This window comes from Sediminibacterium sp. (assembly GCF_030695065.1).
In the GTDB taxonomy this organism is placed as follows: domain Bacteria; phylum Bacteroidota; class Bacteroidia; order Chitinophagales; family Chitinophagaceae; genus Sediminibacterium.
Genome location: NZ_JAUYTR010000011.1, coordinates 1 through 57,671 on the forward strand (window position 1 = coordinate 1; position 57,671 = coordinate 57,671).

The 57,671-nt window shown below is 36.8% G+C and carries 51 protein-coding genes and 1 pseudogene (1 of these 52 running past the window's edge); 19 read left to right on the top strand and 33 right to left on the bottom strand.

What is annotated here, in order from left to right:
* Positions 1–139 precede the first annotated feature (139 nt).
* The 4 genes and pseudogenes from Q8S25_RS03910 to Q8S25_RS03925 all read right to left on the bottom strand — a co-directional run.
* Positions 140–304 (bottom strand): annotated as a pseudogene (locus Q8S25_RS03910) (alpha/beta hydrolase); the annotation flags it as partial.
* A 542-nt stretch (positions 305–846) separates the two neighbouring features.
* Positions 847–2,097 carry a site-specific integrase gene (locus tag Q8S25_RS03915; RefSeq protein ID WP_305535061.1) on the bottom strand — a complete coding sequence of 417 codons (1,251 nt, stop codon included), beginning with the start codon at positions 2,095–2,097 and terminating at the stop codon, positions 847–849.
* Positions 2,098–2,485: 388 nt separating this feature from the next.
* Complete coding sequence (locus Q8S25_RS03920; RefSeq protein WP_305535063.1) at positions 2,486–3,058, bottom strand: hypothetical protein; 573 nt, start codon at positions 3,056–3,058, stop codon at positions 2,486–2,488.
* A 191-nt stretch (positions 3,059–3,249) separates the two neighbouring features.
* Complete coding sequence (locus Q8S25_RS03925; protein ID WP_026752412.1) at positions 3,250–3,825, bottom strand: hypothetical protein; 576 nt, start codon at positions 3,823–3,825, stop codon at positions 3,250–3,252.
* Between the two features lie 630 nt (positions 3,826–4,455).
* Here Q8S25_RS03925 and Q8S25_RS03930 point away from each other — a divergent pair.
* Positions 4,456–4,845, top strand: coding sequence for a hypothetical protein (locus Q8S25_RS03930; RefSeq protein ID WP_305535065.1), 390 nt, complete (start codon positions 4,456–4,458; stop codon positions 4,843–4,845).
* Positions 4,846–4,870: 25 nt separating this feature from the next.
* Positions 4,871–5,638, top strand: a complete 768-nt coding sequence (locus tag Q8S25_RS03935) for an SOS response-associated peptidase (RefSeq protein WP_305535067.1) — start codon at positions 4,871–4,873, stop codon at positions 5,636–5,638.
* Here Q8S25_RS03935 and moaCB read toward each other — a convergent pair.
* The 20 genes from moaCB to deoC all read right to left on the bottom strand — a co-directional run bounded on the left by moaCB (position 5,603) and on the right by deoC (position 30,964).
* On the bottom strand, positions 5,603–6,517 hold the full coding sequence (gene moaCB / locus Q8S25_RS03940) for a bifunctional molybdenum cofactor biosynthesis protein MoaC/MoaB (protein ID WP_305535069.1): 915 nt from the start codon (positions 6,515–6,517) through the stop codon (positions 5,603–5,605). The genes Q8S25_RS03935 and moaCB overlap by 36 nt on opposite strands.
* A gap of 2 nt (positions 6,518–6,519) precedes the next feature.
* Positions 6,520–6,963: a molybdenum cofactor biosynthesis protein MoaE gene (locus Q8S25_RS03945; RefSeq protein ID WP_305535071.1), complete on the bottom strand. Its 444-nt coding sequence runs from the start codon at positions 6,961–6,963 to the stop codon at positions 6,520–6,522.
* On the bottom strand, positions 6,956–8,068 hold the full coding sequence (locus Q8S25_RS03950) for a HesA/MoeB/ThiF family protein (protein WP_305535072.1): 1,113 nt from the start codon (positions 8,066–8,068) through the stop codon (positions 6,956–6,958). Before Q8S25_RS03950 ends, Q8S25_RS03945 begins: the two co-directional genes overlap by 8 nt.
* A 1-nt stretch (position 8,069) precedes the next feature.
* The gene (locus tag Q8S25_RS03955) at positions 8,070–8,303 is read right to left on the bottom strand and encodes a MoaD/ThiS family protein (RefSeq protein WP_305535074.1); all 234 of its coding nucleotides are present in this window, start codon (positions 8,301–8,303) and stop codon (positions 8,070–8,072) included.
* A 4-nt stretch (positions 8,304–8,307) separates the two neighbouring features.
* Complete coding sequence (locus tag Q8S25_RS03960; protein ID WP_305266752.1) at positions 8,308–9,039, bottom strand: sulfite exporter TauE/SafE family protein; 732 nt, start codon at positions 9,037–9,039, stop codon at positions 8,308–8,310.
* A gap of 10 nt (positions 9,040–9,049) precedes the next feature.
* The gene (gene glp, locus Q8S25_RS03965) at positions 9,050–10,219 is read right to left on the bottom strand and encodes a gephyrin-like molybdotransferase Glp (protein ID WP_305535076.1); all 1,170 of its coding nucleotides are present in this window, start codon (positions 10,217–10,219) and stop codon (positions 9,050–9,052) included.
* 9 nt (positions 10,220–10,228) lie between these two features.
* Positions 10,229–11,218: a GTP 3',8-cyclase MoaA gene (gene moaA / locus Q8S25_RS03970; protein ID WP_305266750.1), complete on the bottom strand. Its 990-nt coding sequence runs from the start codon at positions 11,216–11,218 to the stop codon at positions 10,229–10,231.
* On the bottom strand, positions 11,199–11,807 hold the full coding sequence (locus tag Q8S25_RS03975; RefSeq protein ID WP_305535078.1) for a nucleotidyltransferase family protein: 609 nt from the start codon (positions 11,805–11,807) through the stop codon (positions 11,199–11,201). Before Q8S25_RS03975 ends, moaA begins: the two co-directional genes overlap by 20 nt.
* The gene (locus Q8S25_RS03980; RefSeq protein ID WP_305535080.1) at positions 11,804–12,895 is read right to left on the bottom strand and encodes an XdhC family protein; all 1,092 of its coding nucleotides are present in this window, start codon (positions 12,893–12,895) and stop codon (positions 11,804–11,806) included. The genes Q8S25_RS03975 and Q8S25_RS03980 overlap by 4 nt, the downstream gene beginning before the upstream one ends.
* A 10-nt stretch (positions 12,896–12,905) precedes the next feature.
* Entirely contained in the window at positions 12,906–13,313 is a 408-nt protein-coding gene (locus tag Q8S25_RS03985; protein ID WP_295233992.1) for a cytochrome c, read from the bottom strand.
* A gap of 2 nt (positions 13,314–13,315) precedes the next feature.
* On the bottom strand, positions 13,316–15,481 hold the full coding sequence (locus Q8S25_RS03990; protein WP_305535082.1) for a molybdopterin cofactor-binding domain-containing protein: 2,166 nt from the start codon (positions 15,479–15,481) through the stop codon (positions 13,316–13,318).
* 18 nt (positions 15,482–15,499) lie between these two features.
* Positions 15,500–15,955 carry a (2Fe-2S)-binding protein gene (locus Q8S25_RS03995; RefSeq protein WP_305535084.1) on the bottom strand — a complete coding sequence of 152 codons (456 nt, stop codon included), beginning with the start codon at positions 15,953–15,955 and terminating at the stop codon, positions 15,500–15,502.
* A 95-nt stretch (positions 15,956–16,050) separates the two neighbouring features.
* Positions 16,051–23,454: a LamG-like jellyroll fold domain-containing protein gene (locus Q8S25_RS04000; RefSeq protein WP_305535086.1), complete on the bottom strand. Its 7,404-nt coding sequence runs from the start codon at positions 23,452–23,454 to the stop codon at positions 16,051–16,053.
* Positions 23,455–23,598: 144 nt separating this feature from the next.
* The gene (locus Q8S25_RS04005) at positions 23,599–25,002 is read right to left on the bottom strand and encodes an MBL fold metallo-hydrolase (RefSeq protein WP_305535088.1); all 1,404 of its coding nucleotides are present in this window, start codon (positions 25,000–25,002) and stop codon (positions 23,599–23,601) included.
* 2 nt (positions 25,003–25,004) lie between these two features.
* The gene (locus Q8S25_RS04010) at positions 25,005–25,487 is read right to left on the bottom strand and encodes a thioesterase (RefSeq protein ID WP_305535090.1); all 483 of its coding nucleotides are present in this window, start codon (positions 25,485–25,487) and stop codon (positions 25,005–25,007) included.
* Positions 25,488–25,511: 24 nt separating this feature from the next.
* Positions 25,512–26,249, bottom strand: coding sequence for an ABC transporter permease (locus tag Q8S25_RS04015; protein WP_295188216.1), 738 nt, complete (start codon positions 26,247–26,249; stop codon positions 25,512–25,514).
* A 21-nt stretch (positions 26,250–26,270) separates the two neighbouring features.
* Positions 26,271–28,628 carry an NADP-dependent malic enzyme gene (locus Q8S25_RS04020; protein WP_305535092.1) on the bottom strand — a complete coding sequence of 786 codons (2,358 nt, stop codon included), beginning with the start codon at positions 28,626–28,628 and terminating at the stop codon, positions 26,271–26,273.
* Between the two features lie 19 nt (positions 28,629–28,647).
* Positions 28,648–29,829, bottom strand: coding sequence for a M20 family metallopeptidase (locus tag Q8S25_RS04025; protein WP_305535094.1), 1,182 nt, complete (start codon positions 29,827–29,829; stop codon positions 28,648–28,650).
* Positions 29,830–29,842: 13 nt separating this feature from the next.
* On the bottom strand, positions 29,843–30,274 hold the full coding sequence (locus Q8S25_RS04030) for an SPOR domain-containing protein (protein WP_305535096.1): 432 nt from the start codon (positions 30,272–30,274) through the stop codon (positions 29,843–29,845).
* Between the two features lie 15 nt (positions 30,275–30,289).
* Positions 30,290–30,964: a deoxyribose-phosphate aldolase gene (deoC, locus tag Q8S25_RS04035; protein ID WP_305535098.1), complete on the bottom strand. Its 675-nt coding sequence runs from the start codon at positions 30,962–30,964 to the stop codon at positions 30,290–30,292.
* A gap of 90 nt (positions 30,965–31,054) precedes the next feature.
* On the opposite strand from deoC, the gene Q8S25_RS04040 reads away from it, so the two are divergent.
* Positions 31,055–31,726 (top strand): hypothetical protein, encoded by a 672-nt coding sequence (locus tag Q8S25_RS04040; RefSeq protein ID WP_305535100.1) that lies wholly within the window; start codon positions 31,055–31,057, stop codon positions 31,724–31,726.
* A 79-nt stretch (positions 31,727–31,805) separates the two neighbouring features.
* On the opposite strand, the gene secA is transcribed toward Q8S25_RS04040, so the two are convergent.
* Positions 31,806–35,126 (bottom strand): preprotein translocase subunit SecA, encoded by a 3,321-nt coding sequence (gene secA / locus Q8S25_RS04045; protein WP_305535102.1) that lies wholly within the window; start codon positions 35,124–35,126, stop codon positions 31,806–31,808.
* Between the two features lie 120 nt (positions 35,127–35,246).
* Between secA and Q8S25_RS04050 the strand changes: the two genes are divergently transcribed.
* The 7 genes from Q8S25_RS04050 (at position 35,247) to mdh (ending at position 41,253) form a co-directional block, all read left to right on the top strand.
* Positions 35,247–35,933, top strand: a complete 687-nt coding sequence (locus tag Q8S25_RS04050) for a hypothetical protein (RefSeq protein WP_305535104.1) — start codon at positions 35,247–35,249, stop codon at positions 35,931–35,933.
* 81 nt (positions 35,934–36,014) lie between these two features.
* The gene (gene atpG / locus Q8S25_RS04055; RefSeq protein WP_305535106.1) at positions 36,015–36,896 is read left to right on the top strand and encodes an ATP synthase F1 subunit gamma; all 882 of its coding nucleotides are present in this window, start codon (positions 36,015–36,017) and stop codon (positions 36,894–36,896) included.
* Between the two features lie 14 nt (positions 36,897–36,910).
* A complete protein-coding gene (gene scpB / locus Q8S25_RS04060; protein ID WP_305535108.1) occupies positions 36,911–37,705 on the top strand; it encodes an SMC-Scp complex subunit ScpB in 795 nt (264 codons plus the stop codon).
* An 18-nt stretch (positions 37,706–37,723) separates the two neighbouring features.
* On the top strand, positions 37,724–38,938 hold the full coding sequence (lysA, locus tag Q8S25_RS04065) for a diaminopimelate decarboxylase (protein WP_305535110.1): 1,215 nt from the start codon (positions 37,724–37,726) through the stop codon (positions 38,936–38,938).
* A gap of 25 nt (positions 38,939–38,963) precedes the next feature.
* Positions 38,964–39,734 carry an ABC transporter ATP-binding protein gene (locus Q8S25_RS04070; RefSeq protein WP_305535112.1) on the top strand — a complete coding sequence of 257 codons (771 nt, stop codon included), beginning with the start codon at positions 38,964–38,966 and terminating at the stop codon, positions 39,732–39,734.
* A gap of 23 nt (positions 39,735–39,757) precedes the next feature.
* The gene (locus Q8S25_RS04075) at positions 39,758–40,267 is read left to right on the top strand and encodes a hypothetical protein (protein ID WP_305535114.1); all 510 of its coding nucleotides are present in this window, start codon (positions 39,758–39,760) and stop codon (positions 40,265–40,267) included.
* Positions 40,268–40,323: 56 nt separating this feature from the next.
* Positions 40,324–41,253 (top strand): malate dehydrogenase, encoded by a 930-nt coding sequence (gene mdh / locus Q8S25_RS04080; RefSeq protein WP_305535116.1) that lies wholly within the window; start codon positions 40,324–40,326, stop codon positions 41,251–41,253.
* Between the two features lie 3 nt (positions 41,254–41,256).
* Here the strand turns inward: mdh and Q8S25_RS04085 are convergent, their stop codons facing one another.
* Genes Q8S25_RS04085 through Q8S25_RS04100 form a run of 4 tightly spaced genes read right to left on the bottom strand, consistent with a single transcriptional unit; the run spans position 41,257 to position 45,493 of the window.
* Positions 41,257–42,276 (bottom strand): glycosyltransferase family 9 protein, encoded by a 1,020-nt coding sequence (locus tag Q8S25_RS04085; RefSeq protein WP_305535118.1) that lies wholly within the window; start codon positions 42,274–42,276, stop codon positions 41,257–41,259.
* 16 nt (positions 42,277–42,292) lie between these two features.
* Entirely contained in the window at positions 42,293–43,543 is a 1,251-nt protein-coding gene (locus tag Q8S25_RS04090; protein ID WP_305535120.1) for an MFS transporter, read from the bottom strand.
* A gap of 5 nt (positions 43,544–43,548) precedes the next feature.
* Entirely contained in the window at positions 43,549–44,220 is a 672-nt protein-coding gene (locus Q8S25_RS04095) for a DedA family protein (protein WP_305535122.1), read from the bottom strand.
* Between the two features lie 19 nt (positions 44,221–44,239).
* A complete protein-coding gene (locus Q8S25_RS04100; RefSeq protein ID WP_305535123.1) occupies positions 44,240–45,493 on the bottom strand; it encodes a dicarboxylate/amino acid:cation symporter in 1,254 nt (417 codons plus the stop codon).
* A gap of 92 nt (positions 45,494–45,585) precedes the next feature.
* On the opposite strand from Q8S25_RS04100, the gene Q8S25_RS04105 reads away from it, so the two are divergent.
* From Q8S25_RS04105 to Q8S25_RS04115, 3 genes are all read left to right on the top strand, one after another.
* Positions 45,586–47,121: an amino acid permease gene (locus Q8S25_RS04105; RefSeq protein WP_305535124.1), complete on the top strand. Its 1,536-nt coding sequence runs from the start codon at positions 45,586–45,588 to the stop codon at positions 47,119–47,121.
* Positions 47,122–47,204: 83 nt separating this feature from the next.
* A complete protein-coding gene (locus Q8S25_RS04110; protein ID WP_305535125.1) occupies positions 47,205–47,927 on the top strand; it encodes a YebC/PmpR family DNA-binding transcriptional regulator in 723 nt (240 codons plus the stop codon).
* A gap of 18 nt (positions 47,928–47,945) precedes the next feature.
* Positions 47,946–48,359 (top strand): thiol-disulfide oxidoreductase DCC family protein, encoded by a 414-nt coding sequence (locus tag Q8S25_RS04115; protein WP_305535126.1) that lies wholly within the window; start codon positions 47,946–47,948, stop codon positions 48,357–48,359.
* A gap of 41 nt (positions 48,360–48,400) precedes the next feature.
* Here the strand turns inward: Q8S25_RS04115 and Q8S25_RS04120 are convergent, their stop codons facing one another.
* Positions 48,401–49,129 (bottom strand): SIMPL domain-containing protein, encoded by a 729-nt coding sequence (locus Q8S25_RS04120; protein WP_305535127.1) that lies wholly within the window; start codon positions 49,127–49,129, stop codon positions 48,401–48,403.
* A 10-nt stretch (positions 49,130–49,139) separates the two neighbouring features.
* Entirely contained in the window at positions 49,140–51,530 is a 2,391-nt protein-coding gene (locus Q8S25_RS04125) for a thiamine pyrophosphate-dependent enzyme (protein WP_305535128.1), read from the bottom strand.
* Between the two features lie 131 nt (positions 51,531–51,661).
* Here Q8S25_RS04125 and Q8S25_RS04130 point away from each other — a divergent pair, with 131 nt between their 5' ends.
* The 4 genes from Q8S25_RS04130 (at position 51,662) to Q8S25_RS04145 (ending at position 55,378) form a co-directional block, all read left to right on the top strand.
* Positions 51,662–52,036 carry a DUF1573 domain-containing protein gene (locus tag Q8S25_RS04130; protein ID WP_305535129.1) on the top strand — a complete coding sequence of 125 codons (375 nt, stop codon included), beginning with the start codon at positions 51,662–51,664 and terminating at the stop codon, positions 52,034–52,036.
* 31 nt (positions 52,037–52,067) lie between these two features.
* The gene (locus Q8S25_RS04135; RefSeq protein WP_305535130.1) at positions 52,068–52,439 is read left to right on the top strand and encodes a DUF1573 domain-containing protein; all 372 of its coding nucleotides are present in this window, start codon (positions 52,068–52,070) and stop codon (positions 52,437–52,439) included.
* A 34-nt stretch (positions 52,440–52,473) separates the two neighbouring features.
* Positions 52,474–53,670 (top strand): pyridoxal phosphate-dependent aminotransferase, encoded by a 1,197-nt coding sequence (locus tag Q8S25_RS04140; protein WP_305535132.1) that lies wholly within the window; start codon positions 52,474–52,476, stop codon positions 53,668–53,670.
* A 268-nt stretch (positions 53,671–53,938) separates the two neighbouring features.
* Positions 53,939–55,378 (top strand): hypothetical protein, encoded by a 1,440-nt coding sequence (locus Q8S25_RS04145; RefSeq protein WP_305535133.1) that lies wholly within the window; start codon positions 53,939–53,941, stop codon positions 55,376–55,378.
* A gap of 1 nt (position 55,379) precedes the next feature.
* Here Q8S25_RS04145 and Q8S25_RS04150 read toward each other — a convergent pair whose 3' ends face one another.
* A complete protein-coding gene (locus Q8S25_RS04150) occupies positions 55,380–55,586 on the bottom strand; it encodes a cold-shock protein (RefSeq protein WP_295188143.1) in 207 nt (68 codons plus the stop codon).
* A 119-nt stretch (positions 55,587–55,705) separates the two neighbouring features.
* On the opposite strand from Q8S25_RS04150, the gene Q8S25_RS04155 reads away from it, so the two are divergent.
* Both Q8S25_RS04155 and Q8S25_RS04160 read left to right on the top strand, forming a co-directional pair.
* A complete protein-coding gene (locus Q8S25_RS04155; RefSeq protein WP_305535135.1) occupies positions 55,706–56,146 on the top strand; it encodes a hypothetical protein in 441 nt (146 codons plus the stop codon).
* Positions 56,147–56,162: 16 nt separating this feature from the next.
* Positions 56,163–57,551, top strand: a complete 1,389-nt coding sequence (locus Q8S25_RS04160; RefSeq protein ID WP_305535137.1) for an OmpA family protein — start codon at positions 56,163–56,165, stop codon at positions 57,549–57,551.
* A gap of 81 nt (positions 57,552–57,632) precedes the next feature.
* Here Q8S25_RS04160 and Q8S25_RS04165 read toward each other — a convergent pair whose 3' ends face one another.
* On the bottom strand, positions 57,633–57,671 hold the 3' portion of the coding sequence (locus Q8S25_RS04165; RefSeq protein ID WP_305535139.1) for a GAF domain-containing sensor histidine kinase. It continues 1,161 nt past the right edge of the window; 39 of the gene's 1,200 nt are visible here — the last part of the coding sequence; the start codon falls outside the window, past its right edge — the gene reads right to left on this strand; the stop codon is at positions 57,633–57,635.

The window sequence follows — 57,671 nt, forward strand, 5'->3', positions numbered from 1 at the left end:
ATTTTTTCCTACGAAAACAACTAATTCTTATACCGATATCTAGGGGGTCAATTTAAAATGGCGAAAGGGGGTCAGTTTGCTCTGGCGAACAGGGGTCACTTTACGCTGGTATTAGGGGATCAATTTGACTGGATTTTCCAAGTGGGGATTTGATAACCTCGTAATCTAAACCTGCGTGTACGATTGCTTCCTCGCTTGTCGGGTACTGCTCCACGATTTGCCCCAAACCGTGCCACGCTTTTTGTTGAACGCTGAAAAATGAATGACGTCCTGTTTGCTCTTTGAAATTGATGTTGTGTGCCATAATGCTAAAATTTTGATGTTTGAAAAAATGTTATTTACTCACTCGCTTTTCTCGTTTCCCGCTTCCCGTTGTGGTTTGCTCCGCTTCGCTTCGCATAAATTTTTCCAAAAGAAAAACCGGAAAAAAGAAAGCAGATAATCCAAGCGGGCAACAGCGATGACCAAGAAAAAAAATGATTTAATGGGGGTTCCTTTAGGGGGAAACCGTTCATTCGTTTTTTTTATTGGTGGGTGTGTGCGATGGCTGCCCGCTATAACTTAGCTGCCTTTTTACCGGTTGATTGTGGAAATTTTCTGTTCTAAATTTTTATGGCATTAATGACCAGGCTATTATAGCCTGTAATAGAGATTTGAAAAACGGAATAGCAGGGAGTAGTAGATAGGGCTTCGTTTTTCAATTTTCTATTTAGCAAGTAGGTAATAAGCTCTTTTACAGTGTTGGACTGGGTAGAGGAAAGTAAATGTGCTTTACCTACACAAAATGTACAGGCATAAAAAAGCAGAACCGTTAAGTTCTGCCCGTTGTAATTAAATAAAAGCTGATTAGATTGCCATCATAAATGCTTCTTCCATAGCCTTAAATTTTGGTGTAACCAAATCCATATCCTTACTGATTTTTTGGCTTGTGATTTTAGCGTAAATCTGTGTAGTGGAAATGTTTTTATGCCCCATCATTTTGCTAAGGCTTTCAAGCGGTACGCCCTCGGTCAAAAACATTGTTCCGAAAGTATGCCTTGCTGTGTGAAAGGTTACTTTTTGCTCCGTAATGATTTCTGCCTTTTCAACCAGTTTACCTATGTGTGTATTGCAGGTTGCATTGGTCGGAACAGGAAAGATATATTCATTCCTTGTCGTACCCTGATACTTCTTAATGATACGTTTAGGGATTTCCATTAACCGAACATTGGAAGCAATATCTGATTTCTTTCTTCTGCTGATAATCCATTGATGACCGTCAAAGAATGATTGAATATTGTTCCTTGTCAGTTTCTTAATATCCGCATAAGCAAGTCCGGTAAAGCAACTGAAAATAAACAGGTCTTTTACCAATTCATACCGTGGGTGCGGTGGTACGCACAACATCAGCTTTTCTACATCTTCTTTAAGGATATAACCCCGGTCGGTTTCTTCCATACTGATTTCATAATCCTGAAACGGATTATCACGTATCAAGCCTTTTTTAATAGCCAGTTCCACAAGGGCTAATACAGGCATCGTGTACACCCAAACCGTATTGTGGGAAGATTGTAAATCATACCGTAGGTAAAAATCAAACTCACGGATAAAGTCGGAAGTCAATTCCCGAAAAGCCATATCATCACGATGATAGCGTTCCTTTATAAACGTGGTCAAATGATTGTAAACTGTGATATACTTGTTGTAGGTGCTTTGTGAGCGTTCTTCCTTTTCGACCAACTTCTTAAAATCCTCATTTTGGTCGTTAAAGACTTTCAGGATAGCATCATCCATTACACCAACACCAAAAAATGATAGCTTTACCTTTTGGGCGGTTGCAAAGCCCTCGTGCTTCAGCATATCTTCATAAATCTTGTCGATGCGCCCACGAATGTTGTCCAGTTTTTTATTGATGCTTAATGCCTGCGCACTTTTTCCCTGTACTCGTCCGTGTTTTAAATCCCAATTATTGGGGTCAATTTCTAACTTTGTTCCGAAAGTTTTAGGGGTTCCGTCAATGGTAATACGTGCCATAATCGGGGCATTACCGTTCTTTTTCAGTTCGTTCTTTTTCAAATAGAAAAGCAGTTTGAACGTCGATTTTTTTGTCTGCTCCATAACTCAAATGTTTAACGTTTAAAATTAATTTACATTGAGTTACAAGGGAATATAGAAAAGGGTGCAAAAGACTGAAATATAGTCAGTTAATCTATTCTATTACCTTTATCAATCGGTAACGAATTAGTAACCTAACCTTGTCAATTTAAGCCCCAAACCTATCAGACACCGACTTCCGAACTAAGACTACTCTATTTATAAAGCCTTGTATAGCAAAGGTTTTAACCGTTTTGCTTAATTTTGCTTTTTACTAATCTTTTTTTTATAAAATAATTAATTTCAGTGAAACCTTTTTTGTACCATCTGTTAAATATTTTACCGACTCGTTCTGATTGCTCCAATGTCAAGCCAAACCATTGGCGATGATATTATTGTGCGCTAGTGATTTTTATAAAATCTCTTTCGAATCCAAAAATTTTTTTGCTTCCATATACAATTCTTCTGTAAAGCAATGGCATTGCCAGTTGTAAATTACTTCATTACAATCCCAAAAGATAGTAAAATTCATTTGATTGCCTTTCAATGTCCATGCGGTTTCCTCCTCTCCCAACTTGCTGGAATTTATAAAAGATTGTATGAGTAATTCTTCATGATAATCACCTTGAATAAACTCACTAATAGAAGGCAGATTTTTGAGGAAATAATTGATACTAGCACAACCAAAAACTATATTATGTTTTGGAAGTTGAATAATAGCAGGTTTATCAACCATTTCCCTTAGTCTGTTGTTCCAGATTTTATGTGAAATAATATCCCCCTGTTCACTAAAGTTTATTTTTTCGATTAGCAATCCATTACTGAAGCTTTCTTCTTCTTCTAATGACCCATTGGGAAAGAATTTCTTTCTACTCCACCCGTTCGCATGAATCCCATCTCTTAAAACAGTATATAAATGTAAGCTGCCATTAGAGTGCTGTTGTTTTAAAACTTTATCTCCGGGTTGTTCTTTATAAAAGTGCAAGATTAATAAGTTTAATTAGTTAGGGATTTCTCAATGGGTATTAACCCCCTAATTCTGGGATTAAATATTGGCAAAGGTTTGACATTTTTTTCACGTTTGATATCATCCTGAATAGTTTTTTGACAATCTATTCCAGAACTATACAGGTATCTCCACCCTATTCAGTTTTAACGTAAAACAGAAATGATTCATTAAAGCTTTCCTCCATCATGCGGCTCAATGAGCAATTGCTCTACCGCTACAGGTTTTGCCTCAGCATCTAGTATTAATACCTGCTGTATGTCCTTTCCATCAATGGTTTCGCCTTTGTTAATAAGCCGGTACCCATTTTCATAAACTACGAAGTAGCCTGCAGGGGAGATAATTAATCCATTAAACACCATACTTTCTGTTTTGCGGTTAAACCCCCATGACACAACTTTTTTCCCTGCGATAAATTGCTCAAAAGAGTTCGCAAAAGTGATCTCCGAAACATATTTCCTCATTTCTGTTTGGCCCATCTCTTCTGGATCCCATATATCTTCTGTATCTCTTGCGATAGGAATACTTTCTGGATCCAGTATGGTATTATCTATGCTGGGAATCGATCCGACATTAGTGCCATTTACAACAAGCGAATACCCGTTGCTAAAACTGGTTACATAACCGCCAAGAAAAAAGTCATATCCGTTGCGCAGCCTAACACGTTTAAAGGGCATAAAGTACATTGAGACCGCAACCTGATGGATAATATTTTCATCAAAAGCTGTATAAAAATCTGTTTCCATTGCTCATTATTGTGTGTTAAATATATTAGTTATATGATGAATTTGAATTTAATAGTGAATATTCTAACCTTTGGCTCAATTAAAAGACCGATTACAAACCCATTCAAACAATTTGTGGGCAATGTTAATTGTTTGATTTTAGCAACTACTAAATAGGTACTGGTGTATAACGTCAAAAGAAAGAGTACTAATTGTTAGTTAGTGGGTCTTATACGGATATAGCTTTACAGTTTTAGAAAATAATTAAAACCCCAATTCAATTGGATCGGGGTTTTTGCTTTTAATTTTCAGTTCCAAAACAGCATTTATATCAGCAGCAAATTCTTCCAAACTGGCTCCTATAGAGGCTACAAACGCCTTTTCAACGAAGTTGAAGAGGCGTTCTTCATTTGGAGACGACCCAAGCTTGCTTGAGGTCGTAAACAAATGGAGAACGACTGCAACAGCGAAGCTGGTGCAAAGGCTTTGGGTTAATCCAAATCCGAGGAAGTCGGCGAACGAAGTGAAGCCGACAATCCCGAGGGCTTTGGGTTAATCCAAATCCGAGGAAGTCGGCGAGCGAAGTGAAGCCGACAATCCCATTTAAAGCAGCATTTTACATCAAGCGGGCATCTTATTAAAAAGAATGATATGAGAACTTCTTTCATCGCGTTATTCCTACTTGGACTATTACAATTATCGTGCACCAAAAAAGACGATTTAACTACCGCAACATTCCAAGTGAAAATTATTAAAGAAGTATGCAATGATGCAATAGTTCAGTTAATTGACACTAGTTATAAACAATATACTGAAAATGGTTTTGCTTTTGAAGGTAAAACATATGATCATGTTTTTTTCACCAGATTCAGTTGCGCCGACCGTACAAAAATGCAAACCTTAACAAGTGATCTAACTGGATTAGTCATTACAGTTAAACTACTCAATCAAGCAAAATCAGAACCCGATTGTGGCACTTGCGCAGCAACAGTAAGCAGCAGGCCCAACAAATCTCAATTTATTGAAGTGGTTGGATTATAACCTCCGAGTTGCGTAATTTTAAACTATGTGTTATTACAATTCACTTAAAATTCCTCCCAAAAAAAAGATCAAACTAAAAGGGAAAGAAAAAGAAATTCCACCTGTGGATATTCAAGTACAGTCTGGATTTAGTTATACTTCTTGGCCAATCATTATAGAAGACAACGCAGGTGAATGGCATCCTGAATTGGCTCATTGGGAATTCATTCCTTGGTTTATTCAACATATAGGTGAGCTAGAAGAAAGTAGAAAAAAATATACCACCCTTAATGCTACAGCTGAAAAATTATTTGAAAGCAAACTTTATCAAGCTGCTGCAAAATCAAGAAGATGTTTGGTATTAAGCACAGGGTTTTATGAATGGAGACATTTTCAAGGAGCAGATGATAAAAAACCTGTTGCCTACCCTTATTTTATTCATAGCGCTAACAAGGAAGAACCCTTGTTTTACATGGCTGGAATTTGGCAACCTTGGACCGATAAATTATCTGGAGAAATGATCCATAGTTTTGCTATTGTAACAACTCAAGCAAATGGTTTGATGCAAAAAATTCACAACACAAAAAAAAGAATGCCCACTATACTTCCTCCCGAATTAGCAGAAGAGTGGATTGGACCTTTAAGAGAAAACAGAATAAAAGAATTAGCTACTTACCAGCTTCCGAATACTGAACTAAGAGCGCATACTATTGCAAAAGATTTTAATAGAGGAATTACAAACCCTCAAGCAGCTGTAGAGTATACCAATTTGCCACCGCTAAAATCCATGTCTATCCCCAGCAATCACTTCTAACACATGCAATACTTGCGGGAATAGGGCATCCATGTATTCTGTTGCACCGGATAATGAACCAGGGAATGTGAGCACTAGTGTTTGGTTGATCAAACCCGCTACACTTCTAGACAGCATGGCATATGGCATTCGCTCTTGTCCATACCTTCTAGCGGTTTCCATTATACCATCTAACTCACGATCTAATAAAGGCTTAACTGTGTCGGGTGTAATGTCTCTTAAGGAAACACCTGTACCGCCCACCATAATTAATAATTGTATGCCATCCTGTGTATTGGCAGACACTTGTTTTTCAATGGCAGATGAATCATCAGGTATCACTTTATAAACAGGCACTTGTATATGTAATTTTTTTAAAGCTTCTATTACAGCAATCCCCGCTTTATCTTCTGCCTTATTTGCCGAAACGGTATCTGAACAAACAATAACGGCTGCTTGTAAACCCTTATTTAAATATGATTTTTTGTCTGTCTTCCCACCTGTTTTTGATTTTAACTGAATCTGCTGGATGACAACATTTTTATCAATAGGTTTCAGCATATCATATAGGGTTAATGCAGCAATAGAAGCACCGTGCATGGCTTCTACTTCAACCCCCGTTTTATAAATAGTATGCACTTCAACCTCGATAGTGATTTTTAAATCAGTTATATTGAATCTTACATCGGTAAATTCAACGGGCAAAGGATGACAATCTGGAATTAATTCACTGGTTTTTTTTACTCCAAATAATGCAGCCACTTTAGCAAAAGAAAATACATCTCCTTTCGGTACTTTTCTTTGCTCAATTGCTTCAATTGTTTCTTGCTTTGATACCAAAACAGTGGCTTCTGCAATTGCTTTACGAAGTGTGTTCGATTTATGAGTAATATTTACCATGATTAATTATTTTGTTTCCAAACCGTACTATTGTCTTCACAAATTTCTTTCCCCCAAATAGGCAATTCTTTTTTTATGGTTTCAACCATTTCATTACAAGCATCAATGGCATCTCGTCTATGTACTGAAGAAGTAAAAACAAACAAACAAATTTCACCCACTGCCACCCTACCTAAGCTATGATAAATATGCATACAGGTAAGCGCATATTTAGCAAAAAATGATTCCCGAATAACCGCCATTTTCTCCATCGCCATATCTTCATAAGCAGTGTATTCTATTGCAGTCACTTTTTTATTATCAATTTCATCTGCTCGTACTTGTCCTAAAAAAATACTATGTGCACCAATACTCACTTTAGACGAATGCTTTTGAATATCGTCTGCTATTTTTTGCGCAGCAATAGGACCACTAATAAAAATAGAATTTGATTTTTTATTACTCATTGCTTACTCTATTAAAATAGGCAGTTAAGCCGCCTTTTAAACTATATGCTTCCACTTTCTTATGCAATTTAATTAATTGTGCTGCATATACACTTCTTATTCCTTGATGACATATAACATAGATGGGCTTTTCAGGCAGCTGATGAATAGACTCCTTTAATACAGACATCGGAATTTGAGCATGTGAAAAATCAATAGTTGGATACTCATGCAACTCTCTTACATCAAGAATAAATATATTCGGATCATACTTTAAATCTAAAAAATGAAACACATCAATTTCATCAATGTCCATCTCTTCTATATCTGCTTCTGTAAAATCGCAAGCATTTTGATAGTTGGTTGAATTGATAAATTGTTCATCAATCAATGGAACTTCAACGCTTGAATTCATCTCAATTTCATACCACCGAGCTGCCAATAAATTATAAGTAAGTAGTCGATTATTCAAGGGTTGACCTAAATCTGCAATTAGTTTTATTGCTTCCGCAGCTTGCATGGTTCCAATAATGCCAGGCAAAACTCCTATGACTCCCGTTTCTTCGCAGGTTGTAAATTCATTGGCAGCAGGCTGTACAGGAAACAAATGGCGATAATGAATAGGAGGATTTACACCACTTGAAAAATTAAAAACTGCAACCTGACCTTCGTATCCGGATACTGCTCCAAACACTACAGGCTTTTGCAACCAAACACAAATATCATTGATCAAATATTTAGCCGAGAAATTATCGGTAGCATCAATGACTAAATCATAACCCTTAATAATTTCAGCTGCATTCGTTTTACTTAATTCAAAAGGATATTCCACAATATCAACCAAACTATTTTGTGCTTTCGCCTTATTAGCTGCTGCTTCTACTTTCAACCTACCAACCTCTTTTTCGTCAAATAATAATTGACGATGTAAATTACTCTTACTGATTTTGTCTGCATCCATTATACCAATGGTACCTACACCTACCCCAACGAGGTATTGCAATACAGGACAGCCCAATCCACCCATACCCACAATCAACACTTTAGCTTTACCCAATTTTTCTTGTGCAGCTATTCCGAAACCAGGTAGAATGATTTGTCTGATATAACGATTATTCAAGTCCATATTATCCTCCAGAGAATGGTGGCATTAATGCCACCGTATCTCCCATTTTAAGTTTAATATTTTCATGTACCATTTTTTGATTAACAGCAATAAAATATTTTTTATTTGCCAATGATGGGTAGCGTTCAATTAAGTCATTCACCATTGAATCTAGATCGGTGCAATTATTTAATAATACTGAATCTACCATCGTAATATCGGTTATAGATCCAAAGAAAATTACTTGTACATCCATAGGTTTAGTTTACAAAAAACAATTTAGTTGCCGCAACAATTAATACCGATGCCAAAATAAATTTCAACTGATCTGCTTTTAATTTCTTAGCCCCAATATATGCACCCAACCAACCGCCGATTAAAACAAATAAAATGATCACATAAATAGATTGATCTAATTGAAATCCTTTTTGAATTTGCCCAACCATTCCTGCTGCTGAATTCAAAAATATAAAAATTGCACTCAAAGCTGCAGTTTGCTGTTGTGTAGACCACCCCATCAAAAGTAGTAAAGGCGACAACAATATGCCCCCACCCATTCCAATCATTCCAGATACCAGGCCAATAAATGCTCCTGCAATACTCAACCAATACCACTTAGGTGCAGGTTTATGATTACTTGCTTTACTTAAAAACAATATTCTAGCTACTGCTATTAATAAAACAATGGCCAATAATTTTTTATATAAACTTTCTGAAATAGGCACAATGCTTCCTAAGTAGGCAAATGGAATGGAGGTAATAACCAAGGGCCAAAGCATGGAAGATTTAAAATGCTTTGCTCTATAAAATGATATAAATGCTAAACATGAAACCAATAAGTTCAGTATTAATGCGGTTGGTTTTATTACACTTGCACTAAAATTAAAGATTGCCATCAACGCTAAATACCCACTTGCACCACCATGACCTACTGAAGCATATAAAAATGCAATCACAAAAAAAGCAAGTCCATAAAGTATGATTTCTTCCATAATAAGCAGGTTAAAATAAATGCACTGTTACCAGTTGGTTTTGATTAAACAAAGCTTCATCCATGGGCAATTCTACCCAACAATTGGCTTTGGAAAAAGCACTTACCTGATAAGACGCCTGAGCTGGCAATATGGTTACCATTCCTTCCTGATAGTAAGCTTTTAAGAAAAAATCCAACCCGGGTTTCTTGCTATACGGGGCTGTTAACATGGCTTGTATGGTTGGAACTGGGTGTTTGCCTTGCATCAATTCTATAGCAGGCTTTACATATTGTTGAAAACAATGTAATACAGAACTGGGGTTACCAGGCAATCCAAATACCAATACTTCATTTTGTTTCCCAAAAAATAAAGGCTTTCCTGGCTTTTGTTTTACACCATGAAACAGCATATCCACTTTTTCTTGTGCCGCAGCTTTTGCTACATAATCATAGTCTCCAACACTTACTCCTCCAGTGAGTAATATTATATCTGATTCATTTAATGCATTCCTAATTGCAGTGGCTGTATCCCCTAAGTTATCTTTCACATATAGGATTGATACATTTTTTACTCCAATAGCTTTTAAAGCGGATACAAGACCAATAGAATTAGATTCATATACTTGCCCAAAAGCTAGTGATTCGCCAGGTTTAACCAACTCATTACCTGTTATAATTAAAGTAGTGGAAGGTGCTCTATGAACCAAGACTTCCGATATTCCTAAACTAGCCAACATAGCTAGTTGGTATGGATGTAAACAGGTGCCTCTTGCAATTACCCAATCTCCTTTTTCAACCGAGGAACCCATTTCTCTAATGTTTAAACCCAGCTCATTTGTTTTTTCTATAATTTGAATGGTCTCACCCAAATTGTTCACCCATTCTTTTTGAATAATACAATCTGCACCCAATGGCACAGGACCTCCGGTAAATACCTTAACACAATAACCTTCCTTTAATTGCAATTGTTTGGATGAACCCGCAGGTAATTCATCTTGAATGGGCAGAATAGCATCGATGTTTTTCAGTTGAATGGCATAGCCATCCATAGAAGATTGTGTAAACGAAGGCATCGCTATAGGGCTCTGTATATCTTCTGCAGCAACCATTCCAGCAGCATCCACTAATGGCACCCAAATGTTGCTCAAGGGCTTTGCTTGAGAATACACCAATTGCTTTGCTTCATTTACAGTTATCATAGTATTTAATTAACCCCCAATTGCAATCATGCTCCTATTATGCAATTCATTGGTATCTATTTTTTCAAAATCTTTTGAAAACTGACCACCCAATTCTTTGTGTTTGCTTGCAATTGATTGTTGAATGAATGGAAGTATATCTGCACCTTCTCTAAATGGTGTGAGTAAATCTGTTTCAGAAGAAGAAAATAAACAGTTTTTGATTTTACCATCAGCCGTTAATCTAATTCTATTACAAGTACTACAAAAAGGGGCACTCATGGTGCTTATTATTGCAAAGCTGCCTTGATGACCTTCTATTTGGTATCGCTTACTCGTGTCGTTGGGTTCGTTTTCTGCAGCAGCAATGGTATACTTCCCACCAATTAATTCCAACATTTCTTGCAGGGTTACCAACTTATCACTGTTCCATTTATTCCCATCAAAGGGCATAAATTCAATCAGTCTAATTTGAATAGGAATGTATTTAGTCCACTCTATAAAATCTAATATTTCCATTTCATTCATGCCCTTCACCACTACCATATTCACTTTAACCCTAAAGTCGTTTTTCAATAATAGATCAATATTGTCTTTCACGATATTGAATTGATCTCGTCTTGTTAATAATTGAAACTTTTCTTGCTTCAATGTATCTAAACTAATATTAATAGACTTTACGCCAGCATTTTTTAAATCATCAATAAACAAGTGTATGCGAGTTGCATTGGTGGTAATGGTTAACTCTACTCCTAGTTTACCCAAGGCTTGAATAATTTCAGCCGCATCCTTTCTAACCAATGGTTCACCGCCTGTTAATCGTATCTTTTTTACCCCTTGCTGCACAAACAAAGTAGCAATGGAAACAATCTCCTCCTTTTGCATTAATTGCTTATTAGGCATAAAAGCATAATCTTCTTCTGGCATACAATAGAAGCAGCGCAAATTGCAATTATCTGTTAAAGAAATTCGTAAATAATCGTGAACCCTATTGTATTGATCAATCAACATCTTCTTCATTTATTTTTTTACAAAGCAGCTCATAATCTTCCGGAGTATCAATGTCTAAAGCCCCATTTTCAAATTCAATGGTTGCGATATCGTCTGGAAATTGTTGCAATATAACACGTGCACCCTTATCTCCTGTTAAATTGTACAAATGGGAAAAATAGGCTGAACTCAATAATACAGGTGTACCTTTTATCCCATTGTAAGAAGAAGCGATTATCCCTTTTGCTGTTTGTTGCTGTTTAGTTAATAAGCGGAGCAAAATTGATTGATTTAAATAGGGTTGATCAGACACCACAATGACCAAAAAGTCTAGGTCTGGGCAAGCTTTTATCATAGCGGTAAGGCCCACTTGTATAGAACTACTCATACCTAATGAGTAATGAGGGTTTTGAATGATGTCAACCTTATCGGTGCTTATTTGTGCTTGAATTAAATCATGATAATATCCAGTAACCAACTGAATGATATTGGGCTCAACCAAAGTGATTTCCTCAATTAGATGCGCTAATATGGTTGTTTTTTTAAATGGCAAGAGCATTTTTGCTTTCCCCATTCTAGCAGCTTCCCCTGCAGCCAATATCATAACTCCCCATTTCATATGGAAGCATGTATAGGCGTGGTTTTCAATCTTAAATGTAGTGGTTGTTTGCCTTCAATCACCGCCATGATTTCTGAGCAAACTGATAAAGCAATTTCTGATGAAGTTTCTGCACCTAAATCTAAGCCAGTTGGACCATAGATATTTTTTAACTGTACCTCTGTAAAATGTATACCAACTTCCGATAAATCATTGAATAACCGCTCTCGTTTTGCAGCAGGTCCCAATAAACCAATATATGGAACATGTGCATTTGCCAACTCAGATAACATCGCAAAATCGTAATTGTAGTTATGGGTCATTAATACAACCGCAGTTCTATCGTCAAACAATAGTTGCTGCATTGCTTCTGCTGGTTTTCCCAAAACAATTTTATTAGCTTGTCCAAAGCGGAGTGAATTAGCATGGGTAGGTCTACCATCCACTACAGTTGTGCTCCACCCAATTAATCTTGCCATATTTTCCAAAGGCATAATATCATTGCCAGCACCTACTATAATCAATGAAATGGCAGGGATTATATATTCTACAAATAGTGCCTGATTTCCTTCATCGGTTGCAATGATTAAATGCTCCGACTTTTTACTTTTTAAAACATTTTCGAATACTGGCTTTAAATCATCATAGTATTTTTCTTGAATGGCTTCCTTTAACATAGTGCCCCAATGGCTGCCTTGATCTTGGTGATATCCAGTGACCAATATGGATGGTTCACGAGAAGCATTCATTTTTTTAAAGTAATGGATGACTGAAATATTATCGGCGTCAATTGGCTCAAATAAAATTCTTACAATACCATTACAACCCAACTGCACCCCTAGTTTGGCATCATCCTCATCTGTAGTATCATATACTACCAACTTTTTTTTCCCTTGATTAATTGCCAATGCAGCTTTTCTAAGGGCATCCCCTTCTAAACACCCTCCACTGATCGCTCCTGTAAACTTTCCGTCTTCTGTAACCAACATTCGTGCACCTGGTCTTCTGTAAGAAGATCCGTCTACACTTACTACCGTAGCCAAAGCCATTTTAAGTCCTAACTGAAGCGATTGCTCATAAGCCAGAACTATGTCACCAATTTCTTTCATGCATCAATGCTTAAGGTCTTAGTAGTTTTACTTGTGCTGGAAGTATTGGTTTCAAATTTTTATTACCCCAACTATTATTAATATAATTGAGCACATCCGCAATTTCTTGATCAGATAAATAATCTTGCGCAGGCATCATTCCATTATACACCACTCCATTTACTTTTATTTCTCCTGATTGCCCTTTTAATATCACGGCTATCAAATCTTTAGAAGGGCGTTTTAAATAATCAGATTTGGCAACTGGAGGAAATGCGCCTTCTAACCCTTTACCATCTTCCATATGACAGTTCATACAATTATTGGTATATACTGTTTTTCCATTGGCAATGCTTTTAGCCAGATTTGCTGGTTGAATAAAAGCCACAGCTGCATATACCGAAAATAATAATCCACCTAAAATCAATCCTCTCTTCATACTTAAACAATTTTATTGATGTCAAAAGGTAGTCTTCTAATTCGCTTACCAGTTGCTGCAAAAATTGCATTACATAATGCTGGCGCAAATGGAGGCAATCCTGGTTCTCCTACACCCTTAATTTTACTTCCTCCATTGGCCAAAATATGCACTTCTACTTTTGGCATTTCGTTTATACGAACCAATGGATTATTATGGAAATTAGATTGAACAGTTGCGCCCTTGTCAAAAGTTATTCCTCCTTTAATTGCAGCGGTCAAAGCCATTACTGCTGAACCTTCTACTTGCGCACGAGTATTGTCGGGGTTTACCACCGTACCAAGATCAATCACAGCATACACTTTTTCTATCTTAACGCCAGTTCCTTTTTTAGATACTTCAATAACAAATCCTGCCTGACCAGCAAAAAATTCATATTGCGCAACACCTCTACCCCAACCGGCTGGTAGTTTTTTATCCCAATTTGATACCTCCTTTAATTTATTTAAAATCTGTTTGGTATCAGATTCTTTGGTGAGCATTTCTAAACGAAATGCCATCGGATCTTTTTTTGCAGCAACTGCCATTTCATCTAAGAAACATTCGTGCGAAAATGCCAATGTGGTGCTGGTTACCGCTCTCCAAGCGGCCAAAGGAATATGCACATAATGATGAACATACAAATTCTTCATATGCTCTATTTCATATTTCTGCTCACTGATTCCCTCGGTCATGGTACCATCTGCTTTGGTAACATCATAATCCTTCTTCATGTCTAAAGTAGGCGAGATTACTTTATGTTGGAATGCAATGGCTTTACCATTGGCATCCAAAGCTCCCTTCATTGCTGAAAAAGTTAATGGCCTAAATGGTCCTTGTTGCGTGTCGTCTTCCCTACTCCAAATTGATTTAACCGGCTTACCCACTTTCTTACTCAATTGAACTGCTTCATGAATATAATCGGGATACAATCTTCTTCCGAAACCGCCCCCATTAAAGAACACATTCAATTTTAAATCTTCTTGCTTAACACCATAAATTCTAGAAAAATCATTCATTACACTTCCAGGCACTTGCGTTGAGGTCCAAATTTCTAATTTGTTGCCTTCTTGCCAACTGGCTAAACAGTTCATAGGTTCTATGGGAGAATGAGAAACAACTGGTGTTTCATAGAATGCAGTTAGCTGTGTAGGTGCTTCAGCAAAAGCTTTATCAAAATCACCTTGCTTATGTTCAACGGCCCCTTCCTTTTTGGCAGCTTCTCTTAAACTTTGTTCATAATCCTTAGAATTGAAAGTTTCATTTCCTTGATGATCCCATTTAACTATTAGTGCTTTTCTTCCTTGCACCGCAGCCCAATAATTTTCTGCTATTACCGCAACCCCTTCCGATTTATAAATACCATGAATTCTTTCACAAGTTTCCACTGCAATAACCCCTTTCACTTTTTTAGCAGCAGTTGCATCAAAGCTGATTAATTTACTTCCAAATACTTTGCAGCGCTCAATGGATGCATATACCATACCTGGCACACTAGCATCAATTCCAAATTTAGCAGTGCCATTTACTTTCATTGGCACGTCGGGTCTTGGAGCAGACTTACCCAATATTTTAAAATCTTTTGCTTCTTTTAAAGTGGGATTTTTAGGCGCTTCTAATTTAGAAGCGGCTTCTGCCAATTCTCCATATCCTAATTTTTTACCAGTAGGACGATGTATTACTGTAGCATTTTCTGCATAACATTCCGATACTGGAACATTCCAAGTAGCACTAGCAGCTTTGATCAGCATTTCTTTAGCAGCTGCTCCTACTTTTCGCAAGTTGGTGTAATTGGTTCTTACAGAAGAACTGCCCCCTACAAACTGTGCTGGACCATACTTTTTTTCTCCACCAGTTTGCTTAATAACTATTTTATCCATCGCCACTTCCAACTCTTCTGCAATTAAAGCAGGAATGGATTGGTAAGTACCTTGGCCAATTTCTGGTTTGGTATTAAAAATGGTTACCAACCCCGTTTGATCAATCATCACCAATGGCGACAATTCAAAAGAAGCGGTTGAAGTTCCTAAATTTTCTATAACAGATAAACCATCTGCTTTAACGCCCAAACCCATTACCAAGCCTGCCCCAGTTAAACTGGTAAGGCGTAAAAAGTTTCTGCGATTTATTTGACTGTTTTGCTGATTCATTGCTTAATTTTTTTTGAATTACTTAATCATTTCTGCAGCGCGATGTATGGCACTACGTATGCGTTGATAAGTGCCACATCTACAAAGATTGCCTTGCATGGCTGCATCAATATCAGCATCAGTTGGGTTGGGTTTGGCTTTTAGCAAAGCTGTTGCACTCATGATTTGTCCTGACTGACAATACCCACACTGAGGTACTTGTAATTCTACCCAAGCATGTTGAATCGCTTCAGTAATTTTATCTTTCATTCCTTCAATAGTCGTAATCTTCTTTCCTACAGCTGCCGAAACAGGGAAACTACAGGATCGAACTGGTTTCCCGTCTACATGAACGGTGCAGGCCCCACACTGAGCCATACCACATCCAAATTTGGTTCCTGTTAATCCTACCATATCTCTGATCGCCCATAATAAGGGCATATCTGCATTGGCATCTACCTGGTAGGGGGTGTTGTTAATATTCAATGTTATCATGGCAAAAAATTTCAGAATGAAGTTAAGTTAAATCTGGTAAAAAAAAGGGGCCATCTATTGCTAGACAGCCCCCTTGGTTTGTTTAAGTTATTGGTTTATTTGATCTTCATCAACTGAACCACTTTACGTTGGTTGCCTTGGATGAACTCTGCAAAGTAGTTACCTGTTGCATAGTTGTGACCCAACTGTAACGTGCTGTTCGCCGCTTGCTTGGCTTTGCCTTCTACCAATCTACCTGCAGCATCTACTACTTTGATATTCACTGGTAAGTTAGATTGACTTACTAGTTTCAATGTGAAGTACGTAGTACTTGGATTTGGCATCACCGTTACTTTTAAGTCGTCGGCTACTACCACTTCCTCCGCAGTTTTGTTGTACACTGGTTGTGCATCCGCCGCCGCAATTGGGGCTGCTGTGCCACATGCATAACTGTTCCAGATGATATTTCTTCCATCTCCCTCTACTTCGTAGCCAATGAATAGACCAGTCATCTTCACCACTGTACTGCTGTGGTTCTTGTGACAGCCTTCTCCACCTTTTACTTTGATATCACCTGTAGGAGCATATACATTCGCAATCACTGTTGTGTTGCCACCCTTCACTTCAAACTTCTGATCTCCATCGCCATGACCTCTGTCGTGGTCATCATCATCTCTGTCATCATCATCATCGTTGTCGTGACCATTGCCGTGGTTGTTGCGGTGCTTGTTGCAATCGTGGTTGCTCTGCTTGCCTAAGTAGAACGTTACTTTGTATCCGTCTGGATTAATAAAGCAATCCTCTTCTATCTGTACATGCTTCGCTACTCTAATGCTGGTATTATCTGCAAACCTTACTTGCGTTAAGCCATTGTTTGGACCCTTGCCTACTTTTAAGTGCTCTACATTAATCACTGTGCTCGTAAATCTTACCACACTACCTTCTTCTATCTCAATATTGCCATACGTATTACCGCTCAACGTTACATTAGAACCCTTTCTAATCTTCAGGTTCTTATAGTTGCCGCTTAAGCTTACTGTGGCGCTTTGGTTAGTGGTATAGTTTGGTAAGTTATTCGTGTTGCTCGTGTTGTACTGCATCGTTGGTAAGCTCACCGTAGCTACGCCTATCAATCTTACTGGTACATTCGCACCTTGCTTCACTTCTATCTTAGGGGCTTTTACAAAAGCACCCGGTGCTGCTACTGAACTGTTCTTGCCAATCTCTGCTTTACCCTTCTTACTCATCACGCCTACACTACCTGTTTGTACGGTATTGTATTCTTTTAGTTCTGCTTCTTTATAAGCCAAGATGGTGTAATTGTTGATCGTGTTCTGTTTGCTGTACTGGTAGCTTACCGCTGTTAAGCTGGTACATCCCTTGTTGTCTGTTACATACAAACTATACGTACCATCTCCATTCGTATTATCTAATGATACCGCTTGGGTACTTGCAAACGATGCATTGTTGAAACTCCATGCATAACTGCTGATGGCACTCGTGCTATTAGACACTAATACCAACTTATTACAGAACGCATCTGGGCTAGATACCGCTATCGTTGCAGTAGGGGCTTTGTTCACCGTTACTACTACCGACTTAGTAGATACATTGCCGTTCACATCCGTTACCGTATAAGTAATCGTGCTTACTCCTACATTAAATGCAGTGCCTGCATCAAAACCAGTACCTGTTCTTTGTGTAACACCAGTGATGGCAAAGCTTACACTTGCTACTCCACAATTATCTGTAGCACTTATTGTTGGTATTGTGTATGTTCCTGCAGTGTTCTCGCAGAATACCGGTGCTGCTGGTGTGTTAATCACCGGTGCAGTGTTATCGGTTACTACAATCTCAAATGTTGCTTGCGATACTCCTACCGCATTCGTTGCAGTAGCGGTAACTACCGTTGTACCTAACGGGAATACAGATCCTGGTTGATGTGAATACGTTATAGTTGATGCTGGTATAGCTGTTGTCTCTGTGGCAGCAAAGTTTACTACCGCTCCACAATTACTCGCAGATGCATCCACACGTATTGTTGCAGGTACCACAATTACAGGTGGTACACCTACTACGGTTACGGTGAATGAACACTGTGACTCATTACCTGATGCATCTCTTGCAGAATAGGTAACTGTGGTAACCCCTAATGGGAATGTTGAGCCACTTGCTAAGCCCGCAACTAATTGCAAATTGGCATTTCCAGCATTATCAGTTACAACTGGCAAATTGTAATTAACTATTGCACCTGAAGCACTAGTCGCAAACATGTTTACTGAAGAAACGCAGTTGATAACTGGAGCAATGATATCTTTTACAGTTACAACTGCTGTTCCACTATTGCTATTTCCACTTGCATCTGTAAGCGTTAAGGTTACTGTATTGGTTCCAATATTTGAACCATTAAATACTGAAGGAGCCACAACGCTTGTTACAGTGCTACAGTTATCTTGTATATTATTGCTAACCGCAGAAACAGGAAGTATTGCTTGGCCATTTGCATCTAAATAAATAGTTGCGTCTTTTGCCAATACTTGCTCTTTTGGTTTTACAAATACATAGATTTTTTTAGTTTGATAAATATGAGCATTCTGATTAAAAGTCCAATCAGGATTTCCATTATTACCACCATTGGCAGTGGTATTATTACCTATACCCAATTCACCTCTACTATTTTGACCAAATCTGCTGTATCCAAAAATCGTTTGCCCAACACCATAATTATGCACTTGGAAAGATCCATGATTCCCAATTGTTTGTGGACTATCATCAAAATCATAAGTAGTGGAACTTGCTCCAGGTAAACCTTGACTAACATTTGGTGAATAGTTGAATTTCCAGAATTCAATACTGCCTGTTGAAATACCTAATCCATTAGTAACACCTGCGCCAGCGCTACTATACACATTCATGTTCTGTACTTTTTGATTAAAGACAGTATTGGTAACAGGAATACCAGCAAGACTTACATTATTGGTGAATGCATCCATTGATACCCAAACCCACTTATTATTTAATTGCATATAATAAGCAATACGATCTAATGGAATATTCTGTAATTGTGCAGCATTGTTAACTGTATAAGTAGGGTTCACCAAACCATAATTTCCATATTCAGGAATATTTAATTCATATGCCAAATTATACTGAGCAGCTTCTGAAACATTGTTTAAAATAGCAGTAGGCGCAGCAAATTGAATTGCTGTGCTACCTGGAGCCACATTGTCTGTAGCATTCACTGTAATAGCTAATGAAGTAGCAGTACAAGTATTTACACCAGTAACAGCAACTGTATAATTTCCTGTTGCAGTGGCAATATAATTTGCTGCCGTTGCACCATTAATATTATTGCCATTCAATTTCCATTGGTAGCTGTTTCCTGTTGCGGCACTTGCATTTAACTGTACAGAACTTCCTGCGCAAAAACTAGTAGCGCCTACAGCAGTAATTGCAGCTGCTGGCAATGGCTTAGCAACAACAGGAACAATGGTTTGCTCAGAGCTACAACCATCACTGGTTACATTTACACATAAAGAAGTACTGTATTCTAACAAAAATGTTCTGATAGGATTAGCAGTAGGCGTATTGCACCATCTAAAAGATGGATTAGGTGCATCTGAACTAGCAGTTAACACTAAGGTTGTACCTAAACAACCAGTAGTTTCTCCTGTAATAATTGGTTTGGCAGGTGTAGGCTTTACAGTAACAGTAACTGTACTTGCAGAACTACATCCCGACGCATTGGTAATGGTATAGCTAATAATAGTTGTTCCCATTTTTTTACCCGTCATTTTACCTGTTGCATCAATTGTTGCAATAGTTGTATCACTACTAGACCATACTCCACCTGCAGTAGCATTCGCCAATTGCTTAAATTGATTTTCACAAACGGTAGTTACTCCAGTTATTGGAGTAGTTGGGGCTAAAGGTGCTACTGTTATTGTAGCGGTAGAAACCAATGCCCTACAACCATTCGTATTGGTGAAATAATAATTAAGCGTTGTGGTACCAGCAGTTAATCCAGTAACATTCACTCCGGAAGGAAAAGGATAAAGACTTGCTACCAATGGATTTGAATTCGTCCATTCTGCTACTTCATCCCTGCCATTAAAAATGGTATGTGATAAAACAGTGGTTTCATTGATGCAGATAGCCGTTTTTCCGTCTAAAGGTCCACTAACTGGAATAGGTAAAATCATTACTTCATAAGTAACATAATTACTACAACCAGTTTCATTGGTGATTGTGTAAGTGATGATGGAATTTCCTTCACTAATACCATGAACAGTTCCATCTGCATCTATCGTTGCAACAGCTGTATTATTGCTGCTCCATACACCACCTGGTGTATCATTTTTTAATAACATGGTTGTATTAGCACAAATATCTCTTCTGCCATCATTGATAATATCGGTAATATCTGGTATTGGATTTTCTGTTACTACCAATGGTTCAGAAGTAACGGAACAAAGCCCATCTTCCGAACTTATTTGAACAGTGTATGAACCTGCACCATATACAGTAATGGAAGAACCAAATTCTCCTGTACTCCAAAAACCTCCATTGGGTGTGCTTGCTGTTAACACCAAAGGAGTTCCACTACAAATGGCAGTAGGTCCGCTAGCAGTTACAGTTACCACAGGAGCAGGTGTAACACTAACAACAGTTGCTGTTGAAACTGCAGTACATCCAGAAGTGGTTATTGCAACAGTATATGACCCTGCTGTTGTTGCATTATATATTTGTGCATTGGCAGATGCAATAGATACTCCATCTTTAAACCATTGGTAACTATCACCTAAACTTGCAGTTAATTCTGCAGCAGTGCCTGAACATACAGTAGTGCTTGGAGCAGTAATAGTTGCGGTTGTAAATAGTACCCCGTATTTATCTCCTAAATATTTATTCACTTCTAAAATTTCACAATCAGATAATTTTCTGTTGTAAATAATGAATTCGGCAATGTCTCCATTGTATGCGCCATCATCACCGTCAGAACCAATTCTTAAACTGGTTTGTGCGGCATTGGCATCTGTATTATCTGTAAAAGAAATTAACTTTTTACCATTGAAATAAATGGCTGATCCATTAGGCTGATATTGATCATAAACTGCTGTCATCAACTGTGTTTTACCCACAGTACCTGCGCCTGATACATTTGCAACAGTAGGATTAACAGGTCCTAAAGAAACGATACCATCATCGGTGAAATTCCAAGAGCTATAGAAAAAACGATCCCAAGCACCATTGTCATTACCCCATAATGCATGTCCAGCACCACCAGTCCCTGCAGGGTGTACGCCTTGTTTGTAAACGGTAAACATAGTAACAGTTGGATTTGAACCTGCTCTTAAATCTACACCAGGTACTTGAAGTACTGAACCAAAAGTTGAGTTGACTTTATTAAAACGCATAACCGGTTGCCCGTTTATGCTATTAGGTACAAAACTAATTGGGTTTTGTCCTGGAACAGAAATTGCGTTTTTGACATTTCCTGATTTGTCTTTCCAAAGAGAAAAATTAGTAGTAGAAATGGGGTTATTACTATTGTTGCCATCTGCATCCAAGTCAGCCGCATCCAACCACATTAATATACCGCTATTGATACCTGCAGGACCTGCAACAATTCTATTAATAGTGATGCTTTTAGTTGAAGTAACCCCACAATTATTTACAAATAAAATATTGACTGTACCATTGTTGATTGCTGTTACTAATCCAGCTGCATTAATTGATGCAATACTCGAATTAGAACTTGTCCAGTTACCAGAACTGTTCGAAGTGAATTGGCTGGTTTCTCCCACATTCATTGAACTTACACCTGTTATTATAGCAGCTTGAGGAGCAAATACTGCATTGGTTCCTGTAACGGTACCAGCCACCCAATTGGAAGTAGTTCCATTTAATGCAAAACCGTTTAACAATCCCGAATTATTATTACCACTTGCATCAACTGCAGTGCTAACTCCCGCATTATTCATATTCACATTACCTGCATTCAACTTATAATACGCAGACAATAATGTTGATGGGATTATTAATTCTCCCGATTTGTTGGCTTGTAATTCATCTAAACAAAGTGCTCTTTTCCAGATTCTTACTTCATCTAAAGCAATCTTAGAAAATAAATTAGGCAAGCCTAAATTAAATCTATAAGCACCCATTAATAAATCTCTTCCAATATTATTCACTGCAACACTGGGTATTGTAATAGTTGATTCAGCCACCCCATTTACATATAGGGTTAAGCTTGTTCCTTTTCTTACAGCAGCTAAATGATACCAATTTCCTAGAACTAAATTAGTTGTACCACTTATTTGATAAGTTGTATTTCCAGACTCAAATAAGAATGCTGCTTTATTATCATATCCATTTGAAGTATTATTTAAAAGCCATTCGTTGGTACCAGCAGAACTTCCCGTATTCCATTTACCAACAACACCGCTATTTTCGAATCCAACTGAATTGGCGTATTTAATAGTCCATGCTTCAACAGTAAAATCTTGACTACCAAAATCTAAACTGGTATTATCAGCAACCCTTACATAATCATTAATGCCATCAAAATGCAAACCAGTTGCAGGAATGATGGGAGGAAAATAAAATTGATTTTGATTCAACTCTAGCAAGTTTCTATCAATTGTACCTAATGCTGCTGGGAATACAATTATTTCTGGAACAGTACCTGCAAAATAGCCCGAATTGGGATTGTCTTGACCCATATATCCGCTGCTCACATTAGTGATAAAAGGCGCTCCCATTGTTCCAGTTGTAATATTACCATTTCTGGATTGCGTAACAGCTTGGCCAGTCCAAGATGCATTCAATACATATTCTGTATTTGCAGCAACAGGTCCAAGTGTTACATTAAAAGGCCCCCAGGTTGTATACAATCCAAATTTTCCAGTTGCAATACTATTTTGTGGACCAAAACCAGGACCATATGGAGACGAACCTGAACTCCAAGACAACAAGGCTTCAAATTGCTGTTGCAATTGTGCGGTTTTTAAAACAGTAGAAATGGCGCCAGTTGCATTGATAACCGAGGCTGGCATTGGTATATTCATTACAGTACTGGTCCCATTAAAATTTACAGCAGCTCTTGAATTAAACAAAGTAAACACACCCGCATTCACAATCATGGGTTGTTTACTTGTATTGGTTTGTGTAGCATGTCTATTATTGCCACTTTGATCATACCATGTTTGTATATAACAAGAATTACTACCAATAAAAGATTGAAAACTAGTAGAAGTTCCGTCAATTGTGCTATTCACACTTACTACTCCATTTGCATCAAATGAAACATTGGCTAATGCATTGTCACTAGATCTTCTCACTTGTACAGCAAAACCATTGTAAGTAGAACTAAGCTTTCTTAAAGAATAAGCTAAAGAACTGGGTTTATTTAGACCAGCGTTGTCTAAGATATTTTGTGAAAAAACATCATTGATTGATCCCACTAGTAAAAATAGGGATAACAATAAGACCCTAAACTGTGTAATAATTAATCTCATAAAGCGGTATTAGTGCCGAAAAACTAACACCATTATCCCTATAATTAGGGGTCAAATAGACAGCAAACACTTTTTAGTAGATTAAAGCATACTAAGAGTAGATAGAAAATTGGTTCTATCAATAATTCAGCTTAAAAAATAAAATCAATCCAAAAGATGCATTTCATGCATATCAGGAATAATTACTTCCTTAAAATGCTTTCTTCTTAATCGAGCAGCAAAATCAATTTGAACATCATTTTCACCATGAACTAAAAATAATTTTCTTACTAGCTCTGGATTTTGGCAAGATAAGAATTGACATAAATCTTCATAATCACCGTGTGCACTCATACTCCTCATTACACCAATCTCGGCTTTCACAGGATACAACTCACCAAAGATTTTTACTTCTTTTTGACCAGCAGTTAACCTTCCTCCTAAACTATATGGGTCACAATAACCTACCATAAGAATGGTGGTTCTTTCTTTATAAATATTTTTCATGATATGATGCTTCACTCTTCCGGCATCTGCCATTCCACTAGCAGAAATAATAACACAAGGTGCATCATTGTCATTTAATTGCTTGCTCTCCTCTACTGTTTTAATAAACTTCAATGTTTTAAAATCAAAAGGATCATGATCATGCTCCATGATTTTCTTAACCCTTTTATTATAATTCTCAGGGAATTGTTTTAACAATTCAGTTGCTTCTCTGCTCAAAGGGCTGTCTACATATACAGGAATATTGGGTAACCGATTTTCTACTTCCAACTGATTGAGCGCATACAATATTTCTTGTGTTCTTCCTACGCTAAATGCAGGAATAATTAATTTCCCTTTTTTTTCAACACAGGTATGCACCATCCATTTTAAAATCGTATCAGTAATTCCAAAAACCTCATCGTGCAATTTATTACCATAAGTACTTTCTAATATTATATAGTCGGCTTGATCAAATGTTTCTGGTGAACGCAGAATTGCATCATTGTACCTTCCAACATCTCCACTAAACGTGATTTTGTTTGTTTTACCATCTTCTATCACTCTTAAATGAACAGCTGCAGAACCAATAATATGTCCTGCGTCTGTAAAACAGACAGAAACTTCATCGTCAATTTTAGTCCAATGATTGTAATGCACAAATTGAAAAAGTGACAGAGCAACAGCTGCATCTTCTAAATCATATAATGGTTCAAAAGGAGGCAACCCCTTTTTTGCTCTTCGCTTATTGATAAACTTTGTATCATCTCGTTGTATAATAGCAGAATCTTCTAACAAAATTTCAGCCAAAGCCTTGGTAGCAGGCGTTGCATAAATAGTGCCCTTAAACCCTTCTTTAACCAACTTAGGTATTAATCCAGAATGATCAATATGGGCATGAGATAATATCAAGTAACTAATTTCAGCTGGTTCAAATCCAAATTTTGCATTTAGATCTTCGGTATTTTTACCCATCCCTTGAAATAATCCGCAATCCAATAATACTTTTTTACCACTCTTTAAAGTAAGTAAATGTTTAGACCCTGTAACGGTTCTAGCGGCACCATGAAAAGAAATTTTCATACTTATTTTGATTTAAAACTCCAAGTGATATAAAATTCTGCAACTACTTCATCCTTGGCATTGGTACCAATTGATTTGCAAATAATTGTTTTTCCTTCTTTGCTTTGAATGGCAGCATCAATTGCTTCAGCAACCTTTAATCCATCCGTACAAGTAAATGCAATTAAACCTGTTGCTTTTTTTACAAATTTTGCTTCAAGCCCTACCACTAACATACTTACCGATGGACTTCTTTTATATGTTTGGCCTACAGGAAATAATCCTGTACTCATTTCAGCCGCCATTGCCTGAACAGCAAAATACATCGACTTAAATGGGTTTTGGTTAATCCACCCATGCTTTACTAAAATAACGGTTTTGGCTTCATCAATATATCCCACTTTCAAACCCGCAATAAAAGCAGCAGGCAGTTTTACCAATTTAAAAAAAGCAAAACGTATGGGACTTGTAATAATTTTTTTGAAGGCAGGGAACTGAGAATTCATCTCTCAATTTAACCAATATTCGGTTTATAACAAGAGTGCCGCCAATAAATAATCAGCTAACAAAATTAAAATACAACTTACTACCACAGCACTCGTACTTGCCCTACCTATTTCAAGAGCGCCCCCTTTAACATAATAACCATAATATGCAGGAACACTACTAATGATAAATGCAAACGTATATGCTTTGTATAAAGCAAAGTTGATGTTAAAGAAATTCAGATTCTGTCTTAACCCAATATCAAATGTATCATTGGCTAAAATACCCGCTAGTTCACCCGCCGTTCTTCCACCCCATATTCCTAGTACAGCAGAAATCACAATTAAACAAGGCACCACTACTAATGCCCCCAAAATTTTAGGAAACAGCAAATAGGCTTTCGTATTAATCCCCATAATTTCTAAGGCATCAATTTGTTCACTTACCCGCATATTCCCTAATTCACTCGCAATTTTACTGCCAACAACACCCGCTAATACAATACTTACCACGGTAGGAGATAGCTCTAATATCATACTATCTCTAACAATTTGTGCAATAGTGCTTTGTGGCACTAATGGACTAACCAATTGATAGGCAGTTTGAATAGTTGTAACTGCTCCTAAAAAAAGGGAAATAATAATTACAATGGGTAAAGCACCCATTCCTATTTCTACGCATTGATGCATGAATTCTTTCCAGTACATTTTAAAGTTCTCTGGTTTAGAAAACATGCCTTTCAGCATCAATAAGAACTTACCTAAATGGGTGAAAAAATTCATAAAATAAAGATAGGATTATAATTAGTTTGTCGTTTTCTTGTTTTTTCTTCTGCTTTTCCACCATGAACTTCTTTGAACTTCTTCTGCAGTATCTACCCTTGTTTTCATTTGAGCGTCAACTACTGCAACTAGTGCCATATTGATAATATTCCTTACACTGCTTCCTAATTGCAATACATGCACGGGCTTTTTAAGCCCTAATAAGATTGGCCCAATGGCATCCGCGCCTCCCACCTCTTTTAATAAATTGTAGGCAACATTTCCAGCTGTTAAATTCGGGAACATCAATACATTCACTTCTTGTTCTACTAAATCACTAAAAGGATAATTGTCTCTAAGTATTTCTTTGTTGAAGGCAAGACTACCCTGCATTTCACCATCAACAATTAAATTAGGATCTCTTTGTTTTAGGATTCTAGTAGCATCCGCAACAAGTCTTGCTTCTGCAGAGTCGCTACTTCCGAAATTACTGTAGCTCAACATGGCCACTCTTGGGGTTAAGTTAAAGCTTCTAACTTCCTTGGCTACCATTTGAGTAATATCTGCTAACTCTTCGGCAGTTGGATGAAAATTTACGGTTGTATCTGCCAAAAACAATGGGCCTTTTTTGGTTAACAATAAATACATACCTGCAATTTTCTTGACCCCCTCTTCCGTTCCAATTATTTGTAATGCTGGTCTAATTGCTTCCGCATAATTTTTGGTTAATCCTGACAACATTGCATCTGCATCTCCAGTTTCCACCATCATACAACCAAAATGGTTACGGTCTTTCATCACTTTCATACTTTCATGATGATTAAACCCTTTTCGTTGACGTTTCTTAAAGAATAATTCTCCATAGAATTCCCTTTTTGATTCCATTGCATCACTTCGTGGATCTACAATAGGAATATCAGATAAGTCTATGCTATTTGCATCAGCAATTCGATTGATTTTTTCTGGATCACCTAGTAATATAGGATAAGCAATTCCTTCATCATAAATGATGGTTGCAGCTTTTAATATTTTTAAATTATCAGCTTCGGCAAATACCAAGCGTTTAGGATCTCTTCTTGCTTTATTACTAACAACTCTAAATAGTTGATTATCTAAACCTAATCGCTTATTTAATTCTAACACATACCCATCCCAATTAGTGATACTTTTTTGTGCAACCCCACTCTCCATGGCTGCTTTAGCAACAGCTGGTGCAATAGTACTTAACAATCGAGGGTCTAAAGGTTTTGGAATGATATATAACGGACCAAAACTCATATTGCTTTGGTTATACGCCAAGTTTACAATATCTGGCACAGCTGTTTTTGCCAACTCAGCCAATGCTCTAACTGCAGCCAATTTCATGGCTTCATTAATTTGGGTTGCTCTAACATCTAATGCACCTCTAAAAATATAAGGGAAACCCAATACATTATTCACTTGGTTAGGATAATCGGATCTTCCAGTTGCCATGATAATATCTTTTCGAACAGCAACAGCATCTTCGTAAGTAATTTCAGGATCTGGATTAGCCATGGCAAAAACAATTGGATTTTTAGCCATAGATTTAACCATGTCTTGCGTAACTACATTGCCAACACTTAACCCTAAAAACACATCAGCATCTTTCATTGCTTTGGCCAATGTCCAATCTGATTTTTTTACCGCAAATTTTTCACGCCCCTTACCTAAGTCTGTTCGGTCTTGATGCAATACTCCGTCTTTGTCAAATACAATAAAATTTTCATGGCGAGCACCTAATGCTACATACAAGTTAATACAAGCCATAGCAGCAGCGCCTGCTCCATTAATTACAAAGCGAACTTTATCAATTCGTTTCTTTTGTAATTCTAATGCATTTAACATTGCAGCACTACTAATGATAGCTGTTCCATGTTGATCATCGTGCATCACAGGAATCTTCATTTGCTCTTTTAGTTGCTGCTCTATAAAAAAACACTCCGGAGCTTTAATATCCTCCAAATTAATTCCACCAAATGTGGGCTCTAAAGACTTGACTATTTGAACAAATTTCTCTGGATCTTTTTCGTTGATTTCAATATCAAAAACATCAATGTCTGCAAATATTTTAAACAATACTGCTTTCCCTTCCATCACTGGCTTACTAGCTTCAGGACCAATATCACCCAATCCAAGTACGGCAGTACCATTGGTTATTACGCCCACTAAGTTTCCTTTTGCAGTGTATTTATAAATATTTTCTGGATTCTCTTTTATTTCTTTACAAGGCTCTGCAACCCCTGGGCTATATGCCAACGAAAGATCTCTTTGTGTTTTTGCTTCTTTAGTAGGAATTACTTCAATTTTACCTGGTCTACCGCTTGAATGATATTCCAATGCTTGTTCTCTACGTAATTTAGATTGTTTATTATCAGACATAAATATGTTTCGTTATAATCTATTTTATTAAACTAATTCCTAAGTAAGCCATCATACCAGCACCTATTTCAATGGCTGATTCGTCAATGTCAAATTTAGGGGTATGTACTTGATGGATGATTCCTTTTGATTCATTTCGAACACCGAGTCTAAAGAAACACCCAGGTATCACTTGGGTATAGTATCCAAAATCTTCTGCACCCATTCGCAATTCAGTTTCTTCAACATATTGATTACCCATATAATTATTGGCCAATTGCCAAGCAGCTTCAGTAAAATCAGGATCGTTGTCTACTGTAGGATAACCAATATCAATATGCAAATCAATTTCTGCACCCATACTCTCCACTAAACCAATGGCTTGCTTTCTTATTAATTCGTGCGCTTTATATCGCCAGATTTCATCCATTGCTCTAAATGTGCCCATCAGTTTTACTTCGCTGGGTATTACATTGGTGGTATTTCCACCTTGAATGGAACAAATAGATAAAACAGAAGGAGATATAGGACTATTATTTCTAGAAATTATTTGCTGCAAACTCACAATTAATTGAGAAGCAATTAGCACGGTATCTGCAGTTAAATGTGGAGCAGCCGCATGACCTCCTTTACTTTTTATAGTAATATAAATTTCATCTGCACTTGCCATTACACGTCCCTTTCTAAAACTCAGTTTCCCCACATCCAACCCTGGATGAACATGCAACGCAACTATACCAGCAGGCCTTGGATTATCTAAAACCCCTTCCTTAATCATATAACTTGCTCCTCCGGGATTTCGTTCTTCACCTGGTTGAAACAAGAGCTTTATTGTGCCATCCCACTCACTTCGCAATTCGTTTAAAATTCGAGCAGCCCCCAATAAAACAGTAGTATGTACATCATGCCCACAAGCATGCATCACTCCATTATTTAATGACTGATATGAAACATCATTTTCTTCTTGAATAGGCAATGCATCCATATCTGCCCTTAGCGCAATCACTCTAGCATCAGGATTATTGCCTTTAACAGTTGCCATAATTCCTGTGGTAGCTTTTACTTCAAACCCAATACCCATTTGGGTTAACTGGTCTTGAACAAAAGCGGATGTTTTAAATTCTTGGTAACTCAATTCTGGATTGGCATGCAAATGATGTCTGATGCCAATTAGATCAGGAGCAATAGTATGAGCGAGTACTTTAATTTTTTCTTTTAACATGTTAATTGCTTAACTATTCTTGTTCTTCCTCAGGTGGCGTGTATTCAATAGTATCTTCAACTATATAAATTCCTTTAGGAAAAAATTTACTGATTTGATTTCTGTATTTTTCAGCATCTTCTTTTTTTAAGAAGTTTCCAATTCTAACTTTAAAATTGGGAGATTGAAAAAGGGTATAGGTTTTTTGTTCTGGAAAACGATTCATAAAATCTGTTTTCACTTGATTGGCATTATCTCTTTTTGCCGTACTAATTAATTGTAAGCGATATCCTTTATATAATCCTGCACTGGTCATCATGGCAGTTCGCTTATTAATTTGATTTTGCTTTGCAACCAACATATCTAATCTTGCATCTTTTACTATAATTACAGTATCAGATGAGCAAGCCATACAGCTTGAACAAACCAGTAGACTAAAAATTAATAAAAACATACCTGTTTTCATTGGGTAAATATAAGGTTAATACGTTGCGTTAGGAACATTAGGTTCTCCGTTTACAATAGCCAAACTAGCACTACAACCCAATCTGGTTGCGCCAGCTTTAACTAATTCAGCAGCAAAAGCATAATCCCTTATACCCCCCGATGCTTTAATTTGTACTGCTTCTGGCAAATGCAACCTAAACAACTTTACGGCTTCTACAGTTGCCCCTTTTTCGGCATATCCAGTAGATGTTTTTAAATAATCAATACCAGCAACCCCGTATAATTCGCAGCATTTAATTATTTCATCATTGGTTAATATGCCGCTTTCAATTATGATTTTGATGGTTTTGTTTTTAGACTTTACTACGGGCATTATATGATTTAATTCATTGGCCAAATAAACCCAGTCCTGATTTTTTATTGCACTTATATTGGCCACCACATCCAACTCATCAACCCCGTCTACCATGGCCAAAACAATTTCTGCCAACTTTGCTTCCACAGCGGAATAACCAAAAGGGAACCCGATTACGGTTGCTACTTTAACATTTGTTCCCACTAAGCATTCCTTGGCTTTTTTTACAAAGTTGGGGGGCACACAAACAGCCGCAAACCCATATTCAGCTGCTTCTTTACAAACTTGGGCTACTTCGGAAACCAAAGTGGTTGGCTTTAAAATGGTATGATCTATATAAGAAGCTAATTGCATAAACTCAATTTAGGCAAAGATAGCAAATACCGTAACTACGGTATTGTAACAGCTGTTAAAAAGCGTTTCATTCGCATAAAATACATTAATATGAATAAGTGCTTATTAACCCTCTGCTTTATTACCACATTATTTTCAGCAAATGCACAAAAGGGCATGAAACCACGATTAGGCGTTTATATTGGAATTGCCAGCCCTAAAGCAACTGAAGTATTTGGACAATTTTATAAATCGAAAGGTATTCAACCACGCATTACTGCAGAATACAATTTTCTCAATTTGGCATACACCAATAAAATGTTTGTAAAAGTGGCTGCAATTGCAGGATTAGAGCCGCAGAATTTCAGAAACCAAACTAGTTTTTTAACAAATGTGACTATGACACAAAAACCCATTGGGGCAAGAATTTATCCATTTGCTTTTAAAGAAGGGTTTAATCCTGATGACCAGAAAGAAGTATTTAAAAATGCAGGGTTCACTAATTTATTCATAATTGGTGGAACATGGGCAATTAGTGGTTTATATGTTGAAGGGGGTATTTCTCCGGGGGTAAGAATGAAAGAAGAAGGATATGCAGATGTAACTCGTTCCCCACAATTTTTTGGGTGGGGAGTTTCTTTTGTAGACTTTGACGACGAAGACAATAAAATAAAATTCAAGTTCAATATTGGCACAAGAAAATATACCTGGACCAATGCAAGCAATACCACATCACAAATAAAATCGTTCTGTTTGGACTTTGGAATTGCTTACGCTTTTTAATTTAAAGTAAACTGCTAGAACTATAATTAAAGGATAAAAAAACCCGATGAATTTTCATCGGGTTTATATTTTTATTTAATTATGCGTCTTTGCCATGACAAGATTTAAACTTCTTGCCACTACCACAAGGACATGGATCGTTCCTACCAATTTTAGGACCTACTTTAACAGGCTCTTGCTTTGCAGGTGTTGGATCATAATAATCATTTTCATTTGCACCATATTCTTGACCAGCAGCATCAACTTGGTCTTTATTGGCACTCAACTTACTCATATCTGTTTTTTCCTGACGACCTTCTTGCAATTCATCGCCTTCAGCTAAAGGAATACCAGCATGACAAAGGAATTGAACAATTTCTCTATTTACCTCTCCATCCATCTTTCTGAACAATTCAAAAGCCTCCATTTTATAAATCACCAATGGATCTTTTTGCTCGTAGGTAGCGGTTTGTACACTTTGTTTTAAGTCGTCCATAGAACGCAAATGTTCTTTCCATGCATTGTCTATAAATGCTAGTGTAACCGTTCTTTCTAAAGAGTGCAATAATTCAGCGCCATTTGTTTTAAGGGTTTTTTCCATATTGGCCAAAGCCTGCACTTGGCGTTTGCCATCGGTAAAAGGAACAATTACATTGTCAATATGCGAGCCCTGTTGCAACTTAATATTCTTAAATACAGGAACTGATTGAACCATCATGTCCTGTTTTCTTTTTTCATATTGCGCTATTGCTTCATTATACAATTGCTCTGCTAATTGATTGGTATTGGTTTTATTGAATTCCTCAACAGTAATAGAAGTATCAATTCCAAAATTTACAATAGCAGCCAATTTAAATTGGTCGTACTCGTTTTGTTCTTTAAAAGAAACCACTAAACCTTCAGCCACGGCATACATGGCGTTGTCTAAGTCTAAAGCCAATCTTTCTCCAAACAAAGCGTGGTTACGTTTGCTATAAATAACCGTACGCTGTTTATTCATTACATCATCGTACTCTAATAAACGCTTTCTAATACCAAAATTGTTTTCTTCAACTTTACGTTGGGCACGTTCAATAGACTTGGTAATCATACCAGCTTGAATAACTTCACCTTCTTTGTAACCAGCAAAGTCCATTACTTTGGCAATACGTTCACTACCAAACATGCGCATTAAATCGTCTTCTAAAGAAACAAAGAACAAAGAAGAACCTGGATCACCTTGACGTCCAGCACGACCTCTTAACTGACGGTCTACCCTTCTAGATTCGTGCCTTTCGGTACCTAGAATAGCTAAACCACCTGCATCTTTTACACCAGGCCCTAATTTAATATCGGTACCACGACCAGCCATATTGGTTGCAATGGTAACAGCCCCTGCTAAACCTGCTTCAGCAACAATCTGTGCTTCACGAGAGTGTTGTTTTGCATTCAATACATTGTGTGGAATTTGTTTTTGTCTGAGCATTCTGCTAAGCAATTCACTCACTTCAACAGATGTAGTACCCACCAACACTGGTCTACCCGCTTCGCGTAATAAAACAATTTCATCTATTACTGCACCAAACTTCTCTCTCTTGGTTTTGAAAATTTTATCTTCTTCGTCTTTTCTAATTGCTGGAACATTCGTAGGAATGCTAACTACATCTAATTTATAGATGTCCCATAATTCAGCAGCTTCTGTTTCAGCAGTACCTGTCATACCACCTAATTTGTGGTACATTCTAAAATAATTCTGCAAGGTTACAGTTGCATAAGTTTGGGTAGCCGCTTCAATTTTTACATTTTCTTTCGCTTCAATTGCCTGGTGTAGCCCATCTGAATACCTTCTACCATCTAATATACGGCCTGTTTGCTCATCTACAATTTTAACAGCACCCTCCATTACCACATACTCTACATCCTTATCAAATAAAGTATAGGCTTTTAATAATTGTTGAACGGTATGAATACGATCTGCTTTAACAGAATACTCATTAATAAGTGTCTCTTTCTTTAATAACTTTTGATCTGCCGGCAAACTTGCATCGTTGTCAATAGCAGCCAAACCCAAGCTAATATCGGGCAATACAAAGAAATGAGGGTCTTCGCCTTGACCAGTAATTAATTGAATTCCTTTATCGGTTAATTCAACTGAATTGTTTTTTTCATCAATATAAAAATACAGCTCTTCATCAGCCTTAGGCATTTCACGCTGTTGGTCTGCTAAATAATGATTTTCTGCTTTTTGTAATTTTACTCTATTTCCTGGCTCACTTAAGAATTTAATTAAAGCGCTGTTTTTGGGAAGACCGCGATGTGCACGGAACAAAGCCAAACCACCGTCTTTTGGATCATCATTTCCTTCCGCTATTTTTTTCTTTGCTTCGGTTAAAAACTGTTGGGTTGCTCTTTTTTGTGCATCAACTAATTTTTCAATCCTAGGTTTTAATGCAAAGAATTGTTGTTCACCTGTTTGGTATCCAATGGGTCCAGAAATAATTAAGGGAGTTCTAGCGTCATCAATTAAAACAGAATCCACTTCATCTACCATAGCAAAATGGTGCTTTCGTTGAACCATTTCCTCTGGGCTATGCACCATATTATCTCTTAGGTAATCAAAACCAAATTCGTTGTTGGTACCATAAGTAATATCTGCTAAATAAGCTTTTCTTCTAGATTCACTATTGGGTTCATGCTTATCTATACAATCTACAGTTAAACCCAACCATTCAAATAAAGTACCATTCCACTCACTATCACGCTTGGCCAAATAATCATTCACGGTCACAATATGAACTCCCTCACCCGCCAAAGCATTTAAATAAGCTGGTAAAGTAGACACCAAGGTTTTACCTTCTCCAGTAGCCATTTCAGCAATCTTACCTTGATGTAAAACCGATCCTCCAATTAACTGTACATCGTAATGAACCATATTCCAGGTTACTTTACCACCGGCAGCAGTCCAAGTATTATTAAAAACAGATTCATTACCCTGAATGGTAACGTACTCTTTTTTAACACTGAGGTCTCTATCCAAAGAAGTGGCAGTAGAAACCAATTGTTCGTTTTCTTTAAACCTTCTAGCTGCTTCTTTAATAACTGCAAAAGCTTCTGGCTGAATAATGGCCAAGGCTTCTTCAATTTTTTTATCGCGGTCTTTGCGGAGTTTATCAATATTCTTATAAATAGTGTCTCTGCCATGAATATCCATTTCGGGTAATGCTTCAGCAGCAGCTTTTTCCGCAGCAATTTCAGCATCAATCCCCTTTATATGGTCTTGAATTCTAGCTTTAAATTCAACCGTTTTATTTCGCAATTCATCATTGGATAATGATTGGTATTGTTGAAAAAACTGATTGGTTTTTTGGATGATTGGCATCAACTGCTGTACATCTTTCTCACTTTTACTACCCCCGAATAACTTAGAAATGAACTTCAACATATTTTTAATACTCTGATATGAAAAAATTTAACAGTCAAACAGCGTGCAAGAATTTATTTTTAGTCAATTTGGCACCCTGAATTAGAGCCGCCAAAGGTAAGGTTTTGATTTTAGAAGCTAATGAAGCAATTAACTATTCTATCAACGGTTTTTTTAAGTGCATTAATGGCATTCAATACAACAGCTGCTCAAAGCCTAGAATTGAATGAAACCAACCCATACAACACGCAACCACGAATTCAAGACGCCCTTCCGCTTAGCCCATTAGACAGTCTTGTATTGATCAGTGATTCCATTGCTGCCGATAGATACAATAAAAACAAATCTAATATGACTATTCTGGCAGCTTGGGCAGGTGTTAATATTATACAAGGAAGTATTTCTGCCACCAATGCAACCGGTTCGGGGGAACATTTTTTTAAAATGAACGCCTATTGGAATATTGTTAACCTCGGAATTGCCAGTTGGGGGTTAATTCAGTTAAGAAAAGAGCTTACCCAAAAATATACCTATCCCCAAAACCAATTGGCCCAACAAAAACTGGAAAAAATACTATTGCTCAATACTGGTTTAGACCTAGCTTATATAGCAACAGGCTTTATATTAAAAGAGAATGGGAATAGGCTAAACAACATAAAAACCACTGGATATGGCAATAGTTTGTTGCTTCAAGGGGCATTTTTATTGGTATTTGACTTAGTTCAATACGGAAACCACAGAAGGAATGGCAAAATATTAGAGGGGCAATTGTCTAAACTTCAAATTCATGCCAGTGGAAATGGTATTGGATTGCGTTTACCCCTTTAAATATTCCATTAAACTTATTGGAATTTATAGCCTTTTCAGCTACTTTTGCAACCCGTTAGATTTAAAATTTAAACCTTACAAATGGCAGGTCAATTAAAAGAGGTTAGGAACCGAATCAAAAGTGTTCAAAGTACTCAGCAAATTACCAAGGCAATGAAAATGGTAAGCGCGGCTAAATTACGTCGTGCGCAGGACGCAATTACTCAAATGCGACCTTATGCCCAAAAATTGCAGGAAATGCTCAGCAATATTGTGAGCAGTATTGAGGGTGGAACTACTTTGGCATTGGCAGAGGAAAGAGCAGTTGAGAAAGTATTATTGATTGTGATTACTTCAGACAGAGGTTTGTGTGGAGGCTACAATGCTAATATTGTTAAATTGACCAAAAGTACAGTTGCAGAAAAATACAGCAGTCAATTTAATAAAGGAAATGTTACCGTTTGGAATATTGGTAAGAAAGGATGGGAAAGCTTAAATAAAGCAGGATACAATACCAATGAGCGTTTTAAAGATATTTACTTGAACCTGAATTTTGAAGCGGTACAAGAAGCTGCTCAAACTGCTATGAGAGCTTTTGAGCAAAAAGAATTTGACGCAGTGGAAATTATTTACAGCGAATTTAAAAATGCTGCAACACAAGCATTCGTAGCAGAGCAATTTTTACCAATTCCTAAAGTTGCCCCAAAGCCAGGAAGCAAAAAAGCAGATTTTATATTTGAGCCTGCAAAAGAAGTATTGATTGCAGAATTAATGCCTAAAATTTTAAATACACAATTATTCAAAGCAGTACTAGACGGCAACGCCAGTGAACATGGTGCACGTATGACTGCAATGGATAAAGCAAGCGAAAACGCCAACGAATTGCTGAAATCATTAAAAATCAGTTATAACCGTGCACGTCAAGCTGCTATTACAACAGAGTTAACTGAGATTGTGAGCGGAGCAGCTGCATTACAAGGATAATAGCCAATACAACCATGGAATTAAGCGAAATCATACCACATATAGAAGTGCTCATTTTTGCCAGTGAAAAACCATTGACTTCATTGGACATTGTAGAGCTCATCAATAATAGTTTTGGATTTTTAGAAGAAAGAATTTCGCTTGACCAGGTGGAAACAGCTGTTGAAGGCATAAGAGAAAAATATTCCGCAGAATTTTATCCATTTGAAGTTAGAGAAAGTGGTGGCGGATGGCAATTCCTAACTAAGAAAGACTACCATAAAACCATTGCACAACTAAATGGAGATAAATTTTTAAAGCGACTATCTAATGCTGCTTTAGAAACTTTGGCAATCATTGGCTATAAGCAACCCATTACAAAAGGAGAAATCGAAGCCATCAGAGGGGTAAACAGCGACTACTCTATACAGAAATTATTAGAAAAAGAATTGATCTTAATAAGTGGAAGGAACGAGCAATTGCCAGGTAAACCATTGGTTTATGCTACTTCAAAAACATTTATGGATTATTTTGGCATTAACAGTGCTGCCGATTTACCTAAAATAAAAGAAGTACTAGCAGAACAAATAGTAGAAGGTACTATAATAAGACCAGAAGACTTTACCGATACTCAAATTGCCAATGCAATGGCAGAATTGCCTACCGACGAAGAGTTAATAGAGGGCGATGTCTCCGATTTAAAAGTGAATGAAGAAGGTGAGCTTATCATTACCGAATTGAATGAATCATCCGATGACTCCAACGAAAATGCGGACGATGAATCAAACAATTTATCAAACGATGTTGAAGACGAGAATAATCCGCAATAGTTGGATTATCTTTACACCATGTCTTTAAACATTTCCAACGAACAATTACAAGCAGCTGCAACGCAATATGGTACGCCATTGTATGTATACCATGCAGAAAAAATAACTGCACAATACCAGGAATTACAAAAATCATTCGAAGGCGTTTATACTCGGTTTTTTTATGCTTGCAAAGCACTTACCAATCTTTCTGTATTAAAACATATTCAATCAATTGGATGCAATATTGATTGCAGTTCAATAAATGAAGTTTACCTAGCAATCAAAGCAGGATTTAATCCAGAACAAATTCTTTACACCAGCAATGGCATTGCTTTTGAAGAGATTATAGCCGCCGTTGAAGCAGGTGTTTCTGTTAATATAGACAGTCTAAGTAATTTAGAAAAGTTTGGGAAAGCATATGGCAGCAGGTATCCAGTTGGCATTAGACTAAGGCCTAATATTATGGCAGGTGGAAATTTAAAAATTTCAACCGGCCACAATGGAAGTAAGTTTGGAATTCCAATAGAGCAATTAGATGAAATTCTTTCTATTAAAGACCAATATCAATTGCGCATTAATTGCTTGCATGTGCACACGGGTAGTGAAATAAAAGATGTAGCCGTTTTTATTAAAGTAGCAGATATTTTCTTTGAACTGGTGCCCCATTTTCAAGACTTACAAGTATTAGATATGGGAGGTGGATTTAAAGTGCCTTATCAAACAAATGAAAAAGGAACAGATATTCCACTACTGGCCAAAAAAGTAGGAGAAGTCTTGAATAAGTTTGAATCTACATATGGCAAAAAATTTCAAGTTTGGTTTGAGCCCGGTAAATATTTAGTGAGTGAATGTGGTTATTTAATTACCAGCGTAAATGTGTTAAAAGAAACACCTACTGTGCTATTTGCTGGCATTAACAGCGGGTTTAACCATTTGATACGACCAATGTTTTATGAGGCTTACCATCCCATCAGAAATATCAGCAACCCCAATGGACCATTAAAGCATTATGCAGTAACTGGTAATATTTGTGAAACAGACAATTTTGCTTGGGACAGACCAATTAATGAAATAAGAGAAAATGATTTATTGGTTATTGACAATGCGGGCGCCTATGGGTTTGAAATGGGAAGTAATTATAATTCCAGATTTTTGCCTGCACAAGTATTGTATAAAGATGGCCAAATGCAACTGATTAGAAAAAGGGATACGCTAGAAGATTTAATAAAAAATCAGATAGAGATCAATTAAGAACAATTCAGTAGTTTACAGTACCATGATTACGCTAAAAAATATAAGTAAAAGCTTTGATGACCGAGTAATTATTCAGGGAATTGATGCAGTGATGGAGAGCGGTAAATGCAACCTAATCATTGGTTCAAGTGGAAGTGGCAAAACAGTGCTCACAAAATGCATAGTAGGGCTAATTAAACCTAATGAGGGAAGTATTGAATTTGATGGAGAAGACCTGCTATTAATGGATGAAAAAACAAGGAAACAATTGCGTCAGCAGATCGGCATGCTCTTTCAAGGGAATGCATTATTTGATTCAATGACGGTTCAAGAAAATGTAAAGTTTCCATTAGACATGTTTACTAAATTATCCCATGCGGAGAAATTAAAAAAAGTAGACGAGGTATTAGATAGGGTTAATTTAAAAGATGCGCATAAAAGATTTCCTGCAGAAATTAGTGGCGGTATGAAAAAAAGGGTAGGCATTGCACGATCCATTGTATTAAACCCTAAATACTTGTTTTGTGATGAGCCCAATTCTGGGTTGGACCCACAAACATCTATGGTGATAGACAAACTAATTAAAGAAATTACCACCGAGTACAAAATGACCACAGTGGTAGTTACACATGATATGAATAGTGTAATGGAAATTGGGGACCATATTATGTATTTGTACAATGGAAAAAAACAATGGGAAGGATCTAATAAAGACATCATTTTCAGTAAAGATCAACTACTGAATGATTTTATTTTTGCCTCTGAGTTCTTGCAAGACGCTAAACAAATGCGCATGCAAGAAGCTGGCAAATAAACATTAACAAACAATTTAATTTTATGATTCGAAAGTATTTTTTTGCTTTCTTGGTTTCAGTATTCAGCACATTGGCAATTCAAGCTCAAAGCCCTATTGACAATCGACCAAACTATATTAAAAATCCCACGCTACCAGAATTCAAATTAATTTTAACAGACAGTAGTTTATTCACCAACAAACTAATTCCCAAGGCCGAATTTACATGCATTGTCTATTTTAGTCCAGATTGTGGTCATTGCCAGTACGAGGCAGATCAAATGATTCGCAATATGGATAGTTTAAAACAAGTACAGTTTATTTGGATTAGTTATAGAGAATTCAATGACATTAAAGCATTTGGTAGGAAGTATCAATTTGACTTGTATCCAAATATCATTATTGGAAGAGACCCTGATTATACAGTTCCCGCTTTTTTTCAGGTGAAATTCACGCCATTTGTTGCTTTATACAATCAAAATAAGCAGTTTTTAAAAGCCTGGGAGTCGGGTGTAGAAATGCCTGAATTATTACAATTTATTCACAAAAAATAGGGCAGCTGCACGTACCTTTGCACCACTTAATTTAACCACTTTAAATAATGCCGATTATGAAAGTTACTGTAGTAGGTGCTGGTGCTGTAGGAGCAACCTGTGCCGATAATATTGCCCGTAAGGAATTATGTAATGAGCTGGTATTACTAGACATCAAAGAAGGATTTGCAGAAGGCAAGGCCCAAGACATGATGCAAACAGCTGCTTTATTAGGTTTTGACACTAAAATTACCGGAAGCACCAACGACTACAGTAAAACTGCAGGCAGTGATGTGGTAGTAATTACTTCGGGCTTACCACGTAAACCAGGTATGACTCGCGAAGAATTAATTGGTACCAATGCAGGTATTGTAAAAGGTGTTTGTGAAAATATTTTAAAGTATTCACCTAATGCTATAATCATAGTGATTAGTAACCCAATGGATACCATGACCTATTTGGCATTAACTGCAACAGGGTTGCCGAAGAATAGAATCATTGGAATGGGTGGCACATTAGACAGCAGCCGTTTCAAGTATCAATTGAGCCAACATTTAAATTGCAGCCCTGCAGATTTAAATGCGTTGGTAGTAGGTGGGCATGGAGACACTACCATGATTCCATTAATTCGTTATGCAACCTGGAACAGTGCACCTGTAACCAATTTTCTTTCTGCAGAACAACAACAACAAATTGTAAATGATACCATGGTAGGTGGAGCAACATTGACTAAATTAATAGGTACTTCTGCTTGGTATGCACCAGGTGCTGCAGGAGCAGCTTTAGTTGAAAGCATTGTACGCGACGAGAAAAAATTATTTACTTGTTGCGTTAGCTTAGAAGGTGAGTATGGTCAGAACGATATTTGCTTAGGCGTTCCTGTAACAATTGGAAAGAATGGTTGGGAAAAAATCATCGACCTTAAATTAAACGCAGAAGAACAAGCTGCTTTTAACAAGAGTGCAGATGCAGTAAGAAGCATGAATGATGTTCTAAAAACTTTATAGTAACTAAATCCACTGCATTGCCATTGCAGCAATGCTAGCGGTATCTTGTAACTGCATACAGTTGAAATGCCCTTTGGGGCATTTTTTTTTGCCGTAATTACTACAAGGTTGACAAGATAAATTAGGAACAATAAAATTGTGATAGGCTATTTTATTTTTATGTAAAGCCAATTGCTCTGCCCCATAATAAGGTTCCACCGCCAACTTAGGAGAAGTGCCTCCCCAGATGGCCAATACTTTTTTATTAAAAGCACAAGCAATGTATTGTAAGCCTGTATCGTGAGAAATAACCAGTTTTGCTTGTTTTACTAAATCAGCAGATTCATGTAAAGAAAATTTACCACATGCATTGTAAATACGAATGGCATCTATCCCAGCAATTTCATTACCTTCTTGCTGGTCTTCTTTGCCTCCTATCAATACAATGGGATATGGAATTTGAGTGCAAAGTTGCTGCAGCTTAGAAATGGGTAGTTTTTTGGTTGCATATGAAGCCCCAATTACAATAGCAATATAACCAAACTGATGCGATGCAGGAATATCAGTAATTTGAATACCCTTCCCATCAGGAATAAAATAATCAAGTCCCTGCTCATCATTTACTATACCTAATGGAGCAAGCGCATCTAAGCTTCGAAGTGTAATATGTCTATCAGGCATTTGGTTAATCCCAAAGCGGGTGAGCAGCCACTTTTGCCTACTTAGTTTATGAAAAGCATATACAGGAACTTTTAATTGAAACTGAATAAGCCAAGACCTAAAATTTTTATGCAAATCAATAATGAAATCAAATTGTTGGCTCATTAGTTTAGGAACAAGCTCATTCAGGTTATTATTAAAATAATGAAAATGGTCTATATACGGGTTGGCTTCTGTAACAGCTTTCATTGAAAGCTTGGTTAAAAAATGTACTTCAACGCCAGGCAATTGTTGTTTTAAACACCTAAATACTGGAGAAGCCAACACTATATCTCCTATTGAAGAAAAACGAATGACCAATATTTTTTTTGCTGAAGCTTCCATGGTCGATCTAATTGATTTAGGAATGTTTTTCTACAAAATCTAAATCTTTATGAAAAGTTTCTTCGGTAAAATAAAAAGCAATTAATGTAATGCACATGATAATTACACCAGTGATAATGCCACTCTGAATTAAAGACCAACCTAAGTTCTGCTGAAACAAATTCAGGAACATTAAGTTAATCAGCGGCAATGCTCCCCTTACCATATTAGGTATAGTGGTAGCAGCAGTAGCCCTTAAATTGGTTCCAAATTGCTCCGCTCCCATGGTAACAAAAATGGCCCAAAACCCTGTACTAAAGCCCAACATACCGCAAATAAAATACATAGTAGTATCATTATTATTTAAGCTGCTGTAGAAAAACAGTAGGCATGCTATGCATAGTAAATAGAAAGAGAGCAAGGCTTTTTTCCTACTCTTAAAATATTGACTAATCAATCCAATTAAAATATCTCCAATGGCTATACCCACATAAGCAAACATGATGGCCCTTCCACTTTCAATTTTATTTTCACCATATAAGGCACCAGCAAAACGATTGCTGAGGTTTACTAAAATTCCAATCACATACCAAGTAGGTAACCCAATTAAAATGGCAAGCAAATATTTTTTAAACCTTTTACGGTTGTTAAAAAACATAAAGAAATTTCCTTTCTGTATGCCAACTTGTTCTTTTAAACTATGGAACATGCCACTCTCTGTAACAGAAATGCGCAATAACAATAAACCAATGCCCAATCCTCCGCCAATCATATAACAGAGTCTCCAATCATTGGTGAGCTTGTAAATAAAATAAGCAAATACCGCTCCAAACAATCCAATACCTGCAACCAACGAAGTACCTACTCCTCTTTTTTCTTTGGGCAGCAACTCACTTACCAATGTAATACCTGCACCCAGTTCACCCGCTAAGCCAATACCAGCAATGAATCGGGCCCAAGCATATTGATCAACGTTTTGAACAAACCCTGTAGCAAAATTAGCAACTGAATAAAGTGCAATTGAACCAAACAATACACTCAATCTCCCTTTTTTATCTCCAATGGTTCCCCATAATACGCCTCCAATTAACAAACCTACCATCTGCCAATTGATAATTTTGGTACTAGCAGCAATTACTTGAACACTATCAGATAAGGGAATACCAATACCGGCTAAACTTGGTTCACGAACAATCGTAAAAAGTAATAAATCGTAAATGTCTACAAAATAACCTAGGGCCGCTACAATTACAGGAAGAGAAAATATACCGTATTTTTTAGCCGTCATGATAATTATTTCTTTTTATTAAATACCAATTTCATGATTACCGGCGCAGTAGTAACTGCAACTATTCCTAAAACAATAATTTCTAAATGATCTTTTAAATCAAATCCAAATTGAGCCAATATCCATTTCTGTAAAAAATGGCCAGCAAAAAGCATACTACCAACCCATGCTACACAACCAACCACATTAAAGAAACTGAATTTTTTTTGATCCATTTGCACAATGCCTGCTACAATGGGAGCAAAGGTTCGCACTATTGGAATAAAACGCGCTACTATAATTGCACCACCACCATGCTTTTCATAAAATTCATGTGCTTGTTGCAAATAGCGCTGTTTAAAAAACATATTTTCTTTCCATTGGTACATAGCGGGCCCAACTTTTCGACCAAACCAATATCCTGTTGTATTCCCAATAATTCCTGCTGCAGAAATCAGCATCATGATTAACAATAAGTCAAATACTTCATTTCCAGTTGGAATGAACTCATTAGCTAAGTTGGTGCTGTAAATGCCAGCAACAAATAATAAACTATCTCCTGGTAAAAAAAATCCAGCAAACAATCCTGTTTCTGCAAATACCACAAACAAGATCAGCCATAAACCACCATGCTCAATATAAAACTGAGGCTGTAATAAATTGGTCCAATGAAACTCTAATAAAATTTGCATCAACATAACACTACATTAATTCAGTTTATGATTGCAGATCAACTGCTCCTTCCTCTTGTAATTCTCCTTCCCATTTACTTACCACTGTGGTTGCCAACGCATTCCCTAAAACATTGGTTCCTGTTCTAAACATATCGCAGAAATGATCAATAGGCAAAATTAAGGCAACCCCTTCAGGTGGAATTTTAAACATGGCACAAGTGGCCAATACAATAATCAGGGAAGCTCTTGGAACGCCCGCTATTCCTTTGCTTGTAAGCATCAACACCAATAACATAGTAATCTGCTCCCCTATTGGCATATGAATACCATAAGCTTGTGCAATGGCTAAACTAGCAAAAGTCATGTACATCATGCTTCCATCTAAGTTAAAAGAATAGCCCAATGGTAGAATAAATGAAACAATGCTTTTTTTACAACCAAATTTTTCTAACTCTTCTGTTAATTTAGGGAATACAGCTTCACTACTGGTAGTACTAAACGCTACTAATAAAGGGTTGGCAATTGCTTTTAATAAGCCTTTCAATCGCTTTCCTAAAATGATATATCCAACTGTACATAAGAGTACCCACAATACTGCAATGCCCAAAACAAAGTAGCCGAAGTAAATAAAGTAAAAACTAAAGATGCTCAATCCTTTGTCTGCAACTACTGCGGCCAGTGTACCAAACACTCCAAAGGGAGCAAAATTCATTACATAACCTACAATTTTTAAAATAATATGCGCAACTACATCCAATGCATTAATTACCGGTTTTGAATAAGGCCCTAAATTAGCAGCAGCCACTCCAAATAATATAGAGAATACCACAATTTGTAGAATCTCATTGGTTGCCATTGCCTCAAAAATGCTAGACGGCACTACATGCTCAATAAATTTTTGTAGAGAAAACTCAGATGTTTTGCCCATCAAGTCTTTTAAACCAGCGTTATCTGCTTGAGATAAATCAATGTAAGACCCTGGCTGAAAATAATTAACCAGAATCATTCCTACCAATAAGCTAACTAAAGAAGCGGTAACAAACCACAACATGGCTTTTCCGCCTACTCTACCCACTGTTTTCAGGTCTCCCAATTTTGCTATTCCTACCACTAGTGTAGAAAATACCAACGGAGCAATAATGGTTTTTACTAATCTAATAAATATCGTTCCTAGAAGTTTGATGTTTTTTGAAAACCCAGTAATGGTTTCCGGAGCGGCATTTTCGTGTACAATATATCCAGTAATAATTCCCAATACCATGGCAATCAGGATATAAATAGTCAATTTATTCTTCATCCGGCAAAATTTGAGTTGGCAATATAGCCGTAAATTGAATATAATACCTATTTTGCCAGATAATTTAAAACCAGAACCCAATTAATAAAACTATGAGTTTATTCAGAAAGAAATCGCTTACAGCGATGCTGGCCAATGCGGAAGATTCAACCAATGGTTTACAAAGAACACTTGGTGCCGGAAACTTAATTGCATTAGGTATCGGAGCCATTATTGGAGCCGGTTTGTTTGTTAGAACTGCTGCTGCTGCCGGACAATCTGCAGGACCAGCTGTTACCATTTCATTTATTATTGCCGCAATTGGTTGTGCTTTTGCTGGTCTTTGTTACGCAGAATTTGCAGCAATGATTCCAATTGCAGGTAGTGCTTATGCTTACTCTTATGTTACACTAGGAGAATTGGTAGCCTGGATTATTGGATGGGCATTAATTATGGAATATGCATTGGGTGCAGCAACTGTATCTATTGCATGGAGTGAATACCTTAATAAATTATTTGGCGGGTCCATACCATATGAATGGTGCCACTCCCCTTTCGAGAGTTTTACCGATTCAGCAGGTGTATTACACCAGGGAATGATTAATGCACCAGCATTATTGATATTGGGCCTAATTACTTTATTGTTGATAAAGGGAACGCAAGAATCTGCAATCGTAAATGCGGTAATCGTATTTATTAAAGTAGGTATAGTTTTATTATTCATTGGAATTGGCTGGCAGTTTATAAAGCCTGAAAACCATACTCCGTATTTAATTCCAGAGGGAACTGCAGCGGTTGTAGACAGCGCTGGTAAAGTAATTGCGGATTATTCTCCTTTCAATAAACACGGATGGGGCGGTGTATTAGGTGGTGCTGCTGTAGTATTTTTTGCATTCATTGGCTTTGATGCCGTATCTACTGCTGCGCAAGAAGCAAAGAATCCTAAAAGAGATATGCCAATTGGTATTTTAGGCTCCTTAGTAGTTTGTACTATTTTATACATTTTATTTGGACACGTATTAACAGGTGTGGCCAACTGGAAAGAATTTGTAGATCCTGAAAAAGGTCGTGAAGCGTCTGTAGCTTATGCTATTTCTACTTATATGACTGGCTATGGTTGGTTGGCACAAGCAGTAACCATTGCAATTTTAGCAGGTTTCTCTTCTGTTATCTTAGTGATGTTAATGGGCCAGAGTCGTATCTTCTATTCAATGAGTAACGACGGATTAATTCCAAAAGCATTTGGAGAATTGCACCCTAAATTCCGTACCCCTTATAAAGCAAATATTATCTTGTTTGTATTTGTAGGATTATTCGCGGCATTTGTTCCAGGTCATGTGGCCGGAGACTTAACTTCCTTTGGTACCTTATTCGCCTTCGTACTGGTAAGCATTGGAGTTTGGGTATTAAGAGTAAAATCACCTGAATTAGAGCGTCCATTCAAAACGCCAATGGTTCCATTGGTATCTTCATTAGGCGTACTAGTTTGTACTTCAATGATTTTTGTACTAGACGCTACTACTTTAAAAGTGGCGTTTGGTTGGATGGCATTGGGCTTAGTAGTATACTTTGTCTACAGCAAGAAAAGAAGTAAACTTCAAAATCCGAGTGATATTATTCCAAAAGCTTCTGATTTTGAGAAGCACTAAATAATTGAACTTATTTTATATCAAAGCCCCGATGCAAATCGGGGCTTTTTTTTCACTAATTTTGCCATCCGAAAACAATTATTATGGGAAGGATTTTTGAAGTACGTAAAGCAAGTATGTTTGCCCGTTGGGATAAAATGGCAAAAAATTTTACCCGAATTGGTAAAGAAATTGTGATTGCAGTAAAAGCATCAGGACCTGATGTTGCTACCAACCCTGCATTAAGAAGGTGTTTCCAAAATGCTAAAAGTGTGGGAATGCCCAAGGATCGTGTTGAAGCAGCTATTAAGCGTGCAATGGGTAAAGATACCAGCAACTATGAAGAAATATTGTACGAAGGATATGCCCCTCACGGTGTTGCGTTATTGGTTGAAACAGCAACCGACAACCATGTTAGAACAGTAGCCAATGTAAAGAGTCATTTTAATAAGGGCCATGGAGCTATGGGAACCAATGGAAGTGTAAGTTTCCAGTTCAAGAAAATGGGCGTATTCAAGCTTAAGGCGGAAGGCCAAGATTTAGAAGAAATGGAGTTAGATTTTATAGATCATGGCTTAGAAGAATTGGGAGAAAGTGAGGATGATAATGGCAACCCAATCATTGTGTTGCGTTGTGCTTTTGCAGATTTTGGAAAACTACAAAAAGTATTAGAAGATAAAAATATCAACCCTATTAGTGCAGAACTAGAGTGGATTCCAACCAATACTGTTCCAGTAACAGACGAACAGGCTGAAGACGTTTCTAAACTAATTGAGAGATTGGAACAAGACGAAGACGTGAATAAAGTATTCCATAATATGGGATAATTTATTGAACTTTATAAAATGGAAATTTCATCCAATACCAACCCCGTTATTTTATTTGACGGGGTTTGTAATTTATGCAATAGTAGTGTGCAATTTGTTATAAAACATGACCCGAAAATGCAATTTCGTTTTGCTTCTATTCAGGGGGATTATGGCCAACAAGTATTAAAACATTTTCATTTGCCACCCGACTCGCTCAATTCATTTATTCTTTTAAAAGACAATCAAATTTATACCCATTCAACAGGTGCATTAAAAGTTGCCAAAGAATTATCTGGCCCATGGCCATTGTTATATGCATTCATCATTGTACCCCCATTTATTAGAAATGCAGTATACCAATTCATTGCCAATAATCGATACAAGTGGTTTGGTAAAAAAGAGAGCTGTATGGTTCCAAGCCCAGCATTGAAAGAGTTATTTTACAACTAAGTACAACTATTGACTAAATGAGCTGCTGATTGAAGGAAACGCTAATTGGCTAGGTATTCTACTTTTAAAGTAATAGATGCTGTTTTTTCTTTTGAAGTAGTATTGAAAGAACCACCGTAACTGTAATCTTCATTGTCGTTCTTACCCGTAATTTGGAAAACGCCCATATTGGCTTTTTTAAGTGAACCTAAATTGACTGCTGAACTTTTAGCAATGGTTTCAGCACGCAACTTAGCATCTTCAGCAGCCTTAGCCAATAAGTCAATTTTCAACTCGTTTAAGCGACTATAATAATAACTTGGTTTATTAGAATTAAATTCAATTCCTTTTTGCAAAAGCTCAGTAACTTCTCTGGAAACTTTTTCAACCAATTTAATTTCTCTAGAGTCAACTTTAACACCTCCAGTTAACGTGTACCCGCTAAACACCGATTTTGATGTACCGTTTGGACCATTTTCGTAGTTGAAATTTTTAACTACATCTACTGCCAAAAAAACCATACTAGAATCGGGAATACCTTTCTGTTTTAAATAAGCTTTAATAATTGCTTCGTCCGATTTTATTTGGGTATACGCTTCTTTTAAATCATAGCCCGATCTACTGTATTGCCCTTTCCAAACAATTTGGTCGCTAATAAAATCTTTCTCAGCTAAACCAGTTACTATTATGGTTTCGGTACTTATGAATTTGTACTTATATGCATTACTTAAAATAAATGCAGCAATTAATACTGAAAGCGCTATTACAATGGAACCAAGAGGTGTTTTCATATTGATTTTATTATTCGCTCATCATTTCGTGAACAACCCTAATGATGTCTTCGGCATTTGGTTTACTAAAATAATCTCCATCACTTCCGTAACTAGGTCTATGCGCTTGGGCTGTAAGTGTTCTAGGGCTTACATCCAACCACTGAAAAGCTTTTTGACCTTCAATTACTTGGTTGTACATATAAGCAGCTGCACCACCAGGAACGTCTTCATCAACAAATAAGATTCTATTGGTTTTCTTTAAAGAATCTAATATTAAATGATTGATATCGAATGGCAACAAAGTTTGTACATCTATCACTTCGCAATTGATTCCCTCATTGGCTAAACGCTCTACTGCATCTTGAATAATTCTTAGCGTAGAACCATAAGAAACAATGGTTAAATCGTCGCCCGCTGTTAGTACTTCAGGAATACCCAAAGGAACCGTGTACTCCAATAAATTAGCAGGCATTTTTTCTTTTAATCTATATCCATTTAAACACTCAATCACCAATGCTGGATCATTAGAAGATAAAAGCGTATTGTACATTCCTACAGCTTGTACCATATTTCTAGGCACACAAACATACATTCCTCTTAAGGCATTTATAATCATTCCCAATGGTGATCCACTATGCCAAATGCCTTCTAATCTATGCCCTCTGGTTCTAATAATCACCGGACAACACTGTTGACCTTTTGTTCTAAAATGAGTAGTAGCCACATCGTCACTTAAAACTTGTAAACCATACAATAAATAGTCTAAATATTGAATTTCTGCAATAGGCCTTAATCCTCTCAAAGCCATACCAACAGCTTGCCCCATGATGGTTAACTCACGAATACCGGTATCAAAAATTCGGTCTCTACCATGCTTTTCTTGTAAACCAGCAAAGCCCTGATTTACATCGCCAATATAACCCACATCTTCTCCAAAAGCATACACTTTATGGTTCTGTGTAAACAGTGCATCAAAATATTTATTCAACACTTCAAAACCATTCACTAAAGGGGCATCAAAAGAAATTAATGGTTTAATTTCTTGAATCTTTAAAGCACTCTTTGCCGTTTGGTTGTATAAGTGAGAATTGTATAATTCCTTGTTTAAGTTTAATAACTCTTGGTAATATAATTGAACATCCTGGGTAGAAGGTGATGTAGGAGCCATTTCAATAGCTAAAGACAATGTTCTTAAAACATCTCTTCTTAAAGGCTCTTTGTTTTGAAGTAAGTCATTGGCCATTTTTTGTAAACGATTGTATTTATCCATATCGTTTACCACCAACTCTTTTAATAAAGTGGCCGCATTATCTGCTTGTTCCTTTATGGGGTTAATGTATTTCTCCCAAGCGCGCAACCTACTTTCTCTTACATGCTCTTTTGCAGCAGACTCCAAATCAGCTAATTCTTCTTCATTGCTCAATTGATTTTCGAGCATCCACTCTTTCATTTTTTTAATGCAATCCCAATCTTTTTCCCAAGCCAATCGTTCTGGTGATTTATAACGCTCATGGCTACCACTAGTAGAATGACCTTGTGGTTGGGTAACTTCTTCAACGTGAAAAAGTACAGGAACATGGGTGTCTCTTATTCTTTGGATACCTTCTTCAAAAGCCTGACAAAGTCCTGCATAATCCCAGGCCTTCAATTTGTAGATTCTTATACCATTGGTATTTTCCATTTTTTCAAGCCCTTTCAACGCATCTGAAATAGACCCCTTGGTAGTTTGGAAATTTTTAGGAACTGAAATTCCATATCCATCATCCCATACAAAAACGGCCAATGGTACTTGCAATACCCCAGCAGCATTCATGGTTTCCCAAAAATGTCCTTCACTGGTACTAGCATCGCCAATAGTACAAAAACAGACTTCGTTTCCGTTATGACTTAAATTGTCTAATTCTCTTAAGTGAATGCTTTGTCTAAAACATTTTGACGCAAATGCAAGCCCCAATGCTCTTGGCATTTGAGATGCAGTAGGCGCCATATCAGCAGAAATATTTTTACGATTGGCCAGGTCTAACCAGTTTCCATTATCATCTACCAACTTAGTAGCAAAATGGGCATTCATTTGTCTACCCGCACTAAATGGATCATTCTTAACATCAGGGTCTGCATACAATTGAGCAAAGTACTGTTCTACACTAGAAAGTCCAGCGGCAAACATGAATGTTTGGTCTCGGTAATAGCCGCTTCTAAAATCGCCTGGCTGAAAAAACTTAGCCATAGCCAATTGTGCAACTTCTTTACCATCTCCAAAAATGCCAAATTTGGCTTTTCCGGTAAGCACTTCTCTTCTACCTAATAAGCTTACTTCTCTGCTTATTAAAGCAGTTTTATAATCTTCTAGGATGGTATTTCTAAAACCTTCAAAAGACAACATATCGTCTTTGTATTGTAATGAAGCAGTTGATTCCATAAAACAAAAATAACATTAGGAACGGAATAGACTAACAATAATTAGTTTAATTGGAAATTAACGGGTTAATAACTGTTAAGATAAACTTTAAGCATTCAATTTTAGTACTTTTACGCTCTAAATTTAAGCGAATGAAATTTTTTTTAGTCCTTATTGCATTTTTGGGTATTTCTATAGGTGCAATTGCACAAGATAATGGGGCAAAAGTGTCTATTAAAAACGAAACCTATAATATGGGTAAAGTTACTTTTGGCAAACCTGTAGAATATTGGGTAGAAGTAACCAATACAAGCAAAGAAACCCTAAAATTGGAAGGTGTTAGAGCTGGCTGTGGTTGCACCACTCCAGATTTTACTCCAAATCAACAATTTAAACCAGGAGAAACAGTTAAGATTAAAATCCAGTTTAATGGATCTGTATTGGGCAAGTTTACTCGTTTTACAGATATTATTATATCAGGAGGTTTGGTTAAACAGACTAGCTTTACAGGAGAAGGCGTTCAATAATTATTCTACTCATTTAAGAAAACAAAAACATATGAAATCATTTTTTTTATCGGTGTTTCTACTTGCAGGATTAACCAGTTTTGCACAAAACGATATCAAGTTTAACAAAACCACCCATCAATTTGGTAAAATAAAAAAAGGGGTACCAGCAACTTTTGTGTTCACATACACCAATAATGCTGCAAAGCCTGTTGTTATTGAGTTTGCGAACGCAGAGTGCGGGTGTACCAAACCTGTTTACAACCAAGCCCCTACTCCAAAAGGTAAAACCAGTACCCTTAAAGTTACTTACAATGCAGAAGCAGTGGGTGTGTTTAAAAAGCGCGTAGATGTTAAGTTTGCCCACTCTAATCAACCTTACATTTTAACCATTGAAGGCGAAGTAATAGAAGCAAAAAAATAACCTTCTTTATTTAGCTCATATTTTAATTATAGCTATGTTAACCATTAGTAACAGAGGCAACGCTATGCCTTCTTCACCCATTAGGAAATTGGTTCCCTTTGCAGAAGCTGCTAAAAAAAGAGGTACCAAAGTTTATCATCTAAATATTGGACAACCAGATATTGAAACGCCAAAAATGGTATTGGATGCAGTACGAAACAGTGATTTTAAAGTACTAGAATACAGTCATAGTGCAGGCAATGAAAGTTATAGAAAAAAATTAGTTCAATATTATGCATCTGTTGGCATTCATGTAAATCACCAACAAATCATCATTACAACAGGTGGTAGTGAAGCCATACAATTTGGCTTTATGGCTTGTTTAGATGCGGGCGATGAAGTAATTATTCCTGAACCGTTCTATGCCAATTACAATGGATTTGCAGTAGCTGCAGGTGTTCATGTTGTACCAGTCACTTCTTCTATTGCAAATGGTTTTGCCTTACCTCCAATTGCAGACTTGGAAGCAAAAATTACTGCTAAAACAAAAGCAATTGTAATCTGCAATCCCAACAACCCTACTGGCTATTTATACAGCATGGCCGAGATGGAACAGTTGAAAGCTTTGATTTTAAAATACAATTTGTATTTATTCTCAGATGAAGCTTATAGAGAGTTTTGTTATGAAGGAGAACAGGTGAGTGCCATGCATTTAACAGGCGTAGACGAACACGTGATCATTATGGATACCATTAGTAAAAGGTACAGTGCTTGTGGCGGAAGAATTGGCGCCCTTGTTACCAAAAACCAACAGGTGTTAAACGCGGTAATGAAATTTGCACAAGCTCGATTAAGTCCACCCAGCTTTGCCCAAATAGCTGGAGAAGCTGCAATTGATTTGCCTGCAGATTATTTTGATACCACAAAGGCTGAATATAAAAGAAGAAGAGACCTTATTGTAAAGCGATTAAACGAAATGGACGGGGTTTTTTGCCCAAATCCAGGAGGAGCATTTTATGCTATGGCTCAATTACCCATTGACGACTCCGATATTTTTTGTCAATGGTTATTAGAGGAATTTAGCTATGAAGGTAAAACAGTAATGTTGGCTCCAGCAACTGGGTTTTATGGCACTCCAGGGCTAGGAAAGAAAGAAGTAAGATTAGCTTATGTATTAAATATCAATGACATAGAAAGCGCAATGGATTGCTTGGCACAGGCATTAAAAGCATATCCAGCTAGAATATCATAGATATATTTAAATTTATAATATTATCAAATTGTAAATTTTATGTCATTTTTTACAAAAAATGTTTAAAAAAGTACAAATTATTATTTTTTATATTTGATTTATTGACCAAATACTTGTAGTTTAGCAGTATCAAATTATTACGAACGATCTCTATAATGGCAAGCAATCGAAAAACCCCTCGTTTCTACGGGGGGTTTATTTTTTTCTACTGCCCAAGCTGCACGTGGAATATTTACATAGTCTTTGCGTTATTAGGACTGTGAAACCAATGCGAATTATACAACTACTCCTTTTTTCAATTTATTTATTACTAATTCATACAACTCAAATTGGATTTGCCCAACAATACCATGCCATACACGGTTCTTCCTATGCAGGAGTAAGTGGGGCTTTCAATAACCCTGCTTCTATTGGAAACAGTTTACATAGGTGGGATTTTCAACTTTTTTCTGGTCAAACATCTATTTATACTAATACCGTTTTAGCACAAGCGCTAAAAAATGCAGCAATCAATAGAAGCGGTGATTATTTAACAGATGGATTTCAAATTAGAAACTTGAATACCAATTCAGATTTAAGTTTGTTTTCTGCCATGTATCGCATTAATAAAAAACACGCTGTAGCCATTGCATTTAGGGGAAAAATGTATAACCATATTTATACCAACAATTTTAATTTACAAGATACCGCCACCAGTTTAAGAAGCTTTTTTAAAATTAATAGAACCACCCCTTTTTTAGATAGCAAATCAATACATGCTGGCTGGGGCGAAGTAAATTTAACTTACGCGGGTGCATTATTAGAAACCGACAATAGCAGATTAACTGTTGGAGCAACATTGCAGTTTTCGAAAAGCTTATTTGGCGCATTTTCTCAGATGAATAAAGCAAGATTTAGAGAAAATATTAACGGAACAGATACTAGTTATACTAGTACAAGTGGAGTTGGCGAATATGGCTATTCTGCCAATTATGATGTAATTCAACAGTTTGGTGCAACAAGTGCTACTATTAAAAGTTTTTTTAATGACGCTAAATCGGGAATGGGATTAAGCGTTGGTATAGAATATTTAAACTACAACAATGAAACTTATTTAGACAACCGTAATTATGAAGGAAGAATTTATAATTACAAAATAGGATTCAGTATTGTTGATATTGGGGCACAAAAATTCAATAACAGTGAATACACCGGTAGATTTTCTGAAAACAACAATGGCATAAGTGACGCTGCCATTGCAAGGGCATTTAATGGGGTAAATAATACTAGAGACTTAAGGGATTCCCTGGGAGTAATTTATGACTCTATTCAGGTATTGCCGGCACAATTTTCCATTGGCAATCCAACAAGAGCAATCCTGAATTTTGACAAACAAATCAACCCTACATTTTTTGTTAACACACAAATGGTTATTCATTTTAGTAATGCAAAAAACGCTCTAAAACAAAAAAGCAATGATTATAGTTTCCTTACCATTACCCCTCGATGGGAAACATTGAATTGGGGTATCTATATGCCCATACAATACACAAGGGATGGCCAAATATGGACTGGCCTAGCAATAAAAGCAGGTCCATTTATTGCAGGTATACATAGACTTGGTATATTGAAACAAGGAAGCTTACTAAACGGCGGAGGATATATTCTTTTGAATATACACCCATTCAGAAAAAAAGAAATGAAAAGTAGAATAGACTGTTTTGACTAGTCTATTCAGCACTTTGAATATTACCTGCTTGTTTTCCTTTTTTACCATCTGTAATTTCAAAAGAAACTTTTTGTCCTTCTTTTAAAGATTTGAATCCCCCCATATTAATTGCGGAGAAATGGGCGAATAAATCTTCACCACCATCATCTGGCTTAATAAAACCAAATCCTTTTGCATCGTTGAACCATTTTACTGTACCGGTAGGCATATTATTGTATTTAGACTTAAATATACTAAATAATATTTAAGCGTGAATATTACAATATATACAACTAATAGTGTAAGGATAATTAACGGTTATTGAATGTCCTTTGTGCAAACATTATTATGAAACCAATTTTACTCCTTTTCTTGTTAAGCTTTTTATGGCCACAGGAAAATTCTGCCCAAATTAAAGTCAATATCAATATAGGAAGCCAACCTGTGTGGGGTCCTATTGGGTACGATTATGCCAGATTTTACTATTTACCAGATTTAGACATGTATTACGATGTAAATAGAAGAGAATATATGTACAACGAAAACAATCGTTGGATATATATTAATCATTTACCTGATCGCTATAGGAATTACGATTTGTTCAAGGGATATAAAGTAGTATTTAAAGAAGATAGGCCATATGACAATCATGCCATCCATATTAATAAGTACAAAGGCTTTAGAAACAATCATCAACAAAAAGCCATCATTTATAGTAAAGACAAAAAATACCATGTTATCAAAGGACATCCTAGCAATAATGGAAATAAAAAGAATAAAAAAGATTAAAAATATGAAAACACAAATGCTGAAATGCTTACCAATCATAGCACTTATGCTAGGAAGCGCAGGAATAACTAACGCTCAAGAAATACAGGAAACAACAACAACAGAAATAAATCCAACATTATTCTCCGGAAATAATGGCTTTAGAAAATGGTCATTCGGATTAAATGTAGGGGCACTGGCTCCATTTTCTGCATTGGGCGGTAAAAATGATTTTTCTAAATGGGTTCCTAAACTAGGATATGGCGCATCTATAAAGTATCAAGCATCACATGCATTTGGAATTCAGTTAGATGGAGTAATGGGAGACTTGGCGGCTAATAATGACAAGCTAGTAAACGGATTAGCTCCTGTAAGTCCTTATAGATCATTTGACACCAAAATGAATTGGTCTGCAAGTTTAAGTGGCGTTATTACTTTAGCAAATATCAACTGGTCTCAAATGCGAACAGCGGTTCAACCCTACCTATCAGTAGGAGCTGGTGCAGTTAGTTATACCCCAAGAACAATTAATAATGCGGGCATTTCAGAAGGAATGTTACCAAAAGCAACTGATATTTCATTTTTTGTACCAGTAGGAATTGGGGTTAAAATGAATTTATCTAAGTCGGTTAATTTAGATTTTGGCTATACAATGGCCTATGTTGACAATGATAATCTTGATGGTTATTTTAAACCACCATATATAGGAGATAAATATTCTTATGGGCATATTGGTCTTGAATTTGCATTAGGCAAAAAAACAAAACCCCAAATGGCAACGCATAATCCTCCGGCTCAAATGAATAGAGAATTAAGAGCTGCTGATGCAAAAATGCAAGCAGCACTTGAAGCCAGTGAAGAAAACATGCGGAAAAAAATGGCTGAAATGAAAGGGATGCACGAAGAAATGGCAAAAATGAAAATGGATAGCGATGGAGATGGTGTATCAGACTATTTTGATAAATGCCCTGGCACAGACAAATCAGTAAAAGTAGATGGGGCAGGATGCCCATTGCCGGTTGTTGTTCCAAATAAAGACACCGTTATTAGAATAACCAATAACTATGTCATTACAGAAGAAGATCGCAAAATTGTAAGTGAAGCAATAAGAAACTTGGAATTCGAATTTGCAAAGTCTTCAATCAGAAACCGATCATTCCCTTACTTAAACAGGGTTGCAGACATGATGGCATTAAAAGGATTTAGTTTAAAATTAGGAGGTCATACCGATGCAGTGGGATCTAATGCAGCCAACTTAACCTTATCAAAAGACAGAGCAGAATCAGTTAAAAACTATCTGGTTTCAAGAGGTGTAAATTTTGGAAAGATTGAAGCTGTTGGATATGGAGAAACTCAACCAGTAGCTAGCAACAAAACTGCTGCGGGCAGACAAAAAAATAGAAGAGTAGAATTTACTTTGTATTAATCAGGCCGTAATTAGAACAGGAGTATAAAGAATCCCGGCCATCTTAATTGATGGTCGGGATTTCTATTTTAAACCAATAAGCTATTGAGGTAGGGACACTTTAAAATGTGTTCCCTTCCC

What these genes read in the sequence shown, in the direction of transcription:
- Q8S25_RS03915 (WP_305535061.1), bottom strand. Translation starts at nt 2,097, where the DNA reads ATGGAGCAGACAAAAAAATCGACGTTCAAACTGCTTTTCTATTTGAAA.
- Q8S25_RS03925 (WP_026752412.1), bottom strand. Translation starts at nt 3,825, where the DNA reads ATGGAAACAGATTTTTATACAGCTTTTGATGAAAATATTATCCATCAG.
- Q8S25_RS03930 (WP_305535065.1), top strand. Translation starts at nt 4,456, where the DNA reads ATGAGAACTTCTTTCATCGCGTTATTCCTACTTGGACTATTACAATTA.
- Q8S25_RS03935 (WP_305535067.1), top strand. Translation starts at nt 4,871, where the DNA reads ATGTGTTATTACAATTCACTTAAAATTCCTCCCAAAAAAAAGATCAAA.
- moaCB (WP_305535069.1), bottom strand. Translation starts at nt 6,517, where the DNA reads ATGGTAAATATTACTCATAAATCGAACACACTTCGTAAAGCAATTGCA.
- Q8S25_RS03945 (WP_305535071.1), bottom strand. Translation starts at nt 6,963, where the DNA reads ATGAGTAATAAAAAATCAAATTCTATTTTTATTAGTGGTCCTATTGCT.
- Q8S25_RS03950 (WP_305535072.1), bottom strand. Translation starts at nt 8,068, where the DNA reads ATGGACTTGAATAATCGTTATATCAGACAAATCATTCTACCTGGTTTC.
- Q8S25_RS03955 (WP_305535074.1), bottom strand. Translation starts at nt 8,303, where the DNA reads ATGGATGTACAAGTAATTTTCTTTGGATCTATAACCGATATTACGATG.
- Q8S25_RS03960 (WP_305266752.1), bottom strand. Translation starts at nt 9,039, where the DNA reads ATGGAAGAAATCATACTTTATGGACTTGCTTTTTTTGTGATTGCATTT.
- glp (WP_305535076.1), bottom strand. Translation starts at nt 10,219, where the DNA reads ATGATAACTGTAAATGAAGCAAAGCAATTGGTGTATTCTCAAGCAAAG.
- moaA (WP_305266750.1), bottom strand. Translation starts at nt 11,218, where the DNA reads ATGAAGAAGATGTTGATTGATCAATACAATAGGGTTCACGATTATTTA.
- Q8S25_RS03975 (WP_305535078.1), bottom strand. Translation starts at nt 11,807, where the DNA reads ATGAAATGGGGAGTTATGATATTGGCTGCAGGGGAAGCTGCTAGAATG.
- Q8S25_RS03980 (WP_305535080.1), bottom strand. Translation starts at nt 12,895, where the DNA reads ATGAAAGAAATTGGTGACATAGTTCTGGCTTATGAGCAATCGCTTCAG.
- Q8S25_RS03985 (WP_295233992.1), bottom strand. Translation starts at nt 13,313, where the DNA reads ATGAAGAGAGGATTGATTTTAGGTGGATTATTATTTTCGGTATATGCA.
- Q8S25_RS03990 (WP_305535082.1), bottom strand. Translation starts at nt 15,481, where the DNA reads ATGAATCAGCAAAACAGTCAAATAAATCGCAGAAACTTTTTACGCCTT.
- Q8S25_RS03995 (WP_305535084.1), bottom strand. Translation starts at nt 15,955, where the DNA reads ATGATAACATTGAATATTAACAACACCCCCTACCAGGTAGATGCCAAT.
- Q8S25_RS04000 (WP_305535086.1), bottom strand. Translation starts at nt 23,454, where the DNA reads ATGAGATTAATTATTACACAGTTTAGGGTCTTATTGTTATCCCTATTT.
- Q8S25_RS04005 (WP_305535088.1), bottom strand. Translation starts at nt 25,002, where the DNA reads ATGAAAATTTCTTTTCATGGTGCCGCTAGAACCGTTACAGGGTCTAAA.
- Q8S25_RS04010 (WP_305535090.1), bottom strand. Translation starts at nt 25,487, where the DNA reads ATGAATTCTCAGTTCCCTGCCTTCAAAAAAATTATTACAAGTCCCATA.
- Q8S25_RS04015 (WP_295188216.1), bottom strand. Translation starts at nt 26,249, where the DNA reads ATGAATTTTTTCACCCATTTAGGTAAGTTCTTATTGATGCTGAAAGGC.
- Q8S25_RS04020 (WP_305535092.1), bottom strand. Translation starts at nt 28,628, where the DNA reads ATGTCTGATAATAAACAATCTAAATTACGTAGAGAACAAGCATTGGAA.
- Q8S25_RS04025 (WP_305535094.1), bottom strand. Translation starts at nt 29,829, where the DNA reads ATGTTAAAAGAAAAAATTAAAGTACTCGCTCATACTATTGCTCCTGAT.
- Q8S25_RS04030 (WP_305535096.1), bottom strand. Translation starts at nt 30,274, where the DNA reads ATGAAAACAGGTATGTTTTTATTAATTTTTAGTCTACTGGTTTGTTCA.
- deoC (WP_305535098.1), bottom strand. Translation starts at nt 30,964, where the DNA reads ATGCAATTAGCTTCTTATATAGATCATACCATTTTAAAGCCAACCACT.
- Q8S25_RS04040 (WP_305535100.1), top strand. Translation starts at nt 31,055, where the DNA reads ATGAATAAGTGCTTATTAACCCTCTGCTTTATTACCACATTATTTTCA.
- secA (WP_305535102.1), bottom strand. Translation starts at nt 35,126, where the DNA reads ATGTTGAAGTTCATTTCTAAGTTATTCGGGGGTAGTAAAAGTGAGAAA.
- Q8S25_RS04050 (WP_305535104.1), top strand. Translation starts at nt 35,247, where the DNA reads ATGAAGCAATTAACTATTCTATCAACGGTTTTTTTAAGTGCATTAATG.
- atpG (WP_305535106.1), top strand. Translation starts at nt 36,015, where the DNA reads ATGGCAGGTCAATTAAAAGAGGTTAGGAACCGAATCAAAAGTGTTCAA.
- scpB (WP_305535108.1), top strand. Translation starts at nt 36,911, where the DNA reads ATGGAATTAAGCGAAATCATACCACATATAGAAGTGCTCATTTTTGCC.
- lysA (WP_305535110.1), top strand. Translation starts at nt 37,724, where the DNA reads ATGTCTTTAAACATTTCCAACGAACAATTACAAGCAGCTGCAACGCAA.
- Q8S25_RS04070 (WP_305535112.1), top strand. Translation starts at nt 38,964, where the DNA reads ATGATTACGCTAAAAAATATAAGTAAAAGCTTTGATGACCGAGTAATT.
- Q8S25_RS04075 (WP_305535114.1), top strand. Translation starts at nt 39,758, where the DNA reads ATGATTCGAAAGTATTTTTTTGCTTTCTTGGTTTCAGTATTCAGCACA.
- mdh (WP_305535116.1), top strand. Translation starts at nt 40,324, where the DNA reads ATGAAAGTTACTGTAGTAGGTGCTGGTGCTGTAGGAGCAACCTGTGCC.
- Q8S25_RS04085 (WP_305535118.1), bottom strand. Translation starts at nt 42,276, where the DNA reads ATGGAAGCTTCAGCAAAAAAAATATTGGTCATTCGTTTTTCTTCAATA.
- Q8S25_RS04090 (WP_305535120.1), bottom strand. Translation starts at nt 43,543, where the DNA reads ATGACGGCTAAAAAATACGGTATATTTTCTCTTCCTGTAATTGTAGCG.
- Q8S25_RS04095 (WP_305535122.1), bottom strand. Translation starts at nt 44,220, where the DNA reads ATGTTGATGCAAATTTTATTAGAGTTTCATTGGACCAATTTATTACAG.
- Q8S25_RS04100 (WP_305535123.1), bottom strand. Translation starts at nt 45,493, where the DNA reads ATGAAGAATAAATTGACTATTTATATCCTGATTGCCATGGTATTGGGA.
- Q8S25_RS04105 (WP_305535124.1), top strand. Translation starts at nt 45,586, where the DNA reads ATGAGTTTATTCAGAAAGAAATCGCTTACAGCGATGCTGGCCAATGCG.
- Q8S25_RS04110 (WP_305535125.1), top strand. Translation starts at nt 47,205, where the DNA reads ATGGGAAGGATTTTTGAAGTACGTAAAGCAAGTATGTTTGCCCGTTGG.
- Q8S25_RS04115 (WP_305535126.1), top strand. Translation starts at nt 47,946, where the DNA reads ATGGAAATTTCATCCAATACCAACCCCGTTATTTTATTTGACGGGGTT.
- Q8S25_RS04120 (WP_305535127.1), bottom strand. Translation starts at nt 49,129, where the DNA reads ATGAAAACACCTCTTGGTTCCATTGTAATAGCGCTTTCAGTATTAATT.
- Q8S25_RS04125 (WP_305535128.1), bottom strand. Translation starts at nt 51,530, where the DNA reads ATGGAATCAACTGCTTCATTACAATACAAAGACGATATGTTGTCTTTT.
- Q8S25_RS04130 (WP_305535129.1), top strand. Translation starts at nt 51,662, where the DNA reads ATGAAATTTTTTTTAGTCCTTATTGCATTTTTGGGTATTTCTATAGGT.
- Q8S25_RS04135 (WP_305535130.1), top strand. Translation starts at nt 52,068, where the DNA reads ATGAAATCATTTTTTTTATCGGTGTTTCTACTTGCAGGATTAACCAGT.
- Q8S25_RS04140 (WP_305535132.1), top strand. Translation starts at nt 52,474, where the DNA reads ATGTTAACCATTAGTAACAGAGGCAACGCTATGCCTTCTTCACCCATT.
- Q8S25_RS04145 (WP_305535133.1), top strand. Translation starts at nt 53,939, where the DNA reads ATGCGAATTATACAACTACTCCTTTTTTCAATTTATTTATTACTAATT.
- Q8S25_RS04150 (WP_295188143.1), bottom strand. Translation starts at nt 55,586, where the DNA reads ATGCCTACCGGTACAGTAAAATGGTTCAACGATGCAAAAGGATTTGGT.
- Q8S25_RS04155 (WP_305535135.1), top strand. Translation starts at nt 55,706, where the DNA reads ATGAAACCAATTTTACTCCTTTTCTTGTTAAGCTTTTTATGGCCACAG.
- Q8S25_RS04160 (WP_305535137.1), top strand. Translation starts at nt 56,163, where the DNA reads ATGCTGAAATGCTTACCAATCATAGCACTTATGCTAGGAAGCGCAGGA.